This is a genomic window from Dyadobacter sp. CY351 (assembly GCF_021502625.1).
Classification (GTDB): domain Bacteria; phylum Bacteroidota; class Bacteroidia; order Cytophagales; family Spirosomataceae; genus Dyadobacter; species Dyadobacter chenhuakuii.
This window is the reverse complement of record NZ_JAKFFU010000002.1, coordinates 461,372-519,042: the sequence shown is the minus strand read 5'-3', so window position 1 is coordinate 519,042 and position 57,671 is coordinate 461,372. Positions and strand designations below refer to the sequence as shown.

Below are 57,671 nucleotides of genomic sequence, written 5' to 3'. Positions count from 1 at the left end.
AGGCCGCACGCCTTGGTTGCTTCCGCCGATTTCCGGGGAGCCGTCGGTATGCACTTTCACTTCTGAGGAACCGCTGCCTTCAAAATGAAAGGCATCATCAACACGAACGAGTTCTACTTTCATATTAATACTCCTGATTGTAAGCGGAGTTTGGGTTAAATGTGAATGTTCACAAGGCCAGCAAAAATTGCTTTCGCAAGTGATTTGTAATGTGCTGCCGGCCGTTATACTTTAATAAGGATATGAACCGGATCAAAGTTCAAATATACTCCATCAAACCCGATTCGGCTATTTAACCGAATAATTTAAAAAGATACATAAACCTCGTATATTCGTTTTATTATGCCGTTTTAAAGGTTTTTAATAAAATAAACGCGAAACGATATGTGGAAAGAGGACGATAATAAGCTCAAAAAAAGCTTCACTTTCAAGGATTTCAAAGAGGCATTTGCCTTCATGACCGAGGTCGCGGAAACTGTGGACGAAATGGACCATCATCCGTTCTGGACCAACACTTATAACAAAGTGACATTTGAATTAAACACACACGACGCAGGCGACATTGTTACCGAGAAAGACCGGAAGCTCGCAGCTGCGATTGACGAAATTTTTGAAAAAACTAAAAAATAACTGCGTGGCCGGCCCATTTGCGCCCATTTGCATTCAATGAAACTTTACATAGTCCCCACGCCCATCGGCAACCTGGAAGATATTACACTTCGCGCCATCAATGTTTTAAAAAGTGTGGACGTAGTTCTGGCAGAAGACACCCGCACATCGGGATCGCTGCTGAAACACCTGGGCATTTCCAAGCCCATGCACAGTTACCATATTCATAATGAGCACCAAACGGTTACGCGGGTGGTGGAACGGATCCTGAAAGGTGAAAGCATGGCGCTCGTTTCAGATGCCGGGACGCCCGCTGTGTCTGACCCTGGATTTCTGCTGGTTAGGGAGTGCATTAAGCAAGGCATTCAGGTTGAATGTCTGCCCGGGCCTACTGCTTTTGTGCCAGCGCTGGTGAACTCGGGCTTGCCGAGTGACCGGTTCACATTTGAAGGTTTTTTACCCCATAAAAAAGGCCGTCAGACGCGTCTGCAAAATCTTGCTTCAGAAGAAAGGACGATGATATTTTATGAATCGCCGCATCGTTTGATCAAGGCATTGCAGCAATTCGTCGAGTTTTTTGGGGCCGACAGACAAGTTTCTGTTGCGCGGGAGCTGACTAAAATTTATGAAGAAAATGTTCGCGGGACGCTGGAAGAAGTCATCGCTTATTTTTCAGAGAAAACCATCAAAGGTGAAATCGTGATCATCCTGGCAGGCAAAGCAGAAGAAAAAAAGAAATCAGATAAATATGAGGATTAGCATTTTCAGGTTCATTGCATTTGTAGCGATTTTTTTACTGGCAAAAACAACCGCAAGCGCCCAATTTGCCACATTAAGCCCCGAAGCGAAGGTGAGCCTCGTTACATTCGGCCCCGGCGACGAACTATACTCCGGTTTCGGACACAGCGTGCTATGGGTTTATGACCCCGTTCTGAACATTGATAATGCTTACAGTTACGGCACATTCAGTTTTGACCAGGGTAATTTTTACATCAATTTCATGCGCGGCTATCTGCCGTACAGCATTTCGGTGCATCCGCTGGGGCCGCAACTGGAATATTACCGCGCCGAAAACAGGTCCATTTCCGAGCAGGTCTTAAACCTGAGCATCCCGCAAAAACAGAAACTTTATAATTACCTGGAAAACAATTATCTGCCGCAAAACAGGGTTTATTCCTACAAATTTTTTTACGACAACTGCGCGAGCCGACTTGCCGTTGCTTTGAAAGAAGCCTGCGGCGACAGCCTGGTTTACAAAGGTTATACGCATGAAAAACTGAGTTTCAGGCAATGGATCGACCGCTATGCATTCAAGCAGAATCCCTGGGCGGATTTCGGCATGGACCTTGCCCTGGGAACTCCTGCAGATGAGATTGCCACCCCTGAGCAAGCCACTTTCCTGCCTGATAACCTGGCCATTGCATTTACCGATGCAAAAGTAAAAACGGCTTCCGGGTTAATGCCGCTGGTGAAGAGCACCAATGAGTATTTCAAAGCCGAACCGCGCAATTACACCGGCATTTTCACCCCTATGAACGTTTTCTGGGCCCTTGCTGTGATCACATTAACCATTACTTACTGGCAGATCAAGAAGGAGAAGCTTAATTTTCTTTTGGACAAAATTCTTTTCTCAGTTGTAGGTCTCGCAGGCTGGCTGCTCGCTCTGCTATGGTTCGCTACCGAGCACAATGATACCAAATGGAATTACGACATTCTTTGGGCTTTCCCACTGTGGATGCCGCTGATTTTTCAGATTTCTAAAAAGAAGAAACCATCGTGGTTCTCGTTCTTGTTGATATTTTACGGATTTCTCTTACTTTGCGCAACAGGTAATCTGTTAAAACATAATTTCGTTGTGATCCCGATCATTTTGACATTGGTCATCCGGGTTTACTACATGAATAATTCACTCTCTAAAATTCCTGAGAAAGGATAGTATAGTAATGGATCTCGAACAGCTCACGCAACAAACCATAGAAATCGTAAGAAAGGCTTCATCCTTCATTCAGCAGGAAGCGGCATTGTTTTCACGCGACAAGATTGAATATAAAGACCTGAACAATCTGGTTTCTTACGTAGATAAGGAAGCAGAAAAATTGCTGGTGGCGGGGCTCAATGCACTGCTTCCCGAAGCAAGCTTCATCACAGAAGAAGGCACAACCGGCCAGGAACCCGATCCAACCGCATTGAACTGGATCATTGACCCGCTCGATGGAACGACAAATTTCATCCACGGAATCCCGGTTTACTGTGTCAGCGTAGGACTGGCGAGAGGAAAGGAACTGCTCGTCGGCGTGATCCACGAGCCAAGCCTGAACGAAATGTTTTACGCATGGCAAGGCGGCGGTGCCTGGTGCAATGGAAAGCCGATGAAGGTTTCCAATGTGGAATCACTGGCCGACAGTCTCATTGCAACGGGTTTCCCTTATTATAAATTCGAGAAGCAAAAGCGCTATATGTACATTCTGGAATTGCTCATGCAAAGAACGCACGGCATCCGGAGAATGGGCGCAGCAGCCGTGGATCTTGCTTACGTTGCAGCAGGCAGATTTGACGGTTTTTACGAATATAACCTCAATTCCTGGGACATGGCGGCAGGCGTGCTCATGATCAAAGAAGCCGGAGGAAAGGTAACCGACTTTAATGGCGGCGACAACTATCTTTTTGGAGGTGACATCATTGCAGCCTCAGGCGGTCATAAAGAGTTAGTTGAAGTAATCAGAGAGAACTTCTAGTTAACAACGCTAACTCATCGCAGCGTAGCCCGCTCATTCACTCATTTACTCATTCAGTCATTCAATCATTAAGAATGGACATCGAACAACTCAAATACCCGATCGGGAAATTTCAGCACCAGGAGCTTTATACACCCGCAGAAGTCAAATCCAACATTCAGATCATCAGCGCATTACCATCCAAATTTATCAACCTTTTGGGTGGCTGGGACGATGACAAATATAACACACCTTACCGGCCCGACGGCTGGACAGTGCGACAGCTCGTACATCACGTGGCCGACAGCCATATGAATGCTTACGTGCGTTGCAGGCTTGCGATGACGGAGGATAACCCGGTGATAAAGCCGTACGAGGAACAACTTTGGGCTGAGCTGCCGGATGCAAAAATGGCGCAGGTTGAATTGTCCATTCAGCTGCTTCGCTATGTTCACTTGCGTTGGGTGCTGCTGCTCAATTCAATGGATGAAAATGATTTGGCAAGAACTTACACGCATCCCGCAACCGGCCGCGTGTTCCGCCTCGATGAAGTCATCGCCAATTACGCATGGCACAGCGAACATCATTACCAGCACGCATTTCAGCTCGCGGCCAGGAACAATTGGTAAAAACCGGCTGTTACTAAACCATGGGACAACAGATCATCATATTAATCCTTTTCCTTGCGGCAGTCGGTTTTATGGGCTGGCGCGTCTGGAAGGCATTTGACAAGCGTAATGCCGGCGGATGTGCGAAAGGGTGCGGTTGCGCAACGGATAAAGCGATGACTGCCAAAAACCATTGATATACAACATTAAGGCATAAAAACGGGGAGCCCAATTGGAGCTCCCCGTTTCTTTTGTCAGCGTTATTATTCTACAACGCTCCTTTCTTGATATCCTCGACAACCGCCGGGTCCAACAATGTGGACGTGTCTCCTAAATTATTCATATCTCCTTCTGAAATCTTTCTCAAAATCCGTCTCATGATCTTCCCTGAACGCGTCTTGGGCAATCCTGTTACGAACTGAACCTTATCCGGCTTAGCGATCGGGCCGATGATCCGGGAAACGGTGGCTGCAATGTCTTTTCGGAACATTTCAGGATCGTCCGGTTCACTTTCGGCGATCACGTAAGCGTAAATTCCCTGGCCCTTAATGTCGTGCGCATAACCTACAACAGCCGATTCAACCACGCCCAAATGCATGTTAATGGCATTTTCGACTTCCGCGGTGCCAATTCTGTGACCGGAAACATTCAATACATCATCCACGCGGCCGGTAATGCGGTAATAACCATCTTCATCGCGCAAACATCCGTCGCCGGTAAAATACATGCCCGGATAGGCTGAGAAATAGGTTTGTTTTGCACGTTCATGATCGCCATATGTGGTCCGGACAATGCCCGGCCAGGGAAATTTGATGCACAAGTTACCGCTGACACCATTCCCTTCCAGTTCCTTGCCGTTTTCATCCACCAACACCGGCTGAATGCCGGGTAATGGCAATGTTGCAAAGGTTGGTTTTTCAGGTGTGATGCCGGCCAGTGGGGAAATCATAATACCGCCTGTTTCGGTCTGCCACCAGGTGTCCACCAAAGGACAATGGTCATGGCCAATGTTGGTTTTAAACCAGTGCCACGCCTCTTCATTGATAGGCTCTCCTACTGAACCCAGTTTGGTAAGTGATGAAAGATCATGATTTTTAACAAAATCCAAACCAAAGCTCATGAGCGAGCGAATGGCGGTTGGTGCTGTATAAAGAATGTTAACCTTATGCTTGGCAACAATTTCCCAGAAACGGCCTGCATCCGGATAAGTCGGGACGCCTTCGAAGATCACCGAAGTGGCTCCATAGCAAAGCGGACCGTAAACAATGTAGCTGTGACCTGTGATCCAGCCAATGTCAGCCGTGCAGAAATGGACTTCTCCCGGCTCATACTGGAACACATTGGCAAAAGTATAGGTCGTATAAACCATGTAACCGCCGCAGGTGTGCACCACGCCTTTGGGCTTGCCCGTTGAACCCGAAGTGTAAAGGATAAACAATGTATCCTCGGCATCCATAGGCTCGGCGGGACATACGGAATCCACGTGTTTTACTTCCTCTTCCCACCACAAATCCCTGCCTTTCAGCATGGAAACAGGCGTCCGCGTGCGCGTCATCACGATCACATGCTTCACACTATGGCATTGATCTAATGCGGCATCAACCGTTTCCTTCATCGGGATCACTTTCGAGCCACGGAATGCACCGTCGGAAGTGATGACCATATTGCACTCGGCATCATTGATACGGTCGGCGATGGATTTGGCAGAAAAACCACCGAAAACAACCGAATGAATGGCTCCTATGCGTGCGCAAGCCAGCACGGCTACCGTCAGCTCGGGCACCATGGGCAGATAAATACAAACACGATCCCCCTTTTTCACGCCATGCTTTTTCAGGACATTGGCAAAACGGCAGACGCGGTCGTATAAAACGCGGTAAGTAATGGTTACGGATTTGTCCTCGGGATCATTCGATTCCCAGATAATGGCAGGCTGATCGCCGCGCTCGGCAAGATGCCGGTCCAGCGCATTTTCGGTAATGTTGAGCTCTCCGCCTTCAAACCACTTGATATTCGCTTCGTTGAAGTCCCAGCTCAGGACTTTTTTCCATGGTTTACGCCATTGAAACTGTTGGGCCACTTCTGCCCAGAAACCTTCGGGATCGTCTACACTTTGTTTGTAGGCAGCCTGATACGCTTCAAAGGTCTTAATTTTCATGATAAATAAAGGTTAGACTTAGGATTAAGGGATATAGGGGGACAATTTATAATTTTCATTTGGTTAGTCCTACTTATTACAATGCAGAAAAAATAGCCCTGAATGTGCATGACGCTGATAATCAATGCCCAGCCGTCCAATGTTGATAAGCAGGTTTTTCAAGATTCTGCAATGCTGACCGTAAAGCATCGTAAAACTGTGACAGACGATCAAAAAGACGTATTTTCGAAAAGTTAAATTATAAACGATCACATACACATGGATAAAATCACATCACAACGCATTGCCGCTGAAACGTTTTTCACCGACGCAGAAACCGAATTCATCCAGGAACATTTGCGGGATGATGTGAGCAAGCTCATGTTACGGGCCAAGCATTTCAAGAACGTTAACGTCCGGAAATTAGGGGCGCAAATTCAATCCAGGCAAAAGGCGTTAAAGAAACTGCCTGACTGGTCCGCTAATCCCAACCTCATATTCCCGCCTGCCCTGTCGGTTGAACAATGTTCTTCCGAGGCCACGGCGCGGTATAAAGCAACGTTAATGTCTGGCGATGAACTGATTGACATTACGGGCGGCATGGGTGTGGATTGCTACTATATGCACCCGAATTTCAAAAATGTGCGGTATTTTGAGCAGCAGCCCGAGGTGGCCGAAACGGCAAAATTCAACTTTAAGCAACTGGGCGTCACCAACATTGAAGTGCAGGTGCTGGACTCAATTGAAACGCTTAAAACGGAGCAAGGCTATGCCGACTGGATCTACGCCGATCCCGCCAGACGCAATGACAGACAGGAAAAAGTGGTGCTGCTTTCCGATTGCACACCCGATATTGTCGAAAATCTGTCCGTTTTATTTGAAAGTTCACCCAATATTTTGCTCAAAACGTCACCACTCCTGGACATCGACCTTGCTGCGAAAACGCTTGTTAATGTCAAAGAAGTGCACGTGATCGGTTACGAAGGGGAATGTAAAGAGCTGCTTTTTGTGCTTAAAAAAGACTGGATATCCGACACATTTGACATTAAAGTGCGCATTATCAACGGCTCCGGTAAGGTGATCAGCCAGCTGGACCTGACCCGCGAATCCGAGCGGTTGACCGGCGTAGATTACTCGCGACCGTTGAAATATCTGTATGAACCGCATGCTGCCATCCTTAAAGCGGGTGCTTTCCGAACCGTATGCAGTGCTTATGCGCTCGCTAAATTATCCATTAACAGTCAGTTATATACGTCTGAAAAGCTTATAACCGATTTTCCGGGCCGTGCTTTTGAAGTGGTTGCGATTTGCAAGCCGGACATTCGCGAAATTATGCAGCACATGGAGGGCGACAAGGCGCATTTGACAGTCCGCAACTTCCCGGGCAAAAGCGAAGAATTGAGAAAGAAATGGAAATTGAAAGATGGTGGCAAATATTATCTCTTCGCCACCACATTCTCCAATAAACTGAAAGCAGTTGTAGTTACCGTAAAACCAGAGTCTTAAAGGAACTTCTCTTCATATTCCTTCTCCGAAAAGCCAATAGTCACTGCCTTGCCCGATGCGTCTTCGATCAGCGGTCTCTTAATGACCGACGTATGCGCCATCATCAGCCTGGCAGCGGCTTTTTCGTCAGTTATCAGCGCTTTTTCTTCATCTGAAAGTGCTTTCCAGGTTGTGCTTGCCTTATTGACCACCTTATCCCAGGGAAGCGTTTTAAACCAGGCCTTGACCTTGTCGTTGCTGATGCCCTCTGTTTTGTAGTTATGAAAAGTATATGCAATGTGATGCTTTTCCAGCCAGGTGCGCGTTTTTTTTACCGTATCGCAATTGGGAATTCCGTAAACCGTCAACATAAAAATAATTTAACCAATAAAAATCTAACTTTTTGTTATCACCGGCTCCTCCGTGATCAGATCTGAATTGTGCATTTTCAGATCATCCAATTCTCCTTCCCAGCGCGCGATAACGGCCGTTGCAAGGCAGTTTCCTGTTACATTAACCGAGGTCCGGGCCATATCCATCAGCTCGTCGATGCCCATAATGAGCAATACCGGCCATTCCGGCATGCCAAAGTTGGCGATGGCGCCTAGTAGGATTACCAATGTTGCCCTAGGGATCCCTGCAACGCCTTTACTGGTTAACATTAATAGTAAAACCATGGTAAGCTGCTGTCCGATAGACATTTCCGTTCCGGTAGCCTGCGCCACAAAAACGGTTGCCAAGGCCAGATACAAAGTCGAACCATCGAGGTTGAAACTATAACCGGTGGGCATAACGAAAGAAACGATCTGCCGCGGGACGCCAAATTTCTCCATTTTCTCCATCGCCTTTGGCAGCGCGGATTCGGAGCTTGTAGTGGCAAATGCAATGGAAACCGGCTCAAAAATAGCCTTTGCAAACTTCACAACTGGAATTCTTGCGAACCATGCAATGGGGATAAAAACGATGAGGACAAAAACAATCAGTGCGCAGTATAATGTTGCAAGCAGCAATGCCAGGTTCCTCAGCACGTCGATTCCCATATGCCCTACCGTTTCAGCAATGGCCGCACCTACGCCGATCGGCGCAAAAAGCATGATAATCTTGGTAAGCTTAAACATGACCTCAGCCAGCAATTCCACGCCATGGACGAATTTCTCTTTCTTGACGGTTGGCAGCAAAGCCAGGCTTATTCCAAACAAAACGCTGAAAACAACGATTTGAAGCACTTCTCCATGATAAATAGACTTGGCAATGTTCTCCGGGAATGAATGCAAAACAATGTCCTGCCACGTTTGTTCAGCCACTTTCGGCAACGTTGCATTCAATGTCTCAGGAGGAATAATGCCGACGCCGGGTTTGAACCAGTTGGCAAAAAACAGCCCGATGAGCAATGCGAATGTGGTTACTACTTCGAAGTAAAGCAATGATTTCCAGCCCATTCTGCCCACTTGTTTCAAATCGGAATGCCCGGCTATCCCGGTTACAAGCGTTGCAAAAAGCAAAGGTGCAATCACCGTTTTAATCATTTGTAAAAATATCTGCCGCAAGAAATGCAGCTCCGTTCCCATTTTCGGAAAATCATAACCGATTTCCGTTCCTACCAACATGGAGATCAGGATAGATGTGGTCAGATTCTTTTTGAGGATCGCAAAAATGATCAGCCCGGCAAGAGCGGCCCAGCGAAGGCTCATTAAAACAGTGGCGGGTATGGAGATAATATCGTATGCATCCAGCACGGTGGCTATCGCAGCAATGGTAACTAGGACAATGTTGATGATGGTAATTTTGCTCTTCATACGGGAAATTGGAATGAGGAATTCTTTTCGACGGTAAACATATAAAAAATCAATTTAAGGCCAACTATCCGGACAGCCGCATTTGAACCCCAACACAAAATTAATTATATGTATTGGACAATATTATTTAATGATTGTACTAAACAATACTCGCTTTATAAAATAATTATTGGTTTGACGGGTTTTTGAAACAGTCTGGAAAATTTGAAATCCACTACCACGGGGCCACAGACAAACCGACATTAGTCCATAGATTATCTTTGTTTTAAAAGCGGCGGAAATCCTTGTTTGGAGTCTGTAAATTTGATATGTTCGGAAATTACATCATTCCATTCAAAACAAGCCCTGACAATGAACAAGATCCTTATCCCGATTGACTTTTCTGAAAACGCGGAACATGCATTGGCTGCGGCAAAAATCATAGCGGACAAAGAAGCTACAAAATTGCTCGTGCTGCATGCGTATCAGCCTTATATAGCGGATGTTAACATTACACCCGGCAATGTGTTGCCCGGCATCGACGGCAGCGATTTTCTCTCCATGAGCAGCGAGCTGGAAGTAGAGTATCAGAAAAGGCTGGAAAGATATGTGGATGATGTGATTGCGGAAGGTTATCAGGCAGAAGCGATCTGGGCCATTGGCAGCGTTCAATCCACTGTGTCGGAAGCCATTGAAGCGCATAACCCAAATCTGGTCATAATCGGAAGGACCGGAACAGGCGGATTTCTGGATAAGCTGATCGGCAGCTCGGCCACGAGTATTGGCTTGAATTCCAACTGCCCGGTGCTCGTGATCCCGCCGCAAAGCACACCGAAAAAATTCCAGAAAGTCGTTTACGCCACGCAGTTCGAATATGATGAGACTGACATTCTGCGCGAAGTTTACGTGCTAATGAACCACCTCGGTGCTAATCTCACCTTATTAAAAATCAAATCAGATTCACAGCCAAACATTCAGTCTGATCATCAGTATATCGATGAAATCAAATCCAACTTCGCCATTGCAGAAGATGCGATCGTGTTTCGCGAGGCCCGGCACGTGCTGGATGGCATAGAGGATTATTGTGACGAAGTGGGTGCGGATCTGTTGATCATGTCGGCGCGGGAGCGGTCATTTATTGAAGAATTTTTGATCAATCCGAGCGTTACCCGTAAGCTGATCATCGATACACACGTGCCGCTGCTCGTTTTTCACCTTAAATAAAAAACATTGGAAAAGGCAGAGAATACAAGGGCTTTTCAGCCTGAACATCTGATTTCACGCAACAGGAAGCCGAAGCGATACAAGAAAAATCTGCTCACCTCTCCCGGCACACTCACGTATATTGGCCCTGATGTTGAGTTAAAAACCAAGATCAGGAAGATTGTGTATAATGATCAGATTTTCAAGGATGAACAGGTAAAATCTCTGCTGGAATGCAGCCCGGGCACGGCGACGGAAAAGGCCGTCACCTGGCTCGACGTCGACGGCATTCACGAAACCGCATTGATAGCCAAACTCGGCAAACTATATAAGCTGCACCCGCTCCTGCTGGAAGATGTGGTGAATACGGAACACAAGCCCAAACTGGAAATATATGACAGCGGCCACCTGTTCCTGACATTGAAAATGCTGCATATTGATTCGGAATCGCCTATTTGCCTGTCTTCGGAACATGTCAGTTTTGTTTTGGGGGAAAATTACCTGGTGTCTTTTCAGGAAGAGCTAACCAATGATATTTTTTCCCCGGTGCTGGATCGTTTGCAAGCATCCGTTGGGAAAACGCGCAGGAACGGCGCTGATTATCTGATGTTTGCCTTAATGGACATTGTTATTGACAATTATTTTATCGTGTTGGAAAAACTGGGCGACAGCCTGGATACGGTTGAAGATCAGGTGATCCGGGGCACGGAGGAGTTGTCGCTCAAAGAACTCTATTCCCTGAAACGGGAGCTAACCATTGCCAGAAGGGTCATCTGGCCGCTGCGTGACATGATCAACCAGTTGATCCGTGAAGATAATCCGCTCATTAATAAAGATACAATTCCTTATCTGCGAGATCTTTACGACCATGTGATGCAGGTTCTGGACACCATTGACTCCTACCGCGAACTTGTGGCCAGCCTTGCAGATGTGCATTTATCTACGATCAGCAACCGGATGAATTCGGTGATGAAAACATTGACCATCTTCTCTGCTGTGTTTATGCCTCTTACCTTTATCGTCGGCGTTTACGGCATGAACTTCGAAAATATGCCCGAACTGAGGGCGCACAACGGTTATTATTATGTTTGGGGATTGATGATCGCGGTCACGACAGGGCTGATATTTTATTTCAAATCCAAGAAATGGATGTAAGGTTTGATACCTTTGTGGCCTGAAAACCGCATTGGAATGAACATTACTGCAAACAGCTTTCAAACAATCACTACCGACGCTGCTTACCTGCTTACGGACAGCCGCCAGATCTCATTTCCTGGCCAGAGTATCTTTTTCGCGATTAAGGGCGACCGTCATGATGGTCACCAGTTTTTACCGGCGTTGTATGCAAGCGGTGTGCGCGAATTTGTGGTTGAAGAAGCTGCTTATTCAGAGTCTTTGCGTTGGCAGACAGCGGTTTGGCACGATGCCATCATATGGATTGTGCCTTCCAGCATTCGTGCTTTGCAGTCGCTGGTGGCGGAAAGAAGGCGTCGGTTCAACCTTCCCGTGGTAGGCATAGCAGGCAGTAATGGCAAAACAATTGTAAAGGAATGGCTCGTCCAGCTTGCTTCTCCGCAGGCGACCATCGTGGCGAGTCCGAAAAGTTATAACTCCCAGATCGGTGTTCCATTATCCGTTTGGAACATTGGAAAACAACATACATTAGGCATTTTCGAAGCGGGCATTTCACGTGCGCACGAAATGGAATATCTGCAACCGGTTATGCAGCCAACGATTGGCATTTTTACCAATATCGGCCCTGCGCATGACGATGGTTTCAAAAGCCGTAAGCAAAAGATCACCGAAAAGCTCCGGCTTTTTACGAAGGTGAGAAAACTCATTTACCGCAAGGATTATACGGAGCTCGACGAAGAAATCAACCTGATATTAAAACCCGTAAACTCCTTTTTGCAGACGATCAGCTGGGGAAAACCGGCATCCGGTGCCGATATCATTGTTTCGTATCAAAAAGACAAAGTCAAAACGGCCATTTCACTGACTGGCAAATTCGGCAACCAGAAGTTTGAGACCACATTTACCGATGACGCTTCGCTTGAAAATCTCACGCATTGCATCGTGTTTTTGTTGGATTTTGGTTTTTCAAATACGTCAATCCAGGAAGGCATCCGGCTGCTGAAACCGGTTTCCATGCGTTTGGAACTGAAAGAAGGCATCAATCACAATTACATTATTGATGATGCCTATAACAATGATTTGCAGGGACTTTCCATGGCACTGAACTTTCTCGCCCAGCAGGAACAGCGCCAGAAAAAGACGGTCATTTTATCCGATGTATTACAAACGGGACAAACGCCCGCAGAGCTTTACAAAACAGTTGCCAAGCTTCTGAAAGAGAAGGCACTTGATCAATTGATCGGCATAGGGCCCGAAATCGGGAGTCAGGCTTCATTGTTTGACGTTAAGATGACCCACTTTTTTGCCGATACGGCCACATTCTTGCACGAATTTCCTTTCAACTCCTTATCAGACAGCCTTGTACTGATCAAAGGAGCCAGACCATTCTCATTTGAAAAAATCGTTCAGCGGTTGCAGCAAAAAGCGCATGGGACGGTTTTAGAGATCAATCTGGATGCATTATCCCATAATTTGAATTTTTACAGGTCAAAAGTCGGGGCTCAGACCAAGATCATGGCAATGGTGAAGGCATTTGCGTATGGAACCGGCAGTTCCGAAGTGGCTTCTCTCCTGCAATTTCACCGCGTGGATTACCTGGGCGTTGCCTATGCCGACGAAGGTGTTGCATTAAGGCAAAGCGGCATTACATTGCCGATTATGGTGATGAATGCTACTTCCCAGGCATTTGATCTGCTGCTGCAATACAGACTTGAACCTGAAATTTACAGCCAGCGCATTTTTACCGAGTGGATCGCATTTGTAAACAAGAATAAGTTCACCGCCGAGATCCCAGCCATGCATTTGAAGCTTGATACAGGCATGCACCGCCTCGGTTTTGTAAAAGATGATCTGGAATGGCTGATTGAAATGTTGAAGGCAAATCCCCACATGAAGGTCGCCTCTATTTTCTCCCACCTTGTCGGCGCGGACGAAGGTGTTCACAATGCTTTTTCAAAACAGCAGTTCGAGCTTTTCCATGAAGGCGCACAGCAAATTGAAACAGCACTCGGTTATACTGCAATTAAGCACATGCTGAATTCAGCTGGAATTGTTCGTTTTCCGGATTATAAGCTGGATATGGTGCGTTTGGGCATCGGGCTTTATGGCGTGGAAGCAACCGGGCAGGAGCAGCAGGCCTTGCAGTCAGTGGGCACGTTAAAAACAGTTGTCTCGCAAATCAAATATCTGTCGGCAGGTGAAACAGTCGGTTACAGCCGGCGGGGGCATCTGGACCACGACGCCGCCATTGCCACACTGGCCATCGGCTATGCGGATGGCTACGACCGCGGATTAGGAAATGGAGCTGGTAAAGTGTGGGTAAATGGCACGCTATGCCCTACAATTGGCAACATTTGCATGGATATGACCATGATCGATGTCACGGGAGCCACTGTCAACGAAGGCGACGAAGTGATTATTTTTGGAAAAGAAATGCCGATTATCGAACTCTCCAAACAAATTAACACGATCCCTTATGAAATCCTGACAGGAATCGGGGACCGTGTTAAAAGGGTTTTTTATAAAGAATAACTAAACCTGCGTTTCGTCTGGCGTTTCTGTTAACTCCCCCGTTGCGATGGCTTCGGGGACTTCCGGCCGGGATGGGCGAACCGGCTCATCCTCAAACAAATGCGTGGCCATAACCTGGTCGAGCGTTACGGTATAGAATGCCTCGTGCACGTTAAGAGGCTCAGTGCCTTCTTCAATTTCGCATTTGATATAACTACCGTCTTCCTGCATTTCGTAAGCATTCACATTGTCGTGCAGGCTATAATACAGAATGTGGATCGCTTCCTGGCGTACGCGCGGGTCCACGAGCTTGAAGAGGGATTCAATGCGCTTGTCGAAACTGCGCACCATAGCGTCAGCGCTTCCGCCGTAAACCACCGGATCGCCATTCTGATGGAAATAAAATATTCTCGAATGCTCCAGAAAGTCTCCTACCAGCGACCTGACCGTGATATTCTCACTCAACCCCACCCTTTGCGGACGCAAGCAGCACATTCCACGCACAATTAATTTGATCGGAACGCCTGCTTCGGATGCCTTGTAAAGTTCCAGAATGGTTGTCCTGTCTTCCAGCGAGTTGATCTTGATGCAAATACCGCTTTTCAAGCCTGCCTGCGCATTCTTGGCTTCCTGCTGGATCAGCTCTACCAATTTATCACGCATATAACGCGGCGCAGTAATCAGGTTCTGATATTCCGACGGAATCGAATGTCCGGTGATAACATTGAAAAATTCAGAAATGTCTTCCGTATATTTTTCATTGGAGGTCAGTAAACCCGTGTCCGTATACAGCCTCGAAGTGTCCTCATTGTAATTCCCGCTCGACAAATGCGCGTAACGCAACACGCGATTTCCCTCATTACGAACGATCAGCAGCAGTTTTGTATGGGTTTTGAGTAAACCAATACCATAGATCACAAAGCAACCCGCTTTTTGCAGCCTTTGTGCCTCCCTGATGTTGTTTTCTTCATCAAAACGCGCTTTAACCTCAAACAGAACGGCTACGTGCTTACCATTTTCGGCCGCATGCAGCAATGCTTCTGTAACCCTGGAATTTTTTGCTAACCTGTAAATGGTCAGTTTGATAGACAAAACTTTTGGATCCTCGGCTGCTTGTTCCAAAAGCTGTAAGACAGGCTCAAAGTTGTTGTAAGGGTGGTGTAACAAGATATCCCGCTCACGCATTACTTCAAAAATGTCCGGAATACGTTCCCTGTCCAGCCCAAGCGGAGGCACAGGCGGGTGGATCGCCGGAATCTGGTCTTTGAACTCGGGATGCTTGATAATGCCCCAGAATGATGTGTAATCGATAAAACCATCGATCGGGAAAATATTATAATCGTCTATTTCCCAACGCTTTTTGAACAAATTCAGCAAATCAGGATTGGTATCATGCTCGATGGAAACCTGCACTACACGTCCCAGACGCCTGCTTTTTATCTTTTGTTTGATCTCATCAATAAAATCCGACTCTACATCGTCGCTTTCTTCCAGGGAAAAATCACCATTGCGGATGATCCTGAACAGATTGGTGGAAACAATGTCCACATTGCGGTAAAGCTTGTGAATGTATTCCCTGACAATGTCCTCAATGGGCAAAAACAACAGCTCATCCTCGCGATCGATTACATAGAAACGAGGCAGATTAAGCGGCAACTGCACAAATGAAAGTTTCCTGTCCTCCTCGGAGCTGGTGCCTTTCACCTGCGTGATCACACCCAGAATAAGCACTTTCGCGAGTAAAACCGGGAATGCGTGGGTATAATCAAAAAGCATTGGGGTTAACATCGGATATACCGTCCGCTCGAAATATTCTTCCACAGCGGCCTTTTCGTCGTCGTGGACTGCATCCAGCTTGATGATCTTGAAACCGTGCTGCTCAAACAGCGGTAAAAGCTGATTTTTATAACAATCATTCTGCTTCCTGACAAACTCGTGCGCTTCACGCATGAGCACCTTCCGGAAAGGGATTTCCCTCAGACCGGAATAATCAAGCCGCTCTTTTCCAAAATCAAGATAATTATAAAGGCTCCCGACGCGGATCGTGAAAAACTCGTCCAGGTTGGAAGATGTGATAGCCAGAAATTTCAGGCGGTCAAAAAGGTTTCGTTCCTCATTAGTTGCCTGGTCGAGCACGCGGTCATTGAATTTCAGCCAGCTCAGATCCCGGCTGATCAGGTCACTCTGCTGAACCAGCGTGTTGGTCTTTTCAGTAGGCGGGCTGATGATCTTATTGTCTTCGAGGGAAGCTGTGCCTTTGGTACTTTTAAAAAAAGCAAACAGATTATTTAATCTGCCCTTTTTTCCGTTGCTATATATGGGATCGGTTGAGCCGGACATATTTGAATTCTTTAAGGGTTGTGTTATAAATGGCTATTAAAAATTCAACGAATCTAAGAATCTAATGTTTCTCCTAACATGAAGTTTCTGTTAAATCTTAGTCTGAAAAACAGAAACGGATGGCTGCGATTGACAGCCATCCGTTTCCAAAACTTATAGGGGTCAAAAGCTACACGTCCACACGTGCATATTTGGCATTTTTCTCAATAAAATCACGCCTAGGAGCCACTTCGTCGCCCATCAGCATAGAAAATAAATGATCTGCTTCTGCTGCTGACTCAATGGAAACCTGTTTAAGGCTTCTTTTATCCGGATTCATGGTTGTTTCCCATAATTGTTCCGCATTCATTTCTCCCAAACCTTTGTAACGCTGTACGTTAACCGATTCCTCACGACCTGCACCGATCTCCCGGATAGCAGTCTCTCTTTGTGCCTCTGTCCAGCAATAACGCTCTTCACGTCCTTTTTTCACGAGGTAAAGCGGCGGCTGCGCAATGTAAATGTAGCCGTGGTCGATCAGGATCTTCATATAGCGGAAGAAGAAGGTCAGGATCAATGTACGAATGTGGCTACCGTCAATATCCGCATCCGTCATGATGACGATCTTGTGATAACGAAGCTTGTCAATGTTCAAAGCTCTTTCATCTCCGTCTTTTCCGATCTGCACACCCATTGCGGTGAACATATTTTTAATCTCCTCGTTTTCGTAAATCCGGTATTCCTGTGCTTTCTCCACGTTCAGGATCTTACCACGAAGTGGCAAAATCGCCTGGTATGCGCGGTTACGGCCTTGCTTCGCCGTTCCGCCCGCAGAGTCCCCTTCGACCAGGTACAACTCGCAAACATTCGGATCGGTTTCGGAGCAGTCGGACAGCTTACCAGGTAAGCCGGTTCCAGTCAGGATATTTTTCCGCTGCACCATTTCGCGTGCTTTTTTAGCAGCGATACGTGCTTTGGCGGCCAGGATAACCTTATCAATGATAACCCGTGCTTCTTTCGGATGTTCGTCCAGATATGTATCAAGCATTTCCGACACCACCTGACTTACTACGCCGGTCACCTCAGAGTTTCCAAGCTTCGTTTTAGTCTGGCCCTCAAACTGAGGCTCCTGAACTTTGATCGAGATTACAGCAGTTAATCCTTCCCGGAAGTCGTCCCCACTGATCTCGATTTTTTCTTTGGCAAGAACCCCTGATTTCTCAGCGTAATTTTTCAATGTTCTTGTCAAGGCCGCCCGGAAACCGGAAACGTGCGTTCCTCCTTCAATGGTGTTAATGTTGTTTACATAGGAAAATACATTCTCGCTGTAAGACGTATTATACATCATCGCCACTTCCACCGGAACAGTTCCTTTCAGCGTTTCCATGTGGATCGGCGCAGGAATCAAAGGCTGACGGGTTGCATCCAGGTAAGTCACAAATTCGTTCAGACCGATCTCGGAATAGAACTCTTCACCTCTGAATTTGCCGTCCTCATCTTCCTCACGTTTGTCTTCCAGGGTGATCCGGATTCTTTTGTTCAAATAGGATAATTCCCGGAGACGTGTTGCTACGGTTTCGTATTTGTATTCTGTAACTGTGAAAATGGTTGCATCCGGCAGGAAGTGAATAAATGTCCCTGTTTTTTCGGATTCACCGATCACTCTTACCGGGTAAAGAGGCTTACCTTCGCTGTATTCCTGCTCGAATATTTTTCCTTCGCGGTGGATCTCTGCTCTCAAATGAATTGAAAGTGCATTTACGCAGGAAACCCCTACACCGTGCAAACCACCGGAAACCTTATACGTATCTTTATCAAACTTACCACCGGCGTGAAGAACCGTCAAAACGACTTCCAGCGCGGATCTTTTCTCTTTTGTATGCATTCCGGTTGGAATCCCCCGGCCATTGTCCTGAACAGTAATGGAGTTATTTTTCTCAATTGTAACATTGATGGTGTCGCAATAGCCAGCCATCGCTTCATCAATGGAGTTGTCGACAACCTCCCAAATCAAATGGTGAACCCCCTTAAAACCAGTGTCACCAATATACATGGCCGGACGCTTACGAACGGCCTCTAAACCTTCAAGAACCTGGATGTTTTCGGCTGAATAACTATTTACTTCAATCACTGCTTCGTTTGACATATAGTTTGTTTTACACTTGGATAAAAAGAACCATTTTCAGGCTTTTTAAGCCCGTAAAGATACGATTTTTTTACCGCTTAACCTAGCACAAAAAACATTGGGATCACATCTGAAATACTATTTCAGGCTGTATGCGGAGCCAGATGCAAAAAGGGATTTATCTAATTTGTAAAACGTCTTTTGGCCGTTGTTGCTTACGTCCAGAATCCCCATGTCATAAGTTCCGGGAACGAGATCGTCCTCCCTCAGGAAAGTGTTGAACCCTGCTTTGTAATAGTGCATTTTAGTGATGATTTCCTTTCTCGAATCTATTTTCGGATTGGCATTCAAGAGATGAATCACACGCGTTTTCTGGTCTCTCAAAACCAAAAAGCGATCACCCGCGAGGCCTTTTCCTCCGGGAGCCGCATTACTTGCCACGAAGTAAGCGGTAAGGTGTTCGACGCCCTGCCGCACGACCCTTTCAATGTCCCAGTCCTCCACGTAAAGCGCGTAATTTCCAGCAGCCGTGGCGTTCGCGTTAAACATGGAATCCAGCTCGTCGCGCTCAACGACGGGTTCCGGCAAATGGAAAAATCCTTTTTCGTAGCCTGGTATCAGATAAAAGCTGCCATTCCTGATGATGGTCTTTTCAACCGAAAACATATTGCGGTTTGTTTTCCAGTTGTATACATCGGCGAGATAGGTCGTTCTTTTGATCGCAACCGTGCCTGTAAATTTGTAATAGGAATAAACGCAATAGAACACGCTCAGCGCTGTAATGGTGTAAAATACCGCTTTCCTGCGAAAGAATGAGCTGTAATCCAGCAACAGAATATAAAACATCACGGTCGACAGCGACGCATAGATCTGGAACCGGCTTGCTATGGTGCTGCCCGCCCACGAACGGAAAAGCGCAATTACCAGACTTGTTATAAAAATGAATGCGAACAACGCCAGCAGCTCAGCCGTCCCGGGTTTAACATTGACGGGCTTGTTGAAATAGATTGCGGCCACGCGCCAAACAATGTATACCATAAACGCAATAATGACCGCGCCCCAAATTGCCGACAATAGCTCCGGAAACGCCCACAGCGACATGGCCGAACCAATAAATCCGAAAAGCGATGAGAAAAATACCCCCAGGTCCTTAGGAAGGCTGACGGCCTGCCCTGATTCGTAACCTGCCAGGTAGATCACCAGGCAAAGGATCATGAATCCGCCTGAAACAATGGCCCGCTTGAAGTCCTTGAAACACAGGAAATAGAATATGATCGCAGGAAAGGACAAGATTCCGTTCCCATGCGTAAAAGTGGCCAGAAAGCAGCAAAGCATCGCGCCGTACAGCGACAGATTAGTGCGGCGGGAAGCCAGTATAATGGCGCTGACCGTGAATGCCGTCAGGAACGAATGCTGCATTCCGTTCAGTGCCCAGCCAGAGACATCGTAATAAAGCGGCTGGAAATACAGGAAAGCGGCAGGAATGAAATAATAAAGCGGCAGCCTGGTCTTCTTGTATTGCAGGTAAATGAAATAGAAAATGAATGTTACATTGATCGAAACAAGCACGATATAAAACCGGAAGTTGAGATGCCCGGTGATGCTGTATTCGATAAGGGCGATAAGCCTCGGCACCACTGCCTTATGGTCATTGAATGTTCGGAAGAGCTCAGTGATCAGGCCAAGAACACCGAGCCCGCCCTGGGAAACCACTTCAATGAATTGGATTAAGAGAAAATCGTCCTGGTAGGGAAAGTTGACGGAATAATAAAAATTGTAAAATAAGTATACAAGAATGACCAAGCATATAACGACACCCGAGAGAAATCGTGACTTCATATGAACCGGAAAGTGAATTGAATTTTGTAGCCCTGATTTATTTAAACCCAGCATTTATCAATTCAAAACTAAACCATTATAACCGGATTCTTAAATTTCAACGCCTTTTTTACGCGCAGGCGAATGCGGAAACCGGATTGGCGCAATACAAAAAAGAGCGGGCATAACGCCCGCTCCAAGTAATTCCAAATGTTTCTTTTGGCTTAATCCACAACCACTTTATACCGGACCTGCTTGGTGCCATAATCTGCATTGAGAATGTACAAGCCGGGTATTAACCGCGTTTTTGCCTTCACATTCAGCTGATCGGGGCTGGTTTTTTCGGTGGTTACGGGAACGGTCCTGCCGGTAATATCGGTGAGCGTCACCGTGGGTGCCGCACCGGAATATTGCAGAAAAATGGTGCCCGAAGTGACAGGGTTCGGATATAGCGTTAGTTTCTCAGCATTTTCAAATGCGGCTGAAATGATCCGCGAATAAGCAAATGTGTCGTCCTGATCCACCATTTTCAGGCGATACAGGTTTTTGCCATTCACCGGAAACGAATGGACAAAATGGTAGCTTTTCAAAACCTTGCTTTCTGCCGCTGCGTCCACTTCTCCTATCTTTGTCCACTGCTTTCCGTCCACGCCATGCTGGATCTCAAAATGATCGCTGTTGGTTTCTTCGGAAGTCTGCCAGTGAAGCGAAACCGCGTTTTCTTCTTTCTTCCCATTGAAATTAACGAGGTTCACGGGCAGCGGTGCTGCATTAACGGCTGAGATATAGAATGTTGAAAATCCGTTTACGTTAAATCTTATCCGCCAGAGATTGAGTATGCCATCCCACTGAATGTCATCGTCGTTCGGGTCGATCGTAAAATCCGGGTTGCCGGGTTTCATGTCGCCGTGCCATTGCAGGATCCTGAGGTTAGCCCGGAACCGGTCGGAATCCGTTGCATTCTCAGGCAGCTTGACTGTACTCATTGCATTAAAAGCGGTAAGCTCTTCCTGGCTGACATATAACGTAATGTTGGCACTTGTTGGGTTCGTGCCGCCCGGAGTCAGTTTGAAATGGCGTTGCACATAAGGCTGTCCGTCGTGCGAATTCACCTGGTTATCAATGTCAACTTTCGCTGTAAAGTTATCGGTGCCGTTCGTGAGGCCGGAACCCTTAACGGTGGAGATCAGCTTACAGTTTGCATCCGTCATATGGACGAATTTCCCGTCCGGAATGATGGAGGCTGACTGCTGTCCGTTGCCGGCAAGTGAAAGATCTTTATAAAAGCAGCCCGGCTTCACCACATCATTTTGCATTGTGAAGTTGATGGGCCTTCCGCCACCATTGTCAAAAGTGTTTCTCCACCGGATGTAAGCGTCGCAGTCGTTCCAGTAAGTATCGCGTACTGTACGGCAGCCATCACTGTCGATCATGCTGGACAATGTGAAGGTGTTTGAATTGCTGGGTGCAGGACTGATCACAGTCTTGTTCGTTACCCAATTGGAAGCGAGCGTTTTCAATGCATTAACCGCACTGGGAGACTTCAGGGCATTTTCGAGATAGAACATGGTTACCACATGGGCGCCGTGTGTAAAACTTTCCGTTGTAATGCTTTCCACCGATTCCATTCCCGTCACATAGGCCGCTTCGTTCACGTAGAGTTTCCCCGGCAGGTTGGACCGCACCAGATCTATTGCAAAACGGTGATCATAATATACTTCATCATTGATCTTGATACCATCCAGGTCTGCACCGATCTCGTTAAAATGAAGCGTGCCCCTCGACCGGGCAATCTTATCGTAAACCGATCCGTGGTGCGTGATCACTTTTGTATTAGGACTTACACCTTTGACCGCGTTCTTGAACAGATTATTGGTCTCTTTTAAAATCAGCGTCCGGAATGTAAACCAGTCGGTTCCGTCCGGGCCGGTAAACGTGGAACCGGAAGGCCGCTTTGGCGAAACCTGGTCGAATGACGAATGGTTCGTGCCCCAGGCAGCATTCAGATATTCGATATATCCATATTTTCCTTTCAGCCAGTTCCTGTATGCATTGGTCATGGGCTGCGAGTAATCCGTCAGCGCATTGACCATATCGAGCTGCTGCTCATAGTGATATTTTGTAGAACCCATATCAAACTCACCTTCACCCTGGCGTGAGTATATCAGGTTCACATACAGCAGATTGTTCTGATCCTGCAAATATTTGTAACGCTGCATAACCTTTGCTGCAAATGCGGAAATGCGGTCACGCGTGGATTGCGCAGCAAGCGAAGTCATTACAAATTGCAGGTTAATGTTAGGCCTTATCGGACCGCCTTGCTTTTGAAAAACGGCCTCCTGCCCTTCATAGTTAACCACCAGCATGCGCTCTTCCTTTTTCCAGCCATCGCCCGTATCTACGCCATAGCGGTCGGAAATGCTGTTTGTAACATCATCGCCGGTGCTGACAGCAATGTTAAGCGCTATTTTCATCCCCAGCGAAGTGGCCAGGGAAATCTGGTCGTCATACTGCTTCCAAACATTGTAATCGCCTCCTTTCTCGGCTTTCAGAATCCTGGAAATTTTTCCTTCAATAGTTCCCCATTGCACCGTAAGTGCCACAGCATTGAATCCAATGTCCTTCGCCGCCTGAATGGTTGGCAAAGACGCATTGTCATTTTCATTGACCATGGAAACTGCGAAGTAGCGGGGCTGCTGAGCTGATAAGTCGAGCGGGGAAACAAAAAGGGAAAGAGAGAAGAAAAGAGTATTAGCCTGCCATTTTACGAATATACGTTTTCTCATATTTTCAAACACCACATTTACAAATTATTCGATTTTCAAATGTAAGAAATTCTACAAAATAGCATGGCTTTTTATTCATTTTTAAATAATATTAAATGAAATAATACTATAACCGCCGAGTTACAACCGAAACGCAGATGAATTCGTAAACCAAAAAAAAGGCTATTTCCCCTTCGGAAAATAGCCTTTTTGTATAAAGCAATGTAGTCTACATTTTTTCAAGCGGATGCTCTTTCAGCAACTGGTCAGGAGAATAAAAGTCTTTTTTGCTCTCCGTTGCAGCCCTTACCTGCTTCACTTTTTCAGGCATGATGGCCGGGCCTTTGTTTCCAAATGAATTCCTGACGTAAGTAAGCACGGCAGCCATTTCATCATCATTCAGCAAGCCGGCAAATGGCGTCATAGGCACCTGACCAGGATATTTCTGTCCATTGACCTCAATCGGCCCCAGCAATCCTTTCAAAGCCAGCTTGATCAACCGCTCATCGCTGCCCAGCACCCAAGGGGTGCCTGCCAATGGCGGGAACCCGGACGCTGTAAGCCCCTTTCCGTCAGGCTGATGGCAAGTTGCACAATATCCTTCTTTTGCATAAATAGTTTTGCCTAATGTATACAATTCGAGCGCTTTGCCTTTCAGTGCCGTTTGCGTCACTTCCTGCTTTTCTTTTTTCATGTTCTCACCATTAAGGTGGGCCAGCGCGCCTTCGTATGCATGGATCGTCCAGTCATCGAGCGGCAACTTTTTCGCTTCTGCCAGCACAGCAAGCCCTTTCTCTTTTTCGATCCACGAAGCAGCGACAATGGCTACAAGCCTAACCCGGCTGTTTTCGTCCCGTGCAGCCTGCATCAGCAGGTCGGCCTGATCCGGCACCTGATGGCCCGTGTAACGCACAACTTGTACGGCCGCAGCCCTTGCATGATAATCCTTTGCCTTCAAAACCTGCTTTAACAGCTTCTGGTCCACTTTATTAAGGCCCCATGTTACCCATAATCCTTCCAGCAGGTGGTGTTCGTATCTTGGATCATTTTTATCCAGTCCGGCAACCCACTTGGTAATTTTTGGCAGCACTTCCGAAGCATTACGGCCTCTGAGTTCACGTCTGGTCCTGTAACGCGTGCGGTATTCTGGCAATTTCAGGTTTTCCAAAAGCGCATCAATGCTGGCGCCATCCACTTTTGCAGGCGTTACCAACGGGCGCGAAGGATACGTAACACGATAAACGCGGCCGTGCGAGTGATCGCGCAAAGGGTCGCGGGCATTGTGCTGCATGTGACCGATGAGGATATTGTGCCAGTCGATAAGGTAAAGGGAGCCGTCGGGGGCGAATTCCATGTCCACCGGACGGAAATTGCGGTCTTCGCTTACGATCAGGTCCATGCGGTGCGTGCTTTTGTATCCCGTGCCGTCGTCCTTTAATGTATGTTCTTTTGTCCCCAAAAAACCAATCGTGTTATTGATCAGAAAGTCGCCTTGCAATTCATCCGGGAAATGGCGGCTGGAAACAAATTCCAGACCTGAAGTGGGCCTTACCCTGTGTTTTTCTTCTATCAGCTGAACCGATTTATGGTTGGCTTCTCCGTAGCGGGGCAAAATGGAGCCCGGCAACATCCATCGCACATCCGGACTGGAAGTTTCAGCAAAAAACGGCTGTCCCCAGTCGTCAAATGCAATGCCCCAGGGATTTGGGATCGAAAGCTGCGCGGTGCGTTCCAATTTTCTCAATTGCGGCGCATATCTGTAAAATCCACCATTCGTTGCCCGCACAGGCCCGTAAGAAGTTTCAACATTGGTATGCAAAAACACCCCTTCACCTGAATAAATAGCGCCCGAAGGGTCAACCGTAAAAGCGTGGCTGTTATGGTGCGTATCGTGATCGTCGAATCCGCTGAGCAGGATTTCACTTTTATCCGCTTTGTCATCGCCATTCGTATCTGTGTATAATTTCAGATTTGTTCCCTGCGAAATGTAGACGCCTTCCGGAGCGATCTCAAAACCAAGCGGCAAATGCAGCCCATCTGCAAAAACGGTTTGCTTGTCCGCTTTTCCGTCGCCATTGGTATCTTCCAGGATAATGATCTTGTCATTCGGTTTTGAATCGCCCGGCTTGTAATGCGGGTAACTTGGCATTGTCGCGATCCACAGACGGCCTTTGTTGTCAAATGACATCTGCATAGGCTTTGCCAGATCCGGAAATTCCTCTTCCGAAGCGAAAAGCTCGATTTTATACCCTTCCGGCACTTTCAGCTTGGCAAGTGCATCTTTCCCATACAAATATTGAAGGCTTCCGTTTTTGTCAGGATTAAAATTCGTTTTGACCGGAGGCAGGGGTTTCGTGTTTTTATCTGCCGCCGCAAGGTCCGTTTTCTGGCCTTTCGATGCTGCAAGCCAGATCGCCTTGTCCCGGATATCCGTCATCTCACGGATTTTCTCTATTTCAGCAGGATAATTATCAGGACCGAAAGGATTGTAACGACGCCCATAAACGTGAACACCATTCGGGATCTTGAAATCATTGTGCCACATCCAGTTCTTCTCATCCACAGCGTCCTTCACCATTTTCCGGTTGGCCTCTGCTTTTGGTGATGCTTTGCCAAAAACCTGGTCTGCAAGCAGGACGCCCAACTTTTTATAGCCAGCCTCATTCAATTGCGAGCCGTCAATGGTCAGATCCTCTTTGCTATCGGCATACCATTGCTTCGAAGGCGCAAATGCGTCTACAAAAAGCACATTGTTTTTTGCCGCGATTTCTTTCATTCCTTTTGCATAAAGCGCCAGGTTCTCATTTTCCTTTTTGCCATTGGGAAGGTCGAATTTGGCTGAAAGATCTTCGAAAGCGATCGGCGAGACGATGGCCAGCTGCGGCGCTGCAGCTCCGTTGTATTTCTGGCTTAATGTATGTTTGATAAATGCGTCCAGCTCAGCCTTGTAATTTTCAAGTCCCTCTTTTCCCTGAAATGACTCGTTATAGCCAAAGAATGCAATGATCACGTCCGGTTTCAAGCGCGTGAGCCATTGATCCGGCGTGTCCAGATGTCCTTCACTTTGCGATGGGTTGGCCAGTTCGGTCTGGAACTTTTCAGCTCCCGGAAAGGCCCATGGCAGGTTACGGCTTGCGTGCGGCCGAAAACCCGGGGTGTCGCCACCATCGCACATATTGCGGATGTAGAGCATTTCCTCGGGATAGCGCACGTGCAGCTCCGTTTCGAAATTATCGTAATTCATCATCCGCGAACCCAGGTTGTTCCCCAGCAATACAATGCGGGAGCCCTTTTTAATGGTTAATGATGCTGATCTATTGAATTGAAAGGCACTAAATGCGATAATGATCAGTCCGAACACAATGAGCGATGTGTATATACTGATTCTTTTGGGTTTAGACATTTCGGTTGATAAGCTTTAAGTGGGGATTTAGGATGTATTATTTCAATTATTTTGCTTCTCTATACTGCACATTGATGTCCATCTTGCCTTTCCATTTAGGAATTTTCATGCCCAATTCCCAATGTATAGCGTTGATAACCAGCCTTTGAAAAGACTCAATTTTAAAATCGTCGGGATGGCCTAATGTCGTCATGAACATCTTTGCACCAAATGAATTGGTCCCGGTCCAGGCAACCGGATTTTCAATTGCTTCTTTATCCGGGTCAACAGATTTGCCCATTAAAAGCAATGTTGAACCTTTGGTAGGATAATCAGGAAGGACCCTGTACAACCATGATCTTGCATGAAATGGTGTTGTAACACCTGTCAAAATCGGATTCTTGGCCTGATCCGGAATGGTTGTTACATCCGTGCTGCTATTATGGCCATAATGGGTATGCTTGGCAGCGCCGCCCCAGCCCGGAGGCGAATTCAGCGCAAACTCCCCGAATGCATTCCACTTCTCATTTTCATTTCCTTTTGGATAATTAAATGCATGGGTGGTTGTCCGGAAGCCCATTAATGGCTTTTTTGATTTGAGATAGGCATCAATGTGCGCCAGTTGTTCTTTGGGAAGCTGCCGCCAGCGAAGATAAAAAACGGCAAGATCGGCATCCTTCAACGCTTCCAGGCCTGGAATGTCATTCTCACTGTTGGGCCCGGGATAAGCTTTGAGGACAATGGCCTTCATACCGTAGTTCTTTTCAAGTTCGGCGGCAATGATCGGCAGTGTTTCTTCGCCGCTGTACTCATGGTCGCCTGTCACAAACACGACAACCGGCTTTTTATTTTTAGTAGTGGATTGGGCAAATGTTGTGTTAATGTGCAGCAAAACGCCAAACAACAAAGCGCAGAGAACGAAGCAACGCTTACGTACATTCATGGTAAAGAGTTTTAGGATCAAAGTGGGACTGTCAGGATATAACGTAAAATACGGAAGAAACTACTGTCTTTCTAATGAAGACTGTTTCATCCAATTTTTCCCTTACTTTTTCATACAACTTTAAAAAAAGCTGAATCCCAGTGAAACAGAGAACCTGGAAAGGTCCACGCTGTCGTCTTTTGACAAATGAAGTGTCTCTGTATTAATGTCCGTCTTGCGCTGCAGACGGAACACTGCGCCCATCATGGCAGAACCGGTGAGGTTGAGCACAAATTTCCGGCTGAAACGATGCTCCGCCCCTACACTCACGCCCCAGCCCATTGTTTTGCCATTGAATGTAAATGCATTGTCTCCAACCTGGGTATGGTTGCGATATGGCTGGTAACCAAGTAATAATGAGGTTAAGATGACATTTTTGGGGTTTTTCATGATCGCCTTATGAATGACTTCACCGCCCAGAAACTGGATTGCAACATCTTCTGTCATGACATTGCCTTGGCTGGCTTTGCTTTGGTAACGGTCGTATTTAACACCAAAACCTACTTTTTTCCACGGAAAGTAGGCCACTTCGCCGCCGTAGGAAATACCGGATTTGAAATCTTTCACGTAACGCTTCCGGTCGTTGTCGAAAATGGGCCGGGATCGGAAAACGCGTTGTCCATAACCGCCATTGACACCAAACTTCCATTTGCTGTCCGCTGTCTCTACCTCATTTTTCACCGTTTCCTGCGCACGGAGAGGCATACAGGGTAGGCAAATGAGCAGCAGCAAAATGATTGTTATGTTCTTCATTACGTGAGTAGACCTGAAACACAGTTCCCAAAACTACTGATTTAGCAGGAAACTCGGGAGGTTGGGATTCTGATATTTGTCAAATGGCGGGTTTTATGCCGTTTGCTTTTAATTTATCCACAATAAAATCGCCAATTGCTTTGCCCTGGCTCTGGCCGTTTTCAATCGCATCGCGGAAATGTATGCCGCCGTACAACCTGGAAATGGCCGCTTCCTCAGCAGCTTGCCTGAATGATCTGAAATCACGTGTGGGGAGGTCAAAAATTACTTCGGTATCGTCCCGGAAAGAAAAATTATCACCCAAAAGATAGGTTAATGTTTCCGCTACGGCTGTGGAAATTACGCTGTGGCCGCTTGTGTATTCGGGAAAAGGCGGCGTTTGCAGCAGCGGTTGCCACTTCTGGTCGATGTAGCGGGTGATCACGGTTTCGGGGCGGACGCGGCTGCTCCGGTATTTTTCGTCCCAGCAGCTGATGAAAGAATCCAGCAGCGTCGCCGCCGTCAATGCATGCACCATAATGCCTTTATCCAGATCCAGACCTGCTTTTGTAGTGGCAATGCTCGTAATATTCATCCAGTGGCCGCCCGGGCTTATTTTTTTAAAACCAATGGACATGTGACCTGAGGTGTTGATCGCGAACGGGTTACAATCCCAATAGGAAGCAATGAAACGCTCTTTTTCGGTCATGTTACGACCTACGTCATACACTTCTTTCGAAAGACGGTAAAATTCACTGGTGCTATCCTTACTGAACGCAACCGGCGGCTTTGGCAAAAACTGATTGCACGAGTCGATCATCATCGTGCGGATGGTTTTCCAGTGCGGCTCGATGCCTTCCATATATCCCGGGGGCGTCGGATACCAGTATGCCTCGCCTTTTTTCGGACGGTAACGCAGCCTGGTGCTTAATTTCAAATAACCATCTGTGTTGGCGTAGGCAACGGTTTGTTTGGCTACTTCCTGGGCAACGGCAATTGCCTGATCAATGGTTTTTTGAGCATGTCCCTGCCGGAGCAACCCTATAATGAGCTTTTTCTGGTCCTCTTCCAGCATATAACCCGATGGAAGAATAAGCCTGCCTGTTTCGAGAATGCAGTAAAGCGCGGCGATCTGGTAATTATAGCCGGGTTCGGCCGTAATGCTCGCGGGTTTAATGCCAGGGATGAATTTGGTGGGCGGCACGATCTGCTTGTTGTGCTGCGCTACAATGTCATAAGCGCCCATGAGGCAATAGGTGTAAAAACGGCTCGCCGCAGGCGGGTTAACCACATCATGGATCATCACCATTGTGACCGAAAAAACGGCAGGCTGCAAATGTGTCCGCAGTTCAGCTTTTGTCTTTTGTGCCACTGCGGCCTGGCTCACCAGTAATGCCAATATGAAAAATACCCGGATCACTTTGTTCTTTTGTAAAATTGTAATGACTCATTAAATGCACCTACAACCAGACAAGGCGCTTTATTAATGTCAATTTGAATGCAGGATTTCACATCGCCCGTCACCGATAAACCCGAAAGCGGCTGTGGAATGTAAGCGAAACCACCTTTGCCGTCCCCTGCCAGCAGACAGCCGTAATTTGCATCCATACTACCGATTTTTAGCCGGTTATCGGTCTTGTTCCCCATTAAAAGCAGGTCTGTCTTCCCATCCTGGTTATAATCACCGGATGCGATCATGGTTACGGGTGCAAACTGCGCCTGGACGGGCAAAGGTTGTTTTTCAAATGTTCCGTTCTTATTCAAAAAGCACACAGAACGCATTTCCGTTGCTTCCAGCCTGGTTGCATTGCTAAGTTCCTCATTCGAAAATACATTGGTGATGGAAGCATTTGCATAATCTTTATAGTAAGGAAATTTCTTACGCATGGGATAAATCTGATCATTCAGTTCATCGCGGCTTACGAAGGGATAGGATTTACCCTGAACATAAAAACTGAAAAAGGGATCAATGGAGCCGTTTTTGTCAAAATCTGCGTAATAAAGTTCTGCCGGTTCCTTTTCGGATGCTTTGATCTGCGTGTTAAGGCCCATATTGCCAGCCACAATGTCCAGCTTACCATCCTGATCGAGATCGCCGATGAAAAGCGATGACCAGAACCCGGATTCCTCCCGTTTGAAGAACTTTAATGTATTGTCTGTGAAATCATTATTACTGAAAGAAAAGACTTTTATCGGCATCATTTCTCCGCAAATAATGAGCTCAACATTTCCGTCCGCGTCCAGATCTGCCCATTGCGCGTCGGTAACCATGCCTATTTTGAAAAACGGCGAATCTTTGACTTTGTAATTGCCCTTTCCGTCATTGATCAGCAAGTAGGAAACCGGCGTTTCGGGATAGCGGCCCGGAATGATGCGGCCCCCGACGAAAAGGTCCTGATCGCCATCTTTATCAAAATCAAATGCGCGAACGCAGGATTTACTGCTGGATTTGAGGTTGGGCAGTGATAAAACCGACAGGTTGAGCTTGCCTTTCCCGTCGTTGAGATACATTTCATCCTGTAAGGAAATCGTGTTCGGCTCAAACATGGAATAGCCGCCTTTGGCCACATACAGATCATCAAAACCATCGCCGTTCGCATCAAAGAAGATGGCGGAAGTAGCTGCGGAAATATTCTCGTCGCCAACGGCAAAATCAGGCATTTCGCTGAATGTTCCGTCTTTTTGCTGCAACCAGATTTTCGCCTGCTTATTCTGATCGCCACTTACAAAAATATCTTCCAAACCATCCTTATTCACATCCCCCTTCGCGACAATCGGGCCCGTTTGGGAATACATGGACAACATTAATGGCTGACGCTTGAAATCATTTTCGTTAAAACCTTCGTGCTGATATGCGATGCTGCTGTTTTGTTTTTGGAAAACAGGCGCATTGGTTTTAGCCGCTAATGGCTTTGCATTGGCGTTGCCCGCCTTCTCGATAACCAGTAATTGGTTCGTTTTTACGTTTTGTAATAACTCAACAGCTCCGCCAGGCCAGATCACTTTCACGGAATCAATGGTGGTTGTTTCTCCTAATCCAAAATGCAGCCGGGTGGGTGTGCACGACAGATAACCCCGGTTGGGATTTACTTCCTGATATTGCTGTGTGCCTTTTGTGTAAATGTAAACTTTTGCTCCTATCGCATTTTTGTTGGCAGCATTGTCTGTGAGCTTAACTTGAAACCAGGCGTTGCCGGCTTGCTCCTGCTGCATATTCTGGTATACAAATGCCGGATCATTAATGTTGTTCACAACCAGGTCCAGGTCGCCATCATTGTCCAGATCCGCATAAACCGCACCGCTGGAAACCGCAGGCTGCGCAAGTCCCCATGACTCCTGCATTTTACTGAATGTTAGATCCTTATTATTCTTAAAAATATAGTTGGCCAGCTTGGTCGAAGGCATCGCCCGGATCAGGTCCATCAGCAAGAAAGGCTCCTTGTCTACGGCCCTTCTGACCTTGTAATCACCCCAGTATTTGAGAAAATCTTTATTGGTATAATCCCTTAAATAGCCATTGGAAACGAAAAGATCCTTGTAACCGTCATTGTCAAAATCCGCCAGCAGCGGGCTCCAGCTCCAGTCCGTATTGGAAACGCCGGAGAACTGGGCTATCTCGCTGAATGTGCCGTCGCCATTGTTGAGCTGCAACATGTTTCGCATATACTGCTTGTGCAGCTTCTGGTTCATCATAAGCTCAAAAGCTTCGTAATTTTCCTGTAACTGCAATAATTTCTGACGCTGATTGTCTTCCGGAAGCATATCCAGCGACATCACGTCAGGCAAGCCGTCATTGTTGAAATCAGCAATGTCAACCCCCATCGAGAACTGAGCTAAATGCCTGAAATACTGCTGGGTAACATCCGAGAATGTTCCGTCCTGATTGTTGATATATAAATAATCCGACTCGTTGTAATCGTTGGTGACGTAAATATCCTGCCAGCCGTCCTGGTTCACGTCTGCAATGGCCATACCCAGTCCGAATGTGAGCGGATACTGATGAATGCCAGCTTTTTGCGTAACTTCTTTGAATTGATTTTTCTGATTTTCAAATAACTTATTCCCTGCGAGCATGTCCGTTTCCTGCTTGGCCTTCGCAAGCTCCATATTGTCGATTTTCTTGACGCTATGGTTCAAGAGCATCATATCCAGGTCACCGTCGTTGTCGTAGTCAAAAAATGCTGCTTGTGTGCTGTAACTGATATTATCCAGGCCATATTGAGCGGCCTGTTCGAGGAATTTAAGATTTCCCTGATTGATGAAGAGCTGATTTTTTCGTTTTTCATCGGCCACTTTCCCTGAGTAGCAAATGTAAATGTCCAGCAGGCCGTCGCCGTTCACATCGGCCATGGTAACGCCCGTTTTCCAGCCATCTTTACGGCCTTCCAAACCTTTTCCTGCTGCATTGGTAATGTCTTTGAATTTTAAAGCCTGCCCTTTCGTCGCGCCCAGATTGAGGTAAAGCTTGTTCGGCCCCATGTTTGAGGTAAAGAAAAGGTCTTCGAAACCATCGTTGTTAATGTCGCCGACTGCCACCCCGCTGCCGTTGTAAAAATATTCGTACGACATCACATTCTGGCCTTCATCCTCGGTAATGGTGTTGATGCAGTTGATGCCGGTTTGTTTGGCAGGAAGCAACTGGAACAAAGGCTGCTGCGCTCTGACCGCAGCAAAATGAAGAGTCAGAAACAATGCAAAAATCAGGTAACGATGGAGCCTTTTTGTATGCATTAATCTATTGTGACTGTTTGAAAGAGGAAGCTATGTCGTAAAATAAAAAACTTCAACGAAAGGTTGAAGTTAAAACTTAGTGCAATCAATTTTTTGAAAGCGGTAAGAAAATTTACATTTCTTACCGCTTTAATTTTATTTATTACTTATCCCACCAGATGCGTGAAACCCAGTTGTCTCCACTGGAAAGTCTGCCTACTGCTTCGCTATAATTAGCTCCGTTCTGAGCAGCCTCCGTAGTTGGGTAAGGCTGTCTTCTTGGAATTGCTCCTCCTGAGAAGTTACCTACATAATTTACAGGTTTCAATTCAGGGAAACCGGAACGCTTCCAGTTGTTCCATGATTCTGTAAAGTTGAACAAAATACCGGTTGTAGCCCATATCTGCTCATTGATCTGCTTCAAAGCATTAGCAGGCACAAGCGGGTGAGCCGTTGCGTAAGCATCAGCTACCGCAGCCGTGATCACAGCACCTTCGCCATATTTGCCAAGCGACTGGATACCGGCAGATACGCCATTTTTATAATGCGCTGCTGCCGTTCCGCCCACTGCATAACCTCTTGTTACAGCCTCTGCCAGCAACAATTCTGTTTCAGCATAAGTAAGCACGAAAAGCGGTGCACTTCTGGTCCGATAAATGGAAGTAGGACGGGAATAACGGCCGATTGGCGTTACGTTTGCGCCCGCTCCGGTGCCGCCAGGATAACCTGCGCTTTTAGAGATATCGGTTGCGCCGCCATTCAGGTCATAACCATTTGGAAGGCCCAACTGAACTTCGGGAGCGCTGCTGCCAGAGGAAGTCAGTGCCTGATTAGCCGTCAACCCAGCCGCAGGAACTTCTGCAATCCTGCCTAAACGCGGATCATTTGTGGCTTTCAGATAATCAATCATTGTCTTGCTCCATCTTACCTGATAAATGTCAGCTGGTGTAGACAATGCTGCTCCGTTACCATTGTTATAGCCATTGGCTTCGTCCATAATGATATAGGCATCATCCGCAACGCTTGCGAACGTGCCACCGGCGGCTGCTTTCTCTGCATAAGTCTTCGCTGTTGCCGGATCTGCCTTTGTCAAACGCATCGCCAGTTTCAACATGAGCGAGTAACCATACTTTTTCCATTTAACAATGCTTCCTTCATAACCCTCGAAAGAATCGTTGGTTGGAATAGCTGCATCTGCATTCAAAGCACCCAAAGCTGTCTCCAATCTGGTCAGCAATGATTTGTAAACCGCTTCCTGCGTGTCATATGCTGGCAATGTAATGCCGGTTTTTGCTTGCAAAGCCTCCGTGTAAGGCACATCTCCGTAAGTGTCGGAGATTGTTGCAATGCTCTGCACCTGCATAATGATCGCAATGTTCATCAAGTTCACGAGGGCAGGCTTGTCTTTCGAAAGCTGCTCCATTTCATAGGCAAGGCTGGCTGCACGGAAACCCGTGTTCCATGTGCTTGACAGGTAGGAGTTGGTGTTGCTCGAAATCCCGTATTTGTCGCCGTTGGAATAATAGTTGGCTGCACCGGAAGTTGTTGACGCAAGAACCTGCACCCACATGCTCTGGAACAGGATCCCGCCATTATAACCTGCCGTGGCATTCACATAATTATACTGAACTGATGGCAGCAGCAGGTTGGCATCAAAGGATTCGCCGGTTGCTTTTGTCGGGTCGGTGTTCAGCTCGTCAAAGCTATCTGTACAGGACAAAGGAAGCAGCCCTGCCAGAATGATCATACTTATAATACTCTTTTTCATGTCGATTTTCATTTAAACTTGAAGTTTACGTTCACACCATAATTGCGCGTTGCAGGTAAACTGGTTCCTTCAATACCCGCGTATCTCAGGTTAGCACCGAAAGTAGCTTCCGGATCGATGTTTTTGGTTTCTCTTGAGAAATACAGCAAATTCCGACCAACCAGGGAAATGTTCACGGCACGGATCAATGGCCATTTTTCTACCATTTTCGCAGGCAGGTTGTAACCTAATGTAAGCTGGCGAAGTTTGATAAAGTCACCATCTACAACGCTTATTCCCGTCACATTGTTTGCAAGGGCTGTGTAATAAGCTTTTGCAGTGGCAGTAACCGTGTTAGGTGCACCTGTTTCCGTAACGCCTGTTGTCACACCGCCTTCGCGGCCTACCAGTGTCGCTTTGTTCAAACCGTTTCTGTAAGTGTAGTTTTCTGTTGCAGAAAGGATTTTGTTGCCATAGTTGTAATCAACCAAAACACCAAAATTGAAGTCGCCCAACCGGATGTCGTTGTTAAGTCCGCCATACAATGTTGGCAACACCGATCCGAAGCTCGTCAACTTGTCATCGCGAACAGGCAAACCCGAAGCATCTACAATGATCTGGCCATTTGCGTGATACTTGTAATCATATGCACGGATCTGCGGACCAGCCTCTCCTACTACGAACGCCGTTACTGCATTACCCAATGTTGCACGGTTGGAACCCAGGTTAATATCCAGGTTGTCCTGGTCTGTGCTCAGGATTTTGTTTTTAACTGATGTCAGGTTGAAAGATACATTCCATTCGAATTTCGAAGTTCTTACAGGCGAGCCTGTCAACATTACTTCCAGACCTCTGTTTTGAACTGAACCTGTTCCTACCACACCTCTTACGTAACCTGTTGCGCTGCTGTATGTTGCAGGCATGATTTCGTTTTTCGTTTTCTGATCGTAGTAAGAAACATCCAATCCAAGACGGCTTCCGAAGAATTTCATTTCAAGCCCTACTTCAACTTCGCTTTTGGTAAATGGTTTCAGGAATAAGTTTGGAAGCTCATCGCTGAAATTACCTGTAGGAACGCCATTGAAGGAGTTTCCTACACCATAGTAAATAGCTGTTCCATAAGGCGTTGCAGGCTCTCCGCTCGTACGGGCGTAAGAAGCGCGAACCTTACCGAAGCTAAGTGCAGATGAGTTCAGAAGATCCGTAAAAATGAATGAACCAGTTACAGAAGGTGTGAAAATGCTTCTTGCGCTGTTTGGCAGCGTTGAGTAAGAGTCATACCGGCCGGTTGTGCTCAAATTCAGGATGCCTTTGTATCCAAGATCAACACTGTAATAAGCCGACTGAACTTCGCTGTTCTGAACTTCATAGTTCCTGTTGAAATTCACCACGTTGTTCCAGCTGTACAAATAAGGAAGAACAAACGGGCCACCGCCGATCTGCACTTTCTCGTACTGATTTTTACGAAGGTTAGCACCCAGGATCGCGTCTACGGTGAAATCTTCGCCGAAGCTTTTGGTAACGCCCAACAATCCATCTACGTTGATTTCTGTACGCTGTGCATTGGAAAGCTCATCCAGTGCACCTTTACCATTCTGAGAAAAACCTGTTCCCCAAGGAGTTACTTTGAAAATACGGTCATTCGCATTGTCATAACCAACTCTTCCCTGTGCATAGATCCAGTCAGCGAACTGATATTTCACTGCAACAGCAGAGATCAAACGTTTCCGTTTTACGTCATTAACAAACTGGTTAACAACAAAATATGGGTTTGTAACATATTCGTCATCACTGAAAACGATCTCTTTTCCAGTTTCAGGATTGAAGCCCGGCGCAAGAATACGCTGATCAATGTTTGGTGCCAGGAAAATACCGTTGTTGGCATTCATCGGACCGTCGCTCAAAACAGGCTTGCCTTTGATTTTTTCGTCAATGTAATTGGCCATTACATTAATGCTCAGCCTCTTGGTAATGTTCTGATCAGCTGTAAGGTTGATCGTTTTTCTGCCCAATCCGCTGTTTTCAATGATTGATTTCGTATCAAGATTTGCAAGTGATAAACGGAATGATCCGTTATCGCCGCCTTTGGTTACTGCAACACTGTTTGTGAAGTTGGAACCCATGCGATAGAAATTCTTGATATTGTCTTTCTGAGCAGAGTAAGCATAGTTTTTACCATCAAACTGGATCGCTTGTGAGCCATCCAGTCTTGCACCCCATGCCTGGCGTGCAGTTTGCTGCGCTGCCACAGCAGTAGTTGGTTTCATACCGGCATCTCCCTGACCGAATTCATATTGAAAATCAGTCATGTTGCGGGGCTCATCCATGGAATAGTTCAAATTATAATCCACGGAGAAATCACCTTTTTTCCCTGCTTTTGTTTTAACCAAAATAACGCCGTTGGACGCGCGAGCACCAAACAAAGCCGATGCAGCCTGACCTTTCAGAACGGTCATTGACTCGATATCGTCCGGGTTAAGGTTACCAATTCCGTCTCCGCCGTCAGCACCACCCCATTCTCCTGCACTTCCACGCTGCGTGTTATCCATCGGAACGCCGTTGATGACGATCAATGGTGAACCACCCGAGTTCATACTTGGCATACCGCGCATCAGGATTTTAGCTGTTCCACCGGGGCCGCCGCTTGTTCCTTTTACGTTCAAACCGGCCACACGTCCTGCCAGTGAGTTGGCTACGTTGGTTTCACGAGCCCTCGTCATCACTTCGCCACCGATCGTTGTTACTGAATAACCTAGTTTTCTGGCTTCTTTGGAAATACCCAAAGCCGTCACAACCACTTCTTCCAGGTTCGCCACGTCAGGTGTCATTTTCACATCCACTACGGATTTGTTACCGATGCTGATCTCTTGCTTCAAAAAACCAATGGAGCTAAAAACCAACACGTCCGTATCCTGCACGCCCGAAATCGAGAAGTTTCCTTCTGCATCCGAATTCGTTCCCCTCGTGGAACCCTTTACCGTCACAGATGCTCCGGGAAGCCCCCCATCTTTCTCGTCAGTCACCTTGCCCGTTACCGTTCTTCCTTGTGCGAAGACAGATAATGAAGCAAAAAGTAAAAAAACGACAAGTGGAATAAATCCCCCTGAACAACTTTTTAATAGCTTTTCTTTCATAGTTAGGATAAATTAATAGACTAAAATTAGGTTAAAACATGTATCGGCCGAAGATTAAACGCTCGGTCTCATCATTCGGCAAATATCCTAAGTTCTAAGCTAATTAAATAATTTTAAGAAAGCATTAATAGATTTTTATTTTTTTAATGTTAAGTTAATGTTGAAATGATACATTTTAATAACTCTTTTGTCATAAGTGCAGGTGCCCGTAAGTATTCTGGGTTGGGAAGCAAAACCGATTATTTTTTTGAGGCTGGCTTGCGGAGTTGATAAGTAACCAGCTTCGCATTATTCAAAGCTGCCAGTAGCCGGGTTTCCTGCCCGGACGAGACAAGCGCCAGGTCACGGACTTCGCCGGTTGTGAAAAATCCGCTCTGGGATTGGGGAAGATATTGAAAAGAAAGATTGCCTTTGTTAAGAAAAACCTGAATGTAACTGGCGTCGCTTTTCCCGATCCGGACACGCGTTTGTTTGAGGTTACCACCCAGGATAATGTCCGACTTGCCATCCGCATTCATATCAAAAAGTGAAATGGCATAAACAGGAGAAAACTGTGCTTCAATGGGCAGGGGATGGAAAACCAGCTTTCCGTTTTTGTTTTCGAGAATGCCGCTCTTATAGATCTTAGCCGTCAGCTTTTGTGCATTTTTCAATTTTTCTGCTGGCAGCATGTCCGAGAGGCTGGCTTTGGAGTAGGAAACATAGTCGGTGTATTTCTTTTTCAGCGACGGGATCTGATCCAATAATTCATCCCGGCTCGCATAAGGCGCTTCCCTCCCGTCCTGCGTGACGGTGATGACCGGCACAATCCGTTGCAAATTATCGTAATCAGCCGCATATAAAGACAGGCTGTCCGGGGAAGTAAGGTTCCATTGCCAGTTTGTCCCCATATTGCCAACCACAAAATCCATGTCGCCGTCATTATCGAGGTCCGCTGGCTTGATGACATTCCAGCAACCGTTTGTACCAGCGGTTCCGTACATTGTGCTGGCGTCAGTTAACCGGCCGGCTTTGTTGCTGAAAACCTGGATCGGTTTCCAGTCGGCGGTGAGGATCAGCTCGGGATAGCCATCTTTGTTCAGATCTTCAAAAACAGCATCGGTTACCATACCCGCTCTCGCAAGCTGAGGCGCCAGAAGCTCTGTTTGATCTGTGAAATAGCCTTTTCCATTGTTCGTATACAGGAAACCACCTGCACTTTCAGGAAACCTTCCGGGCGTAACGCGGACGCCCACGAAAACATCCAGATCGCCATCAAGATCGATATCCGAAACGGCTATCGTCCCGGCATTGCCTGCCAGGTTTGGGAAGTAAGTCCTTACAAATGTGCCGTTTACATTGGTATACAATCGTGGCATAGCCATTCTGTCTTCCCGATTAAGTTCAAACCCTGCACTCACAACCAACAAATCCTGGTCTCCATCCCGGTCGGCGTCCAAAAATACCGCTTCGGCATCCTCATATCCTTCCCTGCCTGCAAATTCAGGCTGTGGCGACTGGACGAATTTTCCATTTTTACTGATGAACAAAGTTCCGCCCTGCCCTCTTGCGCCGCCAATGTACAAATCGTCTGTTCCGTCGCCGTTAATATCCTTTTGAGCGATTTTCGGGCCCTGGTAACTGAGCATATTCGGCAGCAAAGTCTGTATCCGGAAATCATTTCTTGCATCCTCCATGTGTGTGAAGTCAACTCCGTCAACTGGCTCCCAGTAAGTGAATGGTCTGACAACTGGCGCCTCGGGAAGCTTTTTAGCATCGCTATACTTCACAATTAAGGACTTGTTCGCTGCCGGATTTTTCAATGTCTGCCTACTGCCGTCTGCCCAGGCTATAACCAGCGAATCGACCCTGCTTTCATTTCCTAAACCAAAATGTACCTGATCCCATTGCGCAGACTGGAATCCGCGGACGGGCATGAAATGTTGTGTTTGTGTGAGTGAATCGGAATAGAGCGTCAGTTTTGTCCCGGCCAGGAATGCGTACCTGGGCGATTCCAGTTTTACTTTGAGATAGTTGGCTTTGAGCTTGGTTTCTGCATTGTTTTTATAAACAAATGCCGGTTGGTTCACATTATTTGTGACAATGTCCAGGTCACCGTCATTATCCAGGTCCGCGTAGATTGCGCCGTTGGATTGATTTGCCTTTTCAAAACCCCATTCCTTGATTTTTTTGGTGAATGTCAATCCTTTCTGGTTCTGGAAAATATAGTCTGGTTCGTCAATAGGAGGCATTTCAGCAATAATTTCCATTTGTGTGGGCGTCTTTCCGCCTTGCACTGCCTTCACCTGCACATCTGTTGAGTATTTCAGAAACTCCATATTGGTATAATCGCGGGCATAGCCATTGGACACGAAAATGTCCTTCCAGCCATCATTATCAAAATCGCCCATAAGCGCCGCCCAGCTCCAATCGGTGTTCGAAACGCCTGCTAACTGGCCTATTTCGCTGAAAACGGGCACGCCGTTCGTGTTCACGCCGTTGTTGATTTGGAGCATGTTACGCATGGTCTGGTCATGGAAGCCAGCATTGAGCAGCTGCTGATATTTATCGTAATTGTCATCGCCTGACGTCAGCTTAATGCGTTCGTTGGATGCAGGCAGCATGTCGAGTGTGAGCAGGTCAGTAAGGCCGTCGTTGTTCAGATCGGCCGCATCGGTCCCCATCGAATAAAGTGAAACATGACCCGTTGCCTCCCTGATCACCTCCTTGAATGTTCCGTTTTTTTGATTGAGATACAAATAGTCGTTCTCATTGTAATCATTGGAAATGTATATATCCTGCCAGCCGTCATTGTCAAAATCAGACACATTCACCCCCAATCCAAAGCTCAGAACATTTGAAATAATGCCGGACGAATCCGTTACATTGCTAAACCTGCCACCGTCGTTGCGGAGCAGTTTATTGCCATATGCATCGTTGCGCTGCGCACGGTAACTGGCAAGAAGATTACTAAAACCTGCGTATTTCTGAACAGAGTGATTTAACAAAAAACAATCTGTGTCGCCATCGCGGTCGTAGTCAAAAAATACTGTTTGGGTTGTGTAAGATTTGTCGTCCAGCCCATACTCAGCTGCCTTTTCGGTAAATGTTGGAATGCCGTCGGCAGTTTTACCATTATTAATGTAAAGCAACTTGCTCCTTAGCCGCGGATCCTGCGCGCCGGCGCGTGATACAAAGATGTCGATCCATCCGTCGTCGTTAATGTCCACAACCGAAACTCCCGTTTTCCAGCCCTCGTTCAGGGCTGTTCCTGACTTTTCGGAAATATCGTCAAACTCAAAATCTCCCTTATTAAGATATAATTTATTGGCTACCATGTTTCCGGTAAAGTACAGATCAACGAGGCCATCGTTATTGAAATCCGCCGCTGCAACGCCGCCGCCATTGTAGAAATAACCATATTCGAGCACATTATTGGTAGAGTCCTCGTCAATAAAATTATTAAAGTCGATCCCCGTTTCACCTGATTTAAGTAAAGTGAATAGCGTGTCTCTTGATTGGCATGAGGCCATCAGCAATATCAGAAAGAGGAAGGCGCAGCTATTTTTCATTAATAATTCATACTGATTGGATTACAAAAGAAAGGATTACTTTTCTATAACAAAGAGGCAGGCATATCGCCCGCCTCTTTGCTTCATATTAACACATTTGTCGGATTAGTTTTTATCCCACCATAATGGCGTTGCAGCGTTGTCAGGTCCGCCCAATAATTTGACAGCTTCGTCAACGGCTGCTCCGTTTGTTTCTTTTTCTGAAAGAATGAATGGGATCCGCCTTAAAACTTTTCCTGCAGGCACAGCTGCATTATCAGAGTTTACTACCGGATAAAGCTTAGGAAGACGTGTTCTTCTGTATTCCGCCCAGGCTTCCATACCGTCAGGATATAATGCAAGCCATTTCTGCGTACCAATCTTTTCGCGTTTCTGCGCGTCTGTCGCGCCTTCCTCCCATTTGATGGATACGTCAGACAATGCAGGTGAGTTCTGCTGATCGCCGGGAGCAACAGGTTTTGCTGAACTGTTAATGTATGTAGTCACCGCCGCCCCTGTCAGACCCCATTGGGCCATCGATGCTGTGATCCCTTTTTCATACAAATCCTTTGCAGTACCACCCATGTTCCAACCGTTCAAGGCACCTTCTGCACGCAGGAAATATGCTTCGGCTGTATGCATGATATCCTGTGGTGTTTCAAAGTTGGTATTCCACGCAGCTCCCGATCCGGTTACCCAGCGCGTTCCAACATTTGAGTTGTCATCACTTGAATTCTTAGGCAGACCCAATTGTGTAGGAGTAAGTCCGTTACGCAAACCATCGTACGTTTTGGTATTTGTTGCCGGCTGATAGTAAATCCCGATCCGCGGATCCGAATAACCCTTTAATACAGACTCCATAGAAGCACTCATGCGGAACTCATTCCATACCGCGATACGCGCTAATCCATTTCCATCATCACCGACAAGTTTTTTAACCATGTAGGCATCGTCAGCAACTTCTGTCATCACACCAGCTGCAACAGCAGCCTCAGCCTGTTTTTTAGCTTCGGCAGGATCCACTTTTGAAATACGCAATGCCAGACGCAGACGTAATGTGTTGGTAAACTTGATCCATTTGTTAACATCACCTGCATAGATCAAATCAAAAGTACCATAAGGCTTTGCAGCTGCATTAGCCTTCAAAACGGTGTTAGCTGCATCCAGACGAACAAAAAAGTCGCGATAGATGGATTCCTGAGAATCATATTTTACGCTGATGGCCGGAATACCTGCATCAGAATACGGAACAGGACCATAGTAATCCGTTAACCTGTGAAATGCATAAACCCACATTACATTGGCCAGCGCGTTTTCGGCGGTGTTCGCTTCAGTTTGTTCTAAAATTGTTTTTAACTGAGGCACAACCTGCGTGTAAATCGGGTTCCAGTGATTGACCAACCAGTCGTCACGCATAAAAAAGCGGTCCGTGGGAAAGTATGCAACCGAAGTCGCAAAATACTGAGCGAAAAGGTCAGCGAAAAGATTTTGCGCAACCTGGTAAGTTCCGCTCTGGTACGATGCCTGCTGCTGAGCGCGGGAAAAGAGGAACGGCAACTCGGCAGCTGTAAGCGTGGTGAGCTTGGTCTTGCTCGTGTTCATCTCCTCGAAATCACCGGTACAAGCCTGCATAAGACCCGCTGAGCCGAGTACCATACCCGCTAAGGCAAATTTTCTATATTTATTTAAAATGCTCATTTTTTTATCGAAAGAAGTGGTTTTTACTAAAATCCTAGTTTAAGATTCAATCCAACTGTCCTTGTAGAAGGAAGGTTTCCATACTCAATACCCTGAAAGTTACCTGCACCCAAATTCACATCCGGGTCAAATGGCAGCTTGCGTTTTTTCTCGCCAGGAATGTCAAGCGTTGACGAACCTCTGTAAATAAAGAACAGGTTACGTGCGATGAAAGACAATCTTGCTGACTTAATGAAGAAACCTTGTCCCGTGGGAATGTCGTAACCGACGCTCAGCTCTCTTAAACGAACATTAGTCGCTGAGTAAGTAAAGAACTCACCCCATGAATAACGTCCGCCTGATACTGTTGTCCAGAACGTTTCCGCATTGATCGGTGTCGTGTTAGCCTCTCCGGTTGAAGTTACACCCGGTAGCACCCAGCCACCTTCGCGGTGATCCGTAGTGAAGTCGCCTGTTCCGTCAAATGCAAGGTTGGCAGCTGTTCCGGAAGTCATCACGCCACCAAAACGGCCGTCGATCAGGAAGCTCGCTGTGAAGCGTTTGTACGAGAACGAGTTGTTCAAACCTGCAGTGAACTTAGGGTTGAAATTTCCGATGTGCTCAAATTCCTTGCTTACCACAGGCTTTCCACCATTGTTGCCCGCCGAATCCGGTGTCGTTACTACAAATCTTCCCTGATCATCTCTCATCCAGCGCTGCGCGATCATATCACCGTAAGAACCGCCTTCCTCTACGATCGGCGTTGCTGTCCGGCCAAATCCGCCGCCCAGGAATGCACGTTTTACATTAGGATCAAGTCTTACAATTGTGTTTTTGTTTCTGGCCAGATTCAACGTTACGTCCCAGCTGAAATTGTCAGTTTTCGCAGCCTTAGCGGTAACAGAAAGCTCAAATCCTTTATTATTGATCTTTCCTGCATTAATAAACTGCTGAGAGAACCCGGAAGCGGGTGCCAGTGAAAGTGAAAGTAATTGGTTTACGGTATTTGAGTTGTAGTAAGTAAGGTCAAGCCCAAGCTTACCGCCGAACATACGAAGGTCAAGTCCGAATTCCGTGGAAGACGAAATCTCCGGTTTCAGGTTAGTAGCAGGCTGAGTTGGGTCACGATAAACATAACCTCCTGTGCCGCCCTGGGTGAATGTATACGTTTGCGACAACAGATAAGGATCAGTATCATTACCCACCTGCGCCCACGACCCGCGGATTTTAGCAAAACTGATGAAATTCGGCAATTGGAATGCCTCGGTAAGGATCAGGTTAGCACCGAATGACGGATAGAAGAAGGAGTAGGGCTTTGGCAATGTAGACGACCAGTCATTTCTTGCAGCTGCATCCACTGTGAAGAAATCCTTGTATGAGAATGAAGCAGTTCCGAACACGTAATGCAGCTCTTTCTCGTTAAAGTTGGCAATCTGCGACAAGCTTGCTGCAAAAGAAAGGTCAAACTTGTTAGGAACCAGCAAACCATTTGCATTGGCACCTACTTGTGAATAACGCTTGTAGGTTTGTCCCGCTCCGAAGTTGTAGGTCAAGGCAAAGTTCTCGCCGATTTTGTTATTACCTGAAACGATTACGTCAAGGTTTTTTTCAAGAATCGCAACGGAGAAATCCTGGTATGATCCACCGGGGCCGGCGAAAAGCAATGTACGGTTAGCCCAGCTTCTGTTTACACGGTCATCGTAACGGTCGTAGCTGATGCGGCCTTGAACATTAAGCCAGTCTGTCAGATTGTATTTTGCAGAACCAAGCGCAGTGATCCGGTTACGTTTTTCGTCGTCCGAAGTTTTGTTCATGGTCCAGTAAGGATTCATGTAGATGGAAGAGGAAGTCCAGTAAACAGGCTCTCCTGCTTCATTCTCATAGGTCTTGTAAGTGTCCAGATCAACACTTCTCGGAACCTTATATACGTTCATCACAAGACCACTTTCCTCACCCGATTTAGGCTTGTTTTTAATATCCTGATTTACATAAGTGATTTTAGCATCTGTTGAAAAACGTTTCGTCAGCTGAGTACCGATGCGCACATTGAATGTGTGGCGCTGCAAGCTGTTATTTGGAATAATACCCTGTACAGCATTGTAAGCATAAGAGGTATAAGTCTGAACTTTGTCAGTTCCGGCAGATATACCGAAAGAGTTATTGGTGGACACACCTGTACGGAAGAAATTCTTCACATTATCAGGAAAAGTGGTTGTAGCAGGGCCCCAGCTACCATAAGCGGTAGAAGTAGCGCCACCAGCGCCTTGTCCATAGGTATTTTGGAACTCCGGTAGAAGAAAAGGATTTTCAACCACAACGCCTGAATTGATGTTCGCAGTCACAGCACCCGCTTTACCTTTTTTAGTAGTGATCATTACCACACCATTGGCAGCACGGCTACCGTAAAGTGCCGATGCAGCTGCGCCTTTCAATACGTTCATCGATTCGATATCGTCCGGGTTAATGTTGGACGCACCGTCACTGCCGTTTGTTCCGCCAAAGTCATTGCCAACCTGGCCCTGTACCGTGTTATCAATAGGCACACCGTCTACCACAAACAATGCATTGTTATTCCCACTGATAGAACGGTTACCGCGAAGCACTACACGAGTTGCAGAACCCGGGCCGCTTGAACCCTGTGTGACTACAATACCAGCCACTTTACCTGATAGTGTATTAACAAAGTTGGCATCACGGACGTCTGTGAGCTGCTTCCCGCTGATTTGCTGCGTTGCATAGGTAAGTGACTTGGCGCTTCTTTCGATACCAAGGGCAGTTACCACCACTTCACCCAGATTTTTCACGTCCGGTTCCAGACTAATCTGCAATGTTGTCATTGTAGGCGTAATGCTTACTTCTTTTAGCATGTAGCCAACGGAAGATATGATCAGGGTGGATTCTCCGGCGGAAACTCCGATAGAAAAACCACCGTCGGCATCGGAAGTGGTCCCGCGCGTAGTCCCTTTTATCAGCACATTGGCGCCGGGCAACCCCGCGCCGTTCTCATCACTCACCTTACCGGTTATTTGCCGGTTCTGGGCATAGGATGGTGAAACAAAGAATGCCGCCACGAGCAATGTGAGCAGCAGGTATTGTAGACCTCTTTTCATAGGTTGAGCTTTGGGTTTATTGATTTTTTATGAAATGTATAATTAATAAAGAACACAAACAATTTATTTGGCAAAATTTAATTGCACTAAACTAATATTCGGCCATTTTCCATATCCTAAGTGATAAAAGTGACTATATCAGCCTAATAAGAAATATTATTTGTCGGATTAACATTTATTAATATTGCTGCGTTTTTTTTGCGTGCTCGAAACACAACGCAGCAGAGGCGGTTTTTGGAAATTTGTCAAATCCCGAATTTATGGATCAGATGGACGGGAAGGAAAGCAGCGTTTGCAATGATCGTATAGCATTGCCCGCTCCGATGGTGTACATCGGAACTAGTATTATTGCAAGAAGGATTAGGCTGTTGACAGGAAGAATTAATCGTACTTCCGCCAGGCACCGAGAATGGAACCCGTAATTGCGTACACGAGCACACGCACGCCGCCATCGATCAGCGACAGCGCAAGCGGCCGCATGGAGAACATATCTTTAACAATGATTTCAAAAAGCACAAAAACCACGCCGAAAAGCAAGCCGGTAAACAAACCTGAGGGCAAGGATTTAACAGGAATCTTGGTGAAAACCCATGCCATCGTATAAGCCACAAAAGAAGATGAAACGATGCTAACGAGATAAGGAATGGGACTCGTATTCCCTTTGATCTGCTCCGCGGTAAAGCCGTTCAAAGCCATCCACCGGTCCGAAAAAGCGGCATACCACAAAGCCGGTATAATTTGACCTAACACCACACATACAAGCACGGCCCAAAGATTGACAGATTGTTTTCTCATTTGTTTGAGTCTTTTATTCAGTCATGGGGTCACCCCCCGGGCAGGAACTCCGGGCAGCTCCCCCGATTTCAAATATAGGGTGTTTCGGAATTAGTTGTGCTTTTTATTTAGATGATATGACAAATTCTATATTACGCTTCAAACCATCGAATTTTGTGCGTTTGATGGGTGAACGGCGGAAGAGTTCGCGAAAAACCTCTTCTGTAATTTCCTGCCAATCGTTGTTTGTGAAACCTGCCAGACTTTCAGGCAAAGTGAATTCTTTGGTAGTGTGCGGCTTAGAAAAACGGTTCCATGGGCACACATCCTGGCAGATGTCGCAGCCGAACATCCAGTTATCAAACTTACCCTGCGCTTCCTGCGGAATGGCCTCTTTTAATTCAATCGTATAATAACTGATGCATTTGCTGCCGTCAACAACAAATGGCTCGGTGATTGCATCCGTCGGACAAGCATCGAGGCATCTTGTACACGTTCCGCAATAATCCTGAACGGCGCCGTCATACGCCAGGTCAAGGTCACAGATAATTTCCCCGATAAAGAAAAAACTGCCCATATCCCGGTTCAGCAGGTTAGAATGCTTCCCTACCCAGCCTAATCCGCTTTTTGCAGCCCACACTTTATCCATTACCGGAGCGGAATCCACAAATATCCTCCCGCTCACCTCCCCGATCTCTTCCTGGATGGATTGCAAAAGTGCGCCCAGTTTTTCTTTTAATACAAAATGATAATCTGTCCCGTAAGCATATTTGGAGATTTTGAGATCTTCCGGACCTTCCGGCAGCTTGTTTTCGGGATAGTAATTGAGGAGAACGGAGATGACACTTTTGGCGCCGTCGACGAGTTTGCGGGGATCGAGGCGCTTATCGAAATGATTGGCCATATAGCCCATTGCGCCATGATGGTTCTTATTTAACCAGTTTTCCAGGCGCGGCGCTTCTTTTTCCAGAAAATCTGCTTTAGAAATGCCGCAGAAATCAAAGCCATTTTCCAATGCTTTGGCTTTGATAAACTGACTCCTCTGCTGCCTTACAAGATCTTCTGCCGTCATGCTGCAAAGTTACGAATTGATTGTAAAATGCCATCTTGTCAGTAATTTAGCCCTGGCAAAATAATTTAGGTCAATAAAGGTTGATTAAAACGTCACAATATCATTAAGAATTATGCCTGAAAATACCGAATTCAATATAGATCAAGACAAAAATTACGAAATGAACGAGGAACAAGCGCCACTAGGAGCTGACAAGTTAGACAACGACGAGACGAGTGGAACAAATTCAGTGCCGTTGGACAATGCCGGTAAGGAAATTTTGAATGATATGCCTGCTGGTGAGGCGTCCTTGAATGAATCGTCGGTTGAAAAAGATCCAATGGAAGAAGCGAGGATCGAGCTTGCGGAGATGAAAGACAAATATATCCGCCTGTATGCTGATTTTGAAAACTTCCGCAGACGCACGGCAAAAGAGAAACTGGAAATGATCTCTGGCGCCAGCTCGGACATGGTGAAGGCAATCCTGCCTATCGTGGACGACTTCGAGCGCGCAAAAGTATCATTTGAATCCTCTACTGAAATCGACGCATTGAAAGAGGGCGTTGATTTGATATACACAAAACTTTTCAAAACACTGGAAGCCAAAGGATTAAAACCAATGGATTCCAAGGGTGCAACATTTGATGCAGAGCTTCACGAATCAATTGCGCAGTTCCCTGCTCCCTCTGAAGATCTTAAAGGTAAAGTGATCGATGAGATCGAAAAGGGGTATTTTCTTAACGACAAAGTGATACGTTACGCGAAAGTGATCGTAGGAGCTTAATTTCAGCAACATAAAATGGCAAAGAAAAGAGATTACTACGAAGTCCTTGGCGTAGACCGCGGTGCTGCCGCAGATGAGATTAAAAAGGCTTACCGTAAGCTGGCAATCAAGTTTCACCCGGACAAAAACCCGGACGATCCTACTGCGGAAGACAAATTCAAGGAAGCGGCCGAAGCGTATAGCATTCTCAGCGATGAGAACAAGCGCGCGCGTTATGATCAATATGGTCATGCGGGTGTAGGCGGCGCAGGTGCCGGTGCGGGCGGTTTCAGCGGCGGAGGATTTTCGATGGACGATATTTTCTCTCAATTCGGCGATATTTTCGGCGACAGCAGTCCGTTTGGTGACATTTTTGGCCGCGGTGGCGGTGGAGGCGGCCGTCGGGTGCGTAAAGGCTCGGATCTCAGGATTAAGCTGAAACTCAACCTGGAAGAAGTCGCTAATGGTGTTGAGAAAAAAATAAAGGTAAAACGACATGTAACCTGCAACACTTGCGGTGGCAATGGCGCGAAAAACGGAACGTCGCTGACCAACTGTAATTCGTGTAACGGAACAGGTCAGGTACGGAAAGTGGTAAGCACAATGTTGGGCCAGATGGTTTCAACAAGCACTTGCCCGACTTGTAACGGTGACGGAAAGATCATCAGCGAGCGCTGCGATTCTTGTGCGGGAGAAGGAAGATTGCTGCAGGACGACCTAATCACCCTGAACATTCCGGGCGGTGTTGCCGAAGGAATGCAGCTTTCAATGTCCGGCAAAGGCAATGTGCCTACAAGAGGCGGCGTAGCGGGTGACTTGCTGATTGTGATTGAGGAAGAAGAAGATGCAAATTTGAAAAGAGATGGTAACAACATTGTTTTCGACATGCACCTGAGCTTTATCGATGCTACATTAGGAACATCCGTTGAAATCCCGACCATTGACGGCAAAGCCAGGATCAACATTGAATCAGGCACGCAGGCTGGTAAAATTCTTCGTTTGAAAGGTAAAGGGATCAAAGATTTGAATGGTTACGGCAAAGGTGATCAGTTGGTTCATATTAATGTGTGGACGCCACAGCAACTTTCATCTGACGAGCGTGAAACATTGGAATCACTTCGTCATTCGCCTAACTTCCAGCCTAAGCCAGGAAAGAATGAGAAAGGCTTCTTTGACAAAATGAAGGATTTCTTTCACTGAGAAGGTTTATCAAATCGTTAAATATATAACAAGCCGTTTCAGCAATGAGGCGGCTTGTTTACTTTGAACCGGAATGTGGTTATTCTTGTCGTCGCTCTAACCGGAGACAATACCCGGTCCGGTACTGTAATTCATTTAATCCAAATATGAAACATTTAGTAATTACCATTGCCCTATTACTTCCCCGAATGCTTTTCGCTCAAAATAACAACCCTTCCGAACTTACCTTCGCTACCTATAATGTAAGTATGGAAGCCGAAAATTATGTCCCAAAAGGCACAAAGGACATTTCGGAACAAGTGTTGGTCAAAGAGCTGGCCAGCGGCACGAATCCACAGATCCGCAACATTGCACGGATTATTAAGACTGTAAGACCGGACGTGATCCTGCTGAACGAGTTTGACTACATCGCCGATCCGCAGCAGGGCGTTTTACAGTTTGTGAAAGCTTACCTGAATGTTGATTCCGATGGCGCAAAGGCCATTGATTATCCCTATTACTATTACGGAACATCCAACACCGGACAGCCAAGCCCTTTCGATCTTGATAATAACGGCAAAACGGAACGATTCGGAGCGGATGCGTGGGGATTCGGGGTGTATCCAGGACAGTATGCTATGGTGCTTTTATCCAAATACCCGATCGAAACGGACCAGGTGCGCACATTCCAGCATTTCAAGTGGAAGGATATGCCGCAGGCTTTGCAAACGAAAAAACCGGACGGCAGCGATTGGTATGCACCGGAGGCATGGCAGCAATTTCCGCTTTCGTCTAAGTCGCACTGGGATGTTCCGGTAAAAGTGGGCGCAAAAACGATCCACTTCCTGGCCAGCCACCCCACGCCACCCAGCTTTGACGGTGCTGAGGACCGGAATGGCAAGCGTAACCATGATGAAATCCGTTTTTGGAAAGATTACATCAGCGGCGAGCAGGGTGCATACATTTATGATGACAAAGGGACACGCGGCGCATTGGCACCGGATGCCAGTTTCGTGATACTAGGAGATCAAAATGCTTCGCCTGATGAAGGCAATGCAATCGGTGAAGGAATAAAGTCACTCTTGTCCCACCCAAAAATCAACAACGATGCAACACCTGCCAGTAAAGGCGGCGTGGAACATTCCAGCAGCAATCCGTTCGCTAAAAACCACACAGCAGTTTGGCGCATGCGGGCGGATTACGTGTTGCCTTCACAGGCTGGGTTGAAGTTCATTGATAGCGGTGTCTTCTGGCCGGCCAAAGGCGAACCGCTGGCTGAATTGGTTGAAAAACGCGAGTCGAGCTCGGATCACCGGTTGGTTTGGGTGAAGGTTAGGTTGGATTAACCTCCCTGTCACCCTGCGCGGAGCCGACGGGGGCGTTCCCACCTGGGTGATAGCGCCCCCTTCGGCTCCGCTCAGGGTGACAAGGGATGTTCAGCTTTGCCGCTATGCCGTTGGCCGCCCAGCGGTCGGGCCTCCGAAGGTGCCGTTGTGCTAGCCCTTCGGCTCCGCTCAGGGTGACAAGACAGACGCCCTGTCACCCTGAGCGGAGCCGAAGGGGGCGTTACCACCTTGGTGATAACGCCCCCTTAATTACTTCCACATTTCGTTACATTAACAGCATTTACTGCCCGCCATACATGTTAAATGCGGCCAAATGCTTCTGGAATATGGCTTCGTATTTCTTTGCGACGGCTTCTTGCTTCGCTTCGCGGCATTCCTGGACGATGATCTGCATGATGTAGAGATAAACGTTGGTGTCGCGGCGTTTTGTGGTGCCGTTGTCTTTGGCCCACGTTAATACCTCGTCGGCACGGGTTGCCATGGTTTCTGCTATTTCCAATGCCTTTTTCGTTTCACCCAGATCGAACAATGGTCCGATAAAGTTTGCTGAGAACTGGTCGTATGGAATGCTTTTGTCCGGCATTGTGGCCAATGATTTTTCAATTGCTTTCTTAGCTTCCTCCTTGCGGCCATCTGCGATCAGCTGACCCGTTAAGCGAAGGAATGCGATACGTGCCGTGGCAACCGGTGAACCCAGATATGTGTTGTCATAATAGGTGTTCGGGTTATCCAGCTCCCGCCAGAACATTTTGGTCATCAGGTTGTTGTACATCACATCCGTGTTCACGTAGCCGTCGCTGGCCCCCGGCACTTTTACGGGAAGCAGGCGGTAAGCGTATCCTTCCAGCTGCATGTATTCTTTCAAATTCAGGTAACTCGATCCGCCCAAAGTTGAGGAGAAGTAAATCGGTCTTTTCCAGTCGTTTGTGGCAATGATGTCGAGCATGATCAGGTCCGATTTATACAGATCACCCTTACCAATGGTCCAGCTGATGGAATCGCTTACGAATGGGATCAGGTCGCTTTTGATAATATTCATTTTCTTAACCGCCTCTGCGTTCACAGGCAGGAAAAGCACAGATGATGGCAAGATAGAAGTCATATCGCCACTGGTTAGCGGCACTTGAATGGCTTTATTTTCTTGTTTTACCAATCCAAGATATTCTTTCAGGTTAATCCCTTCTTTTACGCTCGGAATTTCATAGAACGGCACAATGTCATTTTTACCGAAAGCGTAATTGTTTTTATCCAGAGAAATCGGAAGCGCTTCTGACAAATAAGTCTTGCGCTTCATCTGGTCGATATACCAGTCGGTTCCTAGCAAGCTGAGGTTACATACACGCACGTCGGTCCGGAACCCTTCAACTTCCTGGACATACCATAATGGGAATGTATCATTATCCCCACCGGTGAAAAGGATCGCATTCGGTGCGCAGGAGTTCAAAAGGTTTTTGGCAAAATCCACGGAATGGAACCGGTTATCGCGGTTGTGGTTATCCCACCCTTTTACTCCCATAATAACGGGAACAACCAGACAGATCGCCGTGGCAGCTCCTGCTCTTGTAGTAGCGCTTTTTACGAATTTGCTCAATGCATCGGCAATGGAAATGACGCCAAAACCAATCCAGATACAGAAAATATAGAATGACCCCACGTAAATGTAATCACGCTCACGAGGCTCTGTTGGCGGCGAGTTCAGGTAAACAACGAGTGCTACCCCGGTCAAAATAAATAACAATCCAAGGACAAGCAGGTCGCGTTTTTGTCTGAAATAAACAATCACGACCCCGAGTAATCCCAGTATGAATGGCAGCATGAAATAATTGTCATGCGCTTTGTTATTGGCAATCGGTGCAGGGTATGTTTTGCCGGCATCCCACGGAAGCATATTACCAGCCCCCTCTTCGTCACTTTCACGCCCTACAAAATTCCAAAGGAAATAACGCCAGTACATATGCCCGATCTGATACGAGAACATGAAAGACAGGTTGTTACCCATTGTTGGCTTCTGTCCTTCTGCCAGGCCGGTCATTTGCTGGTAAAGCTGCGGGTGACCCGACTGCGTGCTATACATGCGCGGCAATAACATGCTGCTCCCCGGTTCGTACTCATACTCAGGACGATAGTCATAAATAGCATATTTACCATCCTGTTTGCGATACATAGGCGCACCACGCTTCTGGCTTACCGGACGGGATACAAATGAAGGCCCGTAAAGCAAAGGACGGCTGCCATACTGCTCTCTTTTAAGGTAAGAAACAAAGCTCAGGACGTCATTAGGATTGTTTTCATTGATGGGCGGATTGTACTCCGCACGCACAAGCACCATCAGGTAACTTGCATAACCGATCAAAACAAAAGCAAGTGAAAGCAAGCTGGTATTCAGGAGCACATTGCCTTTTTGGTGGGAATAACGGATCCCCCAAATGATGGCACCAATGAAAATAATGATGAAAAATATAACCCCTGACTTGTAAGGAAGCCCAAGTGAGTTTACGAAGAAGATCTCGAATTTACCCGCCACACTTGGCAAGCCAGGAATGATTCCTGAGTTGATAATAGCCAGGACAACAAGCCCGCCGGCAAATGCAAGAATGCCTCCGAAAACGCTGACCTTCGGGTATTTTTTGAAATAATAAACCAACGCCAATGCCGGAATAGTTACCAGATTCAGCAAATGGACGCCTATTGAAAGCCCGACCAGGTAAGCGATAAAGATCAGCCAGCGGTTTTCAGCAGCCGGGTCTTCGACGCGTTCCCATTTGAAAACGGCCCAGATAACGATCGCCGTGAAGAATGAGGACATTCCGTAAACCTCAGCTTCAACGGCTGAAAACCAGAACGAATCGGACCAGGTGTAAGCAAGTGCGCCCACAATTCCGGAGCCCATCAACAGGATAATGTCGCCTGATGTAAGGTCCGCATCGCTTTTCGCGATCAGCTTGCGTGCCAGCAATGTAATGGTCCAGAATAGAAAGAGGATCGTAAATGCGCTGCTTAGCACGGAAACCATGTTGATCCAGTAAGCAACATTAGTGAGGTCACCGAATGCTAATAATGAGAAAATCCGGCCTATTAACAGAAAAAAAGGTGCTCCCGGAGGGTGTGGCACCTGTAATTTGAAAGCGCAAGCGATAAATTCTCCGCAATCCCAAAAACTGGCAGTTCGTTCGACTGTAAGTGTATATGTGATTAATGCAATTGCGAAAACAATCCAACCCGTAAGGTTGTTGGAACGGTTGAAACGGGTCATTTGACAGACGGTAAATTTAAAAATGTTATGGGCAAAATGCGCAAAAACGGTAACTCGCTATGGGCAGTTTTATCAATGGTCGGCCAAAATTAGCAAAATTACCTCAACAGTAAGATTTTCCTTCTCTTAAAAAGTGTTAAAGAACTTAAAACCCTTTCACTTGTAAAAGATCCATTTGGCCAGCTCTCTGTAACTTACTTTTTTTCCGTACATCAGGATACCAACGCGGTAAATCCGGGCTGCCAGCCACGTTGTGCCCATAAAACCCAGCACGAGCAGCACCATAGACAGCGCAATTTCCCAAGCCGGAACGCCAAACGGGATCCGCACCATCATAATGATCGGCGATGTAAAGGGAATAATGGAGGTCCAGAATGCCAATGTCCCGTCGGGGTCGCGCAGGACGAATTGGGCGAAAACAAAAGAGAAAATGATTGGTAATGTGATCGGGAGCATGAATTGCTGGGTGTCTGCATCATTGTCCACCGCAGCACCTACGGCTCCGAAAAGCGCGCTGTAAAGCAGGTAACCTCCCAAATAATAGAATAGAAAACAGCCCAGGATCAAGGGAATATTCAGGCTGTTGATGGCCCCCAAAACTTCTGCAACCGGATTTTCCACATTACCGCCCGGCATACCCGACGGCCCGGGCATGCCCTTTTGCACCTTTTCCATTTCCTGTGCCATTTCAGGCGATTCTTTGGACATTTGGTTGCTCAAAACAGCCGAAGTAGCGCTCGTCAATGCGGTCGTAAGCAAAATCCAAAGCACGAATTGCGTAAGCCCAACCAATGCGACTCCAATGATTTTACCCAACATTAATTGAAATGGCTTAACCGAAGAAATGATTACTTCGACGATCCGGCTTGTTTTTTCCTCTGTTATGCCGCGCATCACCTGCGTGCCGTAAATAAAAACGGACATATATATAAGGAATGCACAAATGCCGCCAATCACCGTTGCCGCTCCTGAACTGCTCGTTTTCTCACCTTCTTCGCTCAGACTGATGGTTTCCGAGCTCACATTCACACGCGAATCTTCCAGGATTTTGTGCGTAATGCCCGCTTCTTCAAGCTTAATGTTTTCGATTTCTTTCTCTATCACCTTTTCGATTTCCGATTTCAGGTCCATACTCACATTTTTTGCAGCATAAATACGGACGCTTTTCGGTTCCTTAATGACATTTTTAGGAATATACACCAATGCATTTGCGTCGCTGTTTTTGAATTTGACTTTGGCAGAATCTATGGACGAATCCAGATAAGCAAATTTCAATGTTTCGCTATCCTTGAACTCATTCCGGAACAAACCACTCTCATCCAGCACCTGGACCGTTTTTGTGTCAACAGAACCAACGGCAACCCAAATCACTACACCGTAAAAAGCGACGAATAGCAACGGCCCAAGCAGCGTCATGATCAGAAATGACTTCTTTTTGACCCTTACGAGATATTCCCTTCTGATTACCAAAAATATGTTGCGCATTGTGGAAAGTTTTAAATGTAGGACGGCTTGAAACTATGCTTCGGGGACTTCATTGACGGAGCGCATGAAAATGTCGCTCATACTTGGAATGTTTTCTCCAAAAGACCGTATTTCCGCTCTCGGCAGTAAATCCCTGAGCAGTTCATTTGGACTCGCAACTTCGCCCAGGTGAATGTTCGTACGCCTGTAACCGTTTTCAAGTTCTTTTTCAGGAGTAAGCGTGTAAAATTCTTCCAGACCGCTCAGATCTCCTTTATATTCAACAAAATACGTGTGGGTTTTAAATTGTTCCTTAATCAGCTTTTTGGGTCCGTCAAGCACTTTTTTGGCTTTGTGGATCAACGCAATGTTGTCGCAAAGCTCCTCCACGGTTTCCATTCTGTGCGTTGAAAAAATGATCGTGCTTCCTTTTTGTTTTAATTCAAGAATTTCGTCCCGGATAAGGTTTGCATTGATGGGGTCAAAACCTGAAAAGGGCTCGTCGAGAATGATCAGATCGGGTTCGTGGAGCACGGTGGAAACAAATTGCACCTTTTGCTGCATTCCTTTCGACAGATCCGAAACGCTTTTATCCCACCAGGTTTTAATGTCGAATTTGATAAACCAGGTTTTCAGCTTGTCCATTGCCTGTTTCTGCGACAAGCCTTTGAGCTGCGCCAGATAGAGCAGCTGCTCCCCTACTTTCATTTTTTTATAAAGTCCGCGTTCTTCGGGCAAATAACCGATCCGCGAAATGTGACTTTGATTTAAATGCTTCCCGTCAAACAAAATTTCACCTTTATCCGGCCCGGTAATCTGATTAATGATCCGGATCAGCGAGGTTTTTCCGGCGCCATTCGGCCCTAGCAAGCCAAAAATGCATCCTTTTGGGATGTTGATGCTAACATCATCCAATGCAACGTGATTGGAATACTCCTTGGTAACATTCCGGACTTCTATGATATTCATAATCTATATAATCGGCTGTAAAATGAGCTGCGAACTTGTGCGGTGTAAAATGCAAAGTAATCAGCGGCCGGATTAAAGTTACATTATGAGCGTCTAAAATCGAGTGATCAGTGGTAAAATAAAAAAAAGCGGGCGGATCACCGCTCGCTTTCGATTTTCAAATATTCAGGAAATGTGCTCAGATATATTTTTCTCTGATTTGAAATAAAACCCAAAACCCGATGACGCCGCTGATGAGCGCGCCCAGAATGCTAAGCTGGATCAAATTACTCACCAAACCCACAAGCAATGCGTAATATAGCAGGTTCCAACCCTCGCGCTTGCGGGCACGCAATGGCGAAAATGCCAGCACGTACATGATGAGCGTGATAACGCCAAGGGCAATGCTCACATAAAAGTTAAAACCAATGCCGACCGAAACGGCGCCCAGCCCAAGTGCTGCGCCACCAATGCCGAATGCCGTAAGCAAGCCTAAAATCCCAAGGATGGATAAAACGAGTATGAAATAGGGCCCGTAATGCACCAAAAATTCTTTGACAGACTCTGAAAACGGAGGGAATTTTTGTAAAAAGATGGGCTCTAATTCTTTTTCCAAAGGTAAGTTTGATTGCATAAAGAGGTACGTTTAGCTGAATATCACTAAATTAATCACTAAAACTAGAAAG

37 protein-coding genes (1 of these 37 cut by a window edge) are annotated in these 57,671 nt (G+C 46.7%); 13 read left to right on the top strand and 24 right to left on the bottom strand.

Going from position 1 to position 57,671, the window contains the following annotated elements:
- Positions 1-123: the start of an OsmC family protein gene (locus L0660_RS04200; protein WP_233795706.1), read on the bottom strand. 306 nt of this gene lie to the left of the window's left edge; only the first 123 of its 429 coding nucleotides appear in the window; it begins with the start codon at positions 121-123; its stop codon lies beyond the left edge, outside the window.
- Between the two features lie 261 nt (positions 124-384).
- Between L0660_RS04200 and L0660_RS04195 the strand changes: the two genes are divergently transcribed.
- The 6 genes from L0660_RS04195 (at position 385) to L0660_RS04170 (ending at position 4,128) form a co-directional block, all read left to right on the top strand.
- Complete coding sequence (locus L0660_RS04195) at positions 385-630, top strand: 4a-hydroxytetrahydrobiopterin dehydratase (RefSeq protein WP_235158300.1); 246 nt, start codon at positions 385-387, stop codon at positions 628-630.
- A 36-nt stretch (positions 631-666) separates the two neighbouring features.
- On the top strand, positions 667-1,368 hold the full coding sequence (gene rsmI / locus L0660_RS04190; RefSeq protein ID WP_233795704.1) for a 16S rRNA (cytidine(1402)-2'-O)-methyltransferase: 702 nt from the start codon (positions 667-669) through the stop codon (positions 1,366-1,368).
- A complete protein-coding gene (locus L0660_RS04185) occupies positions 1,358-2,545 on the top strand; it encodes a DUF4105 domain-containing protein (RefSeq protein WP_235158299.1) in 1,188 nt (395 codons plus the stop codon). Before rsmI ends, L0660_RS04185 begins: the two co-directional genes overlap by 11 nt.
- 7 nt (positions 2,546-2,552) lie before the next feature.
- Positions 2,553-3,344 carry an inositol monophosphatase family protein gene (locus L0660_RS04180; RefSeq protein WP_235158298.1) on the top strand — a complete coding sequence of 264 codons (792 nt, stop codon included), beginning with the start codon at positions 2,553-2,555 and terminating at the stop codon, positions 3,342-3,344.
- A gap of 74 nt (positions 3,345-3,418) precedes the next feature.
- Positions 3,419-3,952: a YfiT family bacillithiol transferase gene (locus L0660_RS04175; RefSeq protein ID WP_235158297.1), complete on the top strand. Its 534-nt coding sequence runs from the start codon at positions 3,419-3,421 to the stop codon at positions 3,950-3,952.
- A 20-nt stretch (positions 3,953-3,972) separates the two neighbouring features.
- Positions 3,973-4,128: a FeoB-associated Cys-rich membrane protein gene (locus L0660_RS04170; RefSeq protein WP_084439650.1), complete on the top strand. Its 156-nt coding sequence runs from the start codon at positions 3,973-3,975 to the stop codon at positions 4,126-4,128.
- Positions 4,129-4,199: 71 nt separating this feature from the next.
- Here L0660_RS04170 and acs read toward each other — a convergent pair whose 3' ends face one another.
- Entirely contained in the window at positions 4,200-6,089 is a 1,890-nt protein-coding gene (acs, locus tag L0660_RS04165; protein WP_235158296.1) for an acetate--CoA ligase, read from the bottom strand.
- 258 nt (positions 6,090-6,347) lie between these two features.
- Between acs and L0660_RS04160 the strand changes: the two genes are divergently transcribed.
- Positions 6,348-7,574, top strand: a complete 1,227-nt coding sequence (locus L0660_RS04160; RefSeq protein WP_235158295.1) for a THUMP-like domain-containing protein — start codon at positions 6,348-6,350, stop codon at positions 7,572-7,574.
- Here the strand turns inward: L0660_RS04160 and L0660_RS04155 are convergent.
- Positions 7,571-7,924, bottom strand: coding sequence for an ArsC family reductase (locus tag L0660_RS04155; protein WP_235158294.1), 354 nt, complete (start codon positions 7,922-7,924; stop codon positions 7,571-7,573). The two genes, L0660_RS04160 and L0660_RS04155, sit on opposite strands and share 4 nt — an antisense overlap.
- A 24-nt stretch (positions 7,925-7,948) precedes the next feature.
- Positions 7,949-9,349: a dicarboxylate/amino acid:cation symporter gene (locus tag L0660_RS04150; protein ID WP_026630844.1), complete on the bottom strand. Its 1,401-nt coding sequence runs from the start codon at positions 9,347-9,349 to the stop codon at positions 7,949-7,951.
- A 351-nt stretch (positions 9,350-9,700) separates the two neighbouring features.
- Between L0660_RS04150 and L0660_RS04145 the strand changes: the two genes are divergently transcribed.
- From L0660_RS04145 to L0660_RS04135, 3 genes are read left to right on the top strand one after another with little or no spacing between them, the layout of a single operon-like run.
- On the top strand, positions 9,701-10,552 hold the full coding sequence (locus L0660_RS04145; RefSeq protein WP_235158293.1) for a universal stress protein: 852 nt from the start codon (positions 9,701-9,703) through the stop codon (positions 10,550-10,552).
- 51 nt (positions 10,553-10,603) lie between these two features.
- Positions 10,604-11,686: a magnesium/cobalt transporter CorA gene (gene corA, locus L0660_RS04140; RefSeq protein ID WP_374759197.1), complete on the top strand. Its 1,083-nt coding sequence runs from the start codon at positions 10,604-10,606 to the stop codon at positions 11,684-11,686.
- Between the two features lie 36 nt (positions 11,687-11,722).
- Positions 11,723-14,197: a bifunctional UDP-N-acetylmuramoyl-tripeptide:D-alanyl-D-alanine ligase/alanine racemase gene (locus L0660_RS04135; protein ID WP_235158291.1), complete on the top strand. Its 2,475-nt coding sequence runs from the start codon at positions 11,723-11,725 to the stop codon at positions 14,195-14,197.
- Here the strand turns inward: L0660_RS04135 and ppk1 are convergent, their stop codons facing one another.
- The 16 genes from ppk1 to queG all read right to left on the bottom strand — a co-directional run bounded on the left by ppk1 (position 14,198) and on the right by queG (position 48,053).
- Positions 14,198-16,516, bottom strand: a complete 2,319-nt coding sequence (gene ppk1, locus L0660_RS04130) for a polyphosphate kinase 1 (RefSeq protein ID WP_235158290.1) — start codon at positions 16,514-16,516, stop codon at positions 14,198-14,200.
- Positions 16,517-16,685: 169 nt separating this feature from the next.
- Positions 16,686-18,641 carry a DNA topoisomerase (ATP-hydrolyzing) subunit B gene (gyrB, locus tag L0660_RS04125; RefSeq protein WP_233795692.1) on the bottom strand — a complete coding sequence of 652 codons (1,956 nt, stop codon included), beginning with the start codon at positions 18,639-18,641 and terminating at the stop codon, positions 16,686-16,688.
- 117 nt (positions 18,642-18,758) lie between these two features.
- The gene (locus L0660_RS04120) at positions 18,759-20,459 is read right to left on the bottom strand and encodes a hypothetical protein (RefSeq protein ID WP_235158289.1); all 1,701 of its coding nucleotides are present in this window, start codon (positions 20,457-20,459) and stop codon (positions 18,759-18,761) included.
- Positions 20,460-20,662: 203 nt separating this feature from the next.
- Entirely contained in the window at positions 20,663-23,224 is a 2,562-nt protein-coding gene (locus L0660_RS04115) for a beta-galactosidase (protein ID WP_235158288.1), read from the bottom strand.
- 208 nt (positions 23,225-23,432) lie between these two features.
- Positions 23,433-26,606 (bottom strand): PVC-type heme-binding CxxCH protein, encoded by a 3,174-nt coding sequence (locus L0660_RS04110; RefSeq protein WP_235158287.1) that lies wholly within the window; start codon positions 26,604-26,606, stop codon positions 23,433-23,435.
- Between the two features lie 46 nt (positions 26,607-26,652).
- Entirely contained in the window at positions 26,653-27,528 is an 876-nt protein-coding gene (locus L0660_RS04105) for a ThuA domain-containing protein (RefSeq protein ID WP_235158286.1), read from the bottom strand.
- Between the two features lie 120 nt (positions 27,529-27,648).
- A complete protein-coding gene (locus tag L0660_RS04100; RefSeq protein WP_235158285.1) occupies positions 27,649-28,320 on the bottom strand; it encodes an outer membrane beta-barrel protein in 672 nt (223 codons plus the stop codon).
- Positions 28,321-28,399: 79 nt separating this feature from the next.
- Entirely contained in the window at positions 28,400-29,719 is a 1,320-nt protein-coding gene (locus L0660_RS04095) for a vanadium-dependent haloperoxidase (RefSeq protein ID WP_310589622.1), read from the bottom strand.
- Positions 29,716-33,030 (bottom strand): VCBS repeat-containing protein, encoded by a 3,315-nt coding sequence (locus L0660_RS04090; protein ID WP_235158284.1) that lies wholly within the window; start codon positions 33,028-33,030, stop codon positions 29,716-29,718. Before L0660_RS04090 ends, L0660_RS04095 begins: the two co-directional genes overlap by 4 nt.
- A gap of 142 nt (positions 33,031-33,172) precedes the next feature.
- Positions 33,173-34,777, bottom strand: a complete 1,605-nt coding sequence (locus tag L0660_RS04085; protein WP_235158283.1) for a SusD/RagB family nutrient-binding outer membrane lipoprotein — start codon at positions 34,775-34,777, stop codon at positions 33,173-33,175.
- An 8-nt stretch (positions 34,778-34,785) separates the two neighbouring features.
- Positions 34,786-37,890: a SusC/RagA family TonB-linked outer membrane protein gene (locus tag L0660_RS04080; protein ID WP_235158282.1), complete on the bottom strand. Its 3,105-nt coding sequence runs from the start codon at positions 37,888-37,890 to the stop codon at positions 34,786-34,788.
- A gap of 239 nt (positions 37,891-38,129) precedes the next feature.
- Positions 38,130-41,441, bottom strand: a complete 3,312-nt coding sequence (locus tag L0660_RS04075; protein ID WP_235158281.1) for a VCBS repeat-containing protein — start codon at positions 41,439-41,441, stop codon at positions 38,130-38,132.
- Positions 41,442-41,546: 105 nt separating this feature from the next.
- The gene (locus L0660_RS04070; protein WP_235158280.1) at positions 41,547-43,118 is read right to left on the bottom strand and encodes a SusD/RagB family nutrient-binding outer membrane lipoprotein; all 1,572 of its coding nucleotides are present in this window, start codon (positions 43,116-43,118) and stop codon (positions 41,547-41,549) included.
- A gap of 26 nt (positions 43,119-43,144) precedes the next feature.
- Positions 43,145-46,207, bottom strand: a complete 3,063-nt coding sequence (locus L0660_RS04065) for a SusC/RagA family TonB-linked outer membrane protein (protein ID WP_235158279.1) — start codon at positions 46,205-46,207, stop codon at positions 43,145-43,147.
- Positions 46,208-46,588: 381 nt separating this feature from the next.
- A complete protein-coding gene (locus tag L0660_RS04060; RefSeq protein WP_233795680.1) occupies positions 46,589-47,002 on the bottom strand; it encodes a DUF1761 domain-containing protein in 414 nt (137 codons plus the stop codon).
- A 103-nt stretch (positions 47,003-47,105) separates the two neighbouring features.
- A complete protein-coding gene (queG, locus tag L0660_RS04055) occupies positions 47,106-48,053 on the bottom strand; it encodes a tRNA epoxyqueuosine(34) reductase QueG (RefSeq protein ID WP_233795679.1) in 948 nt (315 codons plus the stop codon).
- A 160-nt stretch (positions 48,054-48,213) separates the two neighbouring features.
- Between queG and L0660_RS04050 the strand changes: the two genes are divergently transcribed.
- The 3 genes from L0660_RS04050 (at position 48,214) to L0660_RS04040 (ending at position 51,320) form a co-directional block, all read left to right on the top strand.
- Positions 48,214-48,816 (top strand): nucleotide exchange factor GrpE, encoded by a 603-nt coding sequence (locus L0660_RS04050; RefSeq protein ID WP_374759194.1) that lies wholly within the window; start codon positions 48,214-48,216, stop codon positions 48,814-48,816.
- Between the two features lie 15 nt (positions 48,817-48,831).
- On the top strand, positions 48,832-49,995 hold the full coding sequence (gene dnaJ / locus L0660_RS04045) for a molecular chaperone DnaJ (protein ID WP_233795677.1): 1,164 nt from the start codon (positions 48,832-48,834) through the stop codon (positions 49,993-49,995).
- Positions 49,996-50,141: 146 nt separating this feature from the next.
- On the top strand, positions 50,142-51,320 hold the full coding sequence (locus L0660_RS04040) for an endonuclease/exonuclease/phosphatase family protein (RefSeq protein ID WP_235158277.1): 1,179 nt from the start codon (positions 50,142-50,144) through the stop codon (positions 51,318-51,320).
- 280 nt (positions 51,321-51,600) lie between these two features.
- Here L0660_RS04040 and L0660_RS04035 read toward each other — a convergent pair whose 3' ends face one another.
- From L0660_RS04035 to L0660_RS04020, 4 genes are all read right to left on the bottom strand, one after another.
- Entirely contained in the window at positions 51,601-54,573 is a 2,973-nt protein-coding gene (locus tag L0660_RS04035; RefSeq protein WP_235158276.1) for a DUF2723 domain-containing protein, read from the bottom strand.
- Positions 54,574-54,729: 156 nt separating this feature from the next.
- On the bottom strand, positions 54,730-56,058 hold the full coding sequence (locus L0660_RS04030) for an ABC transporter permease (RefSeq protein WP_235158275.1): 1,329 nt from the start codon (positions 56,056-56,058) through the stop codon (positions 54,730-54,732).
- Between the two features lie 33 nt (positions 56,059-56,091).
- Entirely contained in the window at positions 56,092-57,006 is a 915-nt protein-coding gene (locus L0660_RS04025; protein WP_235158274.1) for an ABC transporter ATP-binding protein, read from the bottom strand.
- A 178-nt stretch (positions 57,007-57,184) separates the two neighbouring features.
- The gene (locus L0660_RS04020; protein ID WP_235158273.1) at positions 57,185-57,619 is read right to left on the bottom strand and encodes a hypothetical protein; all 435 of its coding nucleotides are present in this window, start codon (positions 57,617-57,619) and stop codon (positions 57,185-57,187) included.
- Positions 57,620-57,671: the final 52 nt, after the last annotated feature.

What these genes read in the sequence shown, in the direction of transcription:
- L0660_RS04160 (WP_235158295.1), top strand. Translation starts at nt 6,348, where the DNA reads ATGGATAAAATCACATCACAACGCATTGCCGCTGAAACGTTTTTCACC.
- rsmI (WP_233795704.1), top strand. Translation starts at nt 667, where the DNA reads ATGAAACTTTACATAGTCCCCACGCCCATCGGCAACCTGGAAGATATT.
- L0660_RS04090 (WP_235158284.1), bottom strand. Translation starts at nt 33,030, where the DNA reads ATGCATACAAAAAGGCTCCATCGTTACCTGATTTTTGCATTGTTTCTG.
- L0660_RS04100 (WP_235158285.1), bottom strand. Translation starts at nt 28,320, where the DNA reads ATGAAGAACATAACAATCATTTTGCTGCTGCTCATTTGCCTACCCTGT.
- L0660_RS04035 (WP_235158276.1), bottom strand. Translation starts at nt 54,573, where the DNA reads ATGACCCGTTTCAACCGTTCCAACAACCTTACGGGTTGGATTGTTTTC.
- queG (WP_233795679.1), bottom strand. Translation starts at nt 48,053, where the DNA reads ATGACGGCAGAAGATCTTGTAAGGCAGCAGAGGAGTCAGTTTATCAAA.
- L0660_RS04115 (WP_235158288.1), bottom strand. Translation starts at nt 23,224, where the DNA reads ATGAGAAAACGTATATTCGTAAAATGGCAGGCTAATACTCTTTTCTTC.
- L0660_RS04135 (WP_235158291.1), top strand. Translation starts at nt 11,723, where the DNA reads ATGAACATTACTGCAAACAGCTTTCAAACAATCACTACCGACGCTGCT.
- L0660_RS04120 (WP_235158289.1), bottom strand. Translation starts at nt 20,459, where the DNA reads ATGAAGTCACGATTTCTCTCGGGTGTCGTTATATGCTTGGTCATTCTT.
- L0660_RS04185 (WP_235158299.1), top strand. Translation starts at nt 1,358, where the DNA reads ATGAGGATTAGCATTTTCAGGTTCATTGCATTTGTAGCGATTTTTTTA.
- L0660_RS04150 (WP_026630844.1), bottom strand. Translation starts at nt 9,349, where the DNA reads ATGAAGAGCAAAATTACCATCATCAACATTGTCCTAGTTACCATTGCT.
- L0660_RS04105 (WP_235158286.1), bottom strand. Translation starts at nt 27,528, where the DNA reads ATGAATGTACGTAAGCGTTGCTTCGTTCTCTGCGCTTTGTTGTTTGGC.
- L0660_RS04030 (WP_235158275.1), bottom strand. Translation starts at nt 56,058, where the DNA reads ATGCGCAACATATTTTTGGTAATCAGAAGGGAATATCTCGTAAGGGTC.
- L0660_RS04065 (WP_235158279.1), bottom strand. Translation starts at nt 46,207, where the DNA reads ATGAAAAGAGGTCTACAATACCTGCTGCTCACATTGCTCGTGGCGGCA.
- gyrB (WP_233795692.1), bottom strand. Translation starts at nt 18,641, where the DNA reads ATGTCAAACGAAGCAGTGATTGAAGTAAATAGTTATTCAGCCGAAAAC.
- L0660_RS04175 (WP_235158297.1), top strand. Translation starts at nt 3,419, where the DNA reads ATGGACATCGAACAACTCAAATACCCGATCGGGAAATTTCAGCACCAG.
- L0660_RS04170 (WP_084439650.1), top strand. Translation starts at nt 3,973, where the DNA reads ATGGGACAACAGATCATCATATTAATCCTTTTCCTTGCGGCAGTCGGT.
- L0660_RS04020 (WP_235158273.1), bottom strand. Translation starts at nt 57,619, where the DNA reads ATGCAATCAAACTTACCTTTGGAAAAAGAATTAGAGCCCATCTTTTTA.
- acs (WP_235158296.1), bottom strand. Translation starts at nt 6,089, where the DNA reads ATGAAAATTAAGACCTTTGAAGCGTATCAGGCTGCCTACAAACAAAGT.
- L0660_RS04040 (WP_235158277.1), top strand. Translation starts at nt 50,142, where the DNA reads ATGAAACATTTAGTAATTACCATTGCCCTATTACTTCCCCGAATGCTT.
- L0660_RS04155 (WP_235158294.1), bottom strand. Translation starts at nt 7,924, where the DNA reads ATGTTGACGGTTTACGGAATTCCCAATTGCGATACGGTAAAAAAAACG.
- L0660_RS04085 (WP_235158283.1), bottom strand. Translation starts at nt 34,777, where the DNA reads ATGAAAAAGAGTATTATAAGTATGATCATTCTGGCAGGGCTGCTTCCT.
- dnaJ (WP_233795677.1), top strand. Translation starts at nt 48,832, where the DNA reads ATGGCAAAGAAAAGAGATTACTACGAAGTCCTTGGCGTAGACCGCGGT.
- L0660_RS04075 (WP_235158281.1), bottom strand. Translation starts at nt 41,441, where the DNA reads ATGAAAAATAGCTGCGCCTTCCTCTTTCTGATATTGCTGATGGCCTCA.
- L0660_RS04060 (WP_233795680.1), bottom strand. Translation starts at nt 47,002, where the DNA reads ATGAGAAAACAATCTGTCAATCTTTGGGCCGTGCTTGTATGTGTGGTG.
- L0660_RS04195 (WP_235158300.1), top strand. Translation starts at nt 385, where the DNA reads ATGTGGAAAGAGGACGATAATAAGCTCAAAAAAAGCTTCACTTTCAAG.
- L0660_RS04070 (WP_235158280.1), bottom strand. Translation starts at nt 43,118, where the DNA reads ATGAGCATTTTAAATAAATATAGAAAATTTGCCTTAGCGGGTATGGTA.
- L0660_RS04110 (WP_235158287.1), bottom strand. Translation starts at nt 26,606, where the DNA reads ATGTCTAAACCCAAAAGAATCAGTATATACACATCGCTCATTGTGTTC.
- L0660_RS04050 (WP_374759194.1), top strand. Translation starts at nt 48,214, where the DNA reads ATGAACGAGGAACAAGCGCCACTAGGAGCTGACAAGTTAGACAACGAC.
- L0660_RS04080 (WP_235158282.1), bottom strand. Translation starts at nt 37,890, where the DNA reads ATGAAAGAAAAGCTATTAAAAAGTTGTTCAGGGGGATTTATTCCACTT.
- L0660_RS04180 (WP_235158298.1), top strand. Translation starts at nt 2,553, where the DNA reads ATGGATCTCGAACAGCTCACGCAACAAACCATAGAAATCGTAAGAAAG.
- L0660_RS04025 (WP_235158274.1), bottom strand. Translation starts at nt 57,006, where the DNA reads ATGAATATCATAGAAGTCCGGAATGTTACCAAGGAGTATTCCAATCAC.
- ppk1 (WP_235158290.1), bottom strand. Translation starts at nt 16,516, where the DNA reads ATGTCCGGCTCAACCGATCCCATATATAGCAACGGAAAAAAGGGCAGA.
- L0660_RS04145 (WP_235158293.1), top strand. Translation starts at nt 9,701, where the DNA reads ATGAACAAGATCCTTATCCCGATTGACTTTTCTGAAAACGCGGAACAT.